Source organism: Rhodococcus wratislaviensis (genome assembly GCF_900455735.1).
GTDB classification, from domain to species: Bacteria; Actinomycetota; Actinomycetes; order Mycobacteriales; family Mycobacteriaceae; genus Rhodococcus_F; species Rhodococcus_F wratislaviensis.
Genome location: NZ_UAUI01000009.1, coordinates 56,477 through 112,597 on the forward strand (window position 1 = coordinate 56,477; position 56,121 = coordinate 112,597).

Genomic DNA, 56,121 nt, shown 5'->3' on the forward strand with positions numbered 1-56,121 from the left:
GGGGAAGCAGTTGCGCCAGTGCGACGGGCATGATGACGGCGAGGGCGCAGACGGTGCCCACCCAGATCTTCACGCGGCTGTCGCGGGCGCGCCGGGTGGCACCGGCCCGGGCGATGTCCCGGGTGGTCACGGCGCTCGGCCGCTCCTGTGCCGGGGGATCGATGACGGTGGTCATTTCGTCGTTCCCTTTCCGAGTCGGACACGCGGGTCGAGGAGCGGATAGCAGAGGTCGACGAGGAGCTGGACGAGGACGGCGAGAACCGCGGTCACCAGGACGGTGGCCTGGATGAGGGGGTAGTCCCTCGTCTCGAGTGCACGCACGACCAGCGATCCCACGCCGGGCCACGCGAAGACGACCTCGACCACGACGACGCCGTTGAGCATCGAGGCGAACCGGGTACCGAGAGCGGTCAGCACCGGGATCGCGGAATTCCGCAGGGCGTACCGCCAGATGAGTTCGCGCTCCGGGACGCCCCGCGAGCGGGCCACGGTCATGTACGGCGAGGAGAACGCGCCGACCATCTCGCGGCGGACCATGCGGGAGATCAGGGCGATCTGCAGCACGGCCACCGTCACGGTGGGCAGCACCAGGCTGGACCAGGTCGTGAATCCGGCCGCGGGAAAAATCGGGATCAGCACCGCGAACACGGTGATGAGCATCAGTCCGGTCCAGAAGTCGGGCATGGACTGACCGGCGATCGTGACGACGTTGGCGCCGAGTTCACGCCTCGTGTCGGCGCGGCGCGCCATCCACACTCCGAGCGGGATGGCCACCAGTGTGGTGAGCACGATCGCCGCGACGGACAGGGTGATCGTGTACGGCAGCCGAGCGAGGACGACGTCGAAGGCGGGCGCCTGGAACGAGTACGAGGTGCCGAGATCGAGGTGGAGAAGGCCGCGGAGATACAGCAGGTACTGGGTGAACACGGACTGGTCGAGACCCATGTCCGCCCTGATTCGGGCGAGGTCCTCGGTGCTGGCCAGCGGGCCGGCCATCGAGTAGGCGGGGTCGCCGGGTGCCATCCGGATGAGGACGAACACGGTGGTCAGTGTCAGGAAGACGGCAAGCGCGCTCTGTGCAAGGCGTTTTGCGACGTAGCGGGGCATGGCCGCCGTCAGGACCCTCGGGACACGGGAGGTCGGGGTCCGGCGGGGCGCCGGTGATGCCGAGCCGGCGGGCTGGGCTGCAAATGCCGTGTCGGCGGCGTGCTGCGTCATGAGGTCACCGGCCGTTCGGTGTCTGCGTGAGGGGTCATCGTCGACCTTTCGATAACGCCGGCGATGGAGGTGTCGACACCGCGGCGTGTCGGGTACAGCAGCTTCGTGTGTAACTCAGCTCACAATCGCACTAATGCGCGTTGTGCGCAAGTCTTGCCCGCCATCTTGCGCATCTCAAGCAACTCTGAGTAGAGTTCGGATGTGCCGGCGATCACATCGCGTGATGATCAACCATCTCGCGCCGTGCCTGATCGCCGCGCCCCACACCCTTAGTCCCGAGAGGTCGACGATGACCAATTCTCTTTTCGAACAGCGTTTTTCGAGGAGAACGCTGCTCCGGTCGGGTCTCCTCCTCGGTGCCGGCCTCACGCTCGGATCCGCCGCTGGATGCGCGACACCGACGGGAACCCCCGGACCGAGGACGGTGAGCCTGGCCCTGAACCGATCGCTCGTGAGCCTCGACAACAAGCTGAACCAGTTCGATGCCGCACTCACCGTGCAGCGCGGCGTGCGGCAGGCCCTCACCGAGATCGACCGGAACCTGCGGCCCCAGCTGGTTCTGGCCGATCGGTTCGAACTCGTCTCGCCCACCCAGTGGTACGTGCACCTGCGGCCCGGAATCCGCTATTCGGACGGCAGTCCGGTGCAGGTGCGGGATGTCGCGACAGCGTTGCAGATGTACAGCCAGGTGGACGGGTCATTCGTCGGCGGGTTCTTCCCCGAGTGGCCGACGGTCGACCAGATCGACGACACCAGCTTCACCCTGAACACCGAGCGTCCGGTCCCGGTGCTCGACTACCTCATGTCGAATATCCTCATCACCCCGGCGGCCGCGAACGTGCCGGAGGAACTGCAGTCCGGCGTGGGATCCGGACCGTACGTCGTGACGGAGAGTGACCGCGGCACCGGAAACTACACCCTGGTGCGCAACGAGAACTACTGGGGAACACCGGCACAGATCGAATCGGTGCGTGTCCGCTTCGTTCCGGACGAGTCGAACCGTGTCGTGACCTTGCGGAGCGGCGAGGTCGACGTGATCGACTCGATCACCCCCGATGCGGCCGACCAGCTCGCCGGTCTGTCGGGTGTCGCGATCGATCGGATCGACGGTGTCCGGCTCAATCAGCTCTTCTTCAATTTCCGGAAACCCCAGGGGCACCCGCTGGCCGACGCGCGGGTGCGCAGGGCGCTGACGTATGCGATCGACGGGCGGGCCCTCGTCGACCAGGTTCTGCAGGGCTCCGCCACCCAGTCGCGCGGCGTCATTCCCCTCACTCTCGACGGTGCCGTCGAGACCGGTGAGTACAGCTACGACCCGGCCCGCGCCCGCGGGGAACTCGACGCTCTCGGAATCCGGGATCTGGAGTTGAAGATCATCTGGGAGACGGGCGAGTTCGCGGCCGACACCGACATCATGGAGTCGGTGCTGCAGATGCTGTCCGCGGTCGGCGTGCGAACCACTCTCCAGCAGTTCGAACCCGGCGGCGACATCTCGCAGTGGCGGCAGGGCAAGGTCGGCGACTGGGACGTGCTGGGCAACGGCTTCCCGAGCCCGACCGGACTGGCCCTCACCATCATGCAGGGCATGTACGCCGGCACCGCGGAGAAGGAAGCGACCCGGGATACCTACCACGGATACATCTTTCCCGAGATCACCCGGACCATCACCCAGGCCTCGGAGGAGGCCGACGCCGTCCGGCGCGCCGAACTCCTCGCGGACGCGCAGCGCCAGATCTGGGACACGTGCCCGTGCCTGTGGGCGTTCGTTCCGAAAGCGGTTCTCGCGCGCCGCTCGCGGATCGACGGTGTCGCGCTGCGCCCGACGAACTCCTATGACCTCAGTGTCGCGGCGCTGCGTGCCTAGACGTGACGTGACCGCTGCCCCGAGAACTCGCCCGCCCCTATCCACGCACTGGAGACGCAGATGACCACACCGAGTCCCGCAACCGATACCCGAGCCACCGACGGCGTCGTCCGTGACGTCGAGACGGGTCGACGCGACGCGCTGCTTCCCGCACCGCAGGTGCAGAACCACGCGGCGAATCTCACCGTCCTGCCGGACGGCTCCCTCGGTTGCGTGTGGTTCGCGGGCACCCAGGAGGGCGTGCCGGACATCAGCGTCTGGTGCTCCCGGCTCGCCCCGGATGCAGACGCGTGGTCGGAGCCGGTGCAGCTGTCCGACGATCCGACTCGTTCGGAACAGAATCCTGTTCTCCACGTGACGAATACGGAAACCGTGTGGCTACTGTGGACGTCCCAGCACGCCGGCAACCAGGACACCGCACGTGTCATGCGGCGCATCTCCGCCGACGGCGGCCGAACGTGGGGCGAGGCGCACACGCTGCTGCCGGAGACGGACGCCGGCGGTGTGTTCGTGCGACAGCCGGTGGTTGCGCTCCCGACCGGGCGGCTTCTGCTCCCCGTGTTCCACTGCGTCCGTATCGAGGGCCGCAAGTGGGTGGGCGATCGCGACTACAGCAGCGTGATGATCTCCGACGATCACGGCGACTCCTGGCGTGAGGTGACTGTGCCGGGCAGCGTCGGCTGCGTGCACATGAACATCGGCCGCCTCGCCGACGGCACCCTCGTGGCCCTCTATCGCAGCCGCTGGGCGGACTCGATCTACCGCAGCGTCTCGACGGACGACGGCGATACCTGGACCCAGCCGGAGGCGACCGAGCTTCCCAACAACAACTCGTCCGTTCAGTTCGTCGTGCTTCCGGGCGACCGTCTCGCCCTGGTGTTCAACGAGTCCAGCGCGGCGAAAGCCACCGCGCGGCGGACGTCCCTGTACGACGAGATCGACGACGACGGTCTCGCCGACGGGGTGCCCGAGCAGGCGGACACGGAGCTCGAGCCGCTCGACGACGGGGACAGTCGCAGCGCGTTCTGGGGTGCGCCCCGCGCCCCGATGACGCTGGCGATGTCCGAGGACGGGGGCCGGACGTGGCCGGTTCGCCGCGACATCGAGATCGGCGACGGGTACTGCCTGTCCAACAATTCTCGTGACGGGCTGAACCGCGAGTACTCGTACCCCAGCATCACCGCCGGGAACGACGGCCGCCTGCACGTCGCGTTCACCCGGTTCCGGCAGGCGATCGAGTACGTCGAGCTCGATCAGGCCTGGGTCGCCGACGGGAGCCGGTCGTGACGCACGACGACTCGAAGCGTGCGGTCGTGACCGGGGTCAGCTCCGGCATCGGCGCCGCCACCGCCCGGCAGCTTCTCGGCGACGGATGGTCGGTCACCGGATTCAGCCGACGCGACCCCGGCATCGACGACGACCGATTCTCCTGGACGGCCGTCGATCTCGGCGACCTCGACGCACTCTCGGAGCACGCGGCCGCGGCCGGTTCGGTGGACGCCGTCGTGCACGCGGCCGGTCTGCAATCGTCAGCACCTCTCGGGAAACTGCAGGTCGACGACGGCCTGAAGATGTGGCGGATTCACGTCGCAGCCGCGGAGGTTCTCGTCAATGCACTCGCTCCGTCGATGCGCAACGGCGGCCGGGTGGTCCTGGTCGGCAGCCGCACGATGTCCGGAGCGGCGGGCAAGAGTCAGTACGTCGCCACCAAGTCGGCACTCGTGGGAATGTCGCGTTCCTGGGCTGCGGAGTTGGTGGACAGAGCGATCACTGTCAACGTGGTTGCCCCTGGTCCGACGGACACCCCGATGCTGAACGATCCGGCTCGCACGTCGACGCCTCCGCGGGTCCCACCGCTCGGTCGCTTCATCGCCCCCGACGAGGTGGCGGGACTGATCGGATTCCTCCTGGGACCGTACGGCGGGAGCATCACGGGTCAGGCCATCGTGCAGTGCGCGGGAGCATCCCTGTGAACGTTCTGCGCGTAACGCGCAAAACTGCTACCATAAACTGCACGAAACACGCAGATTCTCCATCGAAGGCGGCATCATGAGACCGAAATCGATCGGATCCGATCCGACCGTCGCGGTCCTCGCCGACGACCTGTCCGGTGCCGCTGAAGTGGCGAGCGCGTTCCTCCATCGGAGTGCGCCCGTATCGCTCCTTCTCGGCGCCGCCGAAACTCAGGAACCGGGCGGAGTCGTCATCGCGGATCTCGATACGCGGTCGATGAGCCCGGAGGATGCGGCACGCGCGGTTCGACACGCGCTCGCCGGAGTTCCGTCCGATGCGCTCGTGGTGAAGAAGATCGACTCACTACTCCGCGGAAACATCGGGCCCGAGGTGGGAATCCTCGCCGACACCGGTCCGGTGGTCGTCGCAGCAGGGCTGCCGGCACTCGGCCGGACCGTTCGCCATGGCGTCGTGCACGTCGGAGCGACGCCGCTCCACCGGGCTGGGGTGTGGTCGGCGGAATCCACGCCGCCGCCGGAGTCGATAGCCGGTCTCTTTCCGGACAGTCCCACGCAGTGCGTGCGCCGCGGTCCCGGTGTCGAACGGTCGCTCGCCCGCGCGGTGTCCGCCGGAGCCATCGCGATCTGCGACGTCGAGACCGACGAGGATCTCGACTCGATCGTCCACGCCTGCCGGGCAATCCCCGGAGTGCGACTGGTCGGGACTTCCGCCCTCGCGGCGGCGGTGGCACGCACGCTGCCGCTCCGGCACGTCCCCACCACGGCGGCCAGGCGGGCGGAATCCGTCCTGATCGTCGTCGGGACCGCAGAACCCGTTGCCGTGCAACAGGTTGCGTCGCTGGTCGCCGACGGTGTGCGGCACGTGCCGGTCGACGCGACGCAACTTCTCCGCGGCGATGTGGACACGACACCACTGCGGCACGTTCTCGACGACGGGCCTACGGTCGTGACGGTCTCCGGCGCCGTGGAGCCGTCGAATGGCCGGGCGTTGTCGGCGGCGCTCGGACGGCTGGTCGCGGCCCTGGAGAACGACCGCCGAGCCGACCTCGTGCTCACCGGCGGTGAGACGGCCCGCGCCGTCGTCGACGCGCTGGGGATCACGTCGCTTCGACCGGTCCACGAAGTGCACCACGGCGCCGTCGCCTCCCTGGCGTCCGACGGACGGCGAGTCGTCACGCGGCCCGGCAGCTTCGGCGACCCGACTAGTCTCTCCGCGATCGCGGCCTACCTGCGCGGCGCTCAGCCGCCCACCCATACCCCCACACAGCGAGGACCTCACATGACAGCGTCAACTGATACCGCGAACCTTCCCGTCGTCGCCGTCACCATGGGCGACGGCGCCGGAATCGGCCCCGAGGTGATCGTTCCCGCCTTGCTGGACGAGGCCACCCGGTCCTGGTGCACGCCGGTCGTCATCGGCGACGCGAAGCGGCTTCGTCTCGCGGCGAATGTGCTCGGCATCGACGTCGACATCGTGACCGTCGAGTCGGTCGCGGACGCGCAGTCGGTACCCGGGCGCGTCAACGTCATCGATCTCGACCTCCTTCCCGACGACCTGCCGTGGGGTGAACTGTCGCCGGTCGCCGGTCACGCGGCGTACGAGTACATTCGCGTCGCCAGCGAACTCGCGGTGCGCGGGGAGGTGCAGGCCATCTGCACGGCCCCGCTCAACAAGGAGGCGCTGCATGCCGCCGGCCACATCTTCCCGGGCCACACGGAACTTCTCGCGCACCTCACCGGCACCGAGGAGGTGTCGATGATGCTGTCGACGCCGAAGCTGAAGGTGATCCACGTGACCACCCACATCGGACTGCTCGACGCCGTCGCGAAGATCGAACCCGGACTCGTCGAGCGGACGATCCGGCGCGGGCACGACGCGCTGGTGCGCTCCGGAATCCCGGAGCCGAAGATCGGGGTCTGCGGCATCAACCCGCACGCCGGGGAGCACGGGCTGTTCGGCTACGGAGAAGAAGAACAGAAGATCATTCCCGCGGTCGAGGTGCTGAAGGCGGACGGCATCGACGTCCACGGTCCGTTGCCTGCGGATACCGCATTCTTCCTCGCGGGACGCGGGGACTACGACCTCATCGTGGCGATGTATCACGACCAGGGGCACGGGCCGGTCAAGGTCCTCGGCATCGAGGCGGGGGTCAACATCACGGTGGGACTGCCCGTCATCCGGACCTCCGTCGACCACGGCACCGCCTTCGACATCGCAGGCAAGGGTATTGCGGAGGCCGGTAGTATGGTCGAAGCTCTTCGTCAGGCTGCCGAATTGGCAACCAGCACAGCGGTTGTGAAGTAGGGGGACGAAACATGGCGGTTCGCGAGTCGGAAGCACGCCGATCCGAGATCGTGCGACTGGCCCGCTCGAGCGGGTTGGCGAGTGTCGACGACCTGTCGGCGCAATTCGGTGTCACCGCCTCCACCATCCGGCGGGACCTGAGCCAGCTCACGTCCCAGGGTCTGATCGCCCGGACCTACGGTGGGGCGATCGCCCTCGACCCCCAGCAGGAATCGTCACTCCGCCAGCGCGCGCTCGAGGGATTCGACGCGAAGCGTGCGATCGCGGAATGGGCCGCCAACCAGGTTCGGCCGGGCGAGACGATCCTTCTCGACGCCGGCACCACCGTGGGCGCGATGGGGGAGTTCCTACGCGACATCGACGACATCACCGTCATCGCTGCGGGCCTGACCGCCCTCGAATCGCTCGCCGACGCGGACTCCGTGCGCGTCGAGTGCATCGGCGGAACACTCCGGCACCTCAGCCAGGGGTTCGTCGGGCCGTTGGCCGAGGCCACGCTCCAACGAGTCACCTTCGATCGCGCGTTTCTCGGCGCGGACGCCGTCACCGCGGATCTGGGGATCTGTGAAGCAGAACTGGAACAGACGCGCCTCAAGGAGATCATGATCGCCCGTGCCGACGAGGTGTACGTGCTCGCGCACGCGGCGAAGCTCGGGCAGCGCCCCTTCCACGCCTGGGCACCGATCCCGCCGGGAACCACGATCGTCACCGACGCCTCGGCCGCGACCGGTGAGACGGCGCCTTTCGAAGCCGCGGGGATGCGGGTCGTGCGCGTCTGAGGAAGGGCGACGGGGACTTACCGCTGGTCCTTCTTCGCTTGCCGTCGTGCGCCTGCGGCGATAGTGGATGCTTCGAACTTCTTGCGGCCGGAGGATTTCCGGGTGGCGTCGACGCGTGCCTTGCCGGACGAGGCGACCTTTCCGTCGCTGTCGCCGAGCTCGCTGAAGGATGGGGCGTCGCTGCGGGCGCGGGCGAGTCGCGCGTCCTTCAAGTCCCGAGCGCTGGCGCGGGCCGCCGTCGCCAATTGGCCGCTCACCCTGCTCAGCGCTGCCTCGAAGACCTCCACCTTGTCGGCATTGCGCTTGTTTGCCGCCTTACCGGCCCCACGCGCACCCTTGTCCGCGACCTTCGCCGCGCCTTCTTGGCGGTACAGCTTGACGTGCTTGTTGCGGGCACGGCGAACTCGGGTGTGCAATTTGATCAGCTTGTCCTCGTCCAAGTCGGCCATCTGTGCCTTCTTGGTCTCGCGGATCAGGACGAACTCGTCTTCGGACAGTGAGTTCAGGATCTTCTTCATGTCTGCTCCGATCCGGCCACAGGCCGTGAGTTGTAGTCATGGTAACTGGGAAACGTTCGTGCCGGTCCGTTTCCGTGAGGTCGAGGTCGCTTGCCGAAACAGGCGCTGATTGGTCTGTGCAAGTTGCCATTCCGTTTGCGCGCCCAACCGGTCCACCCGATCCGGGTCGAGGCGGTCGCACACGAAATCCCAGTGCACCGCCACCCGGTCGCCCACAGTGAGGTCGTTCACGAAAGTTCCGTCGGGAACGCGGTAGTCGGCCGGGTCGTCCTGTTCGGGCCCGAGGGACAGCCGGCTTCCGTCCCAGGACAAACGGCGGGATCGGACGACGGCACGGTCGGTGTCGAGACCGACCACCTCACCCCAGCGGATGCGGCACGAGTCGAGAACCTGCAGCGGCTGAGGCATTCCGGTGTCCAGTAGCCGCGACCACGGATACACGCCGAACACGTGAAAGTTGTGGGTGGGCGCCGCCTCACCCAGCAGGTCCTCGGTGAGGTGCTTCCAGTAGTGTCCGGCCTGAGACGCGAGGCGGGCGAGCAGTGCCGCGCCGAACTCGGCCCGATCGATGCGGTCGGAGAGTTCGCCCGAGGTCCAGTAGGCTCGAACGACCCTCTCGTCCAAGGGGTCCGGGATTCCGGCGAGCTGGGCGATCACCTCCTGGTACGGCCAGGCGCCGCTGAACTGCTTCGCCAGCACTACCACGTCGGTGTCCGGCGCCGCACCGCACGCGACCGCCTGCAGTCGCTCCGAACCGGGAGGGCCGCAGTAGCCCAGGGCATTCGGGGCGTGCGCATACTGCGCGAACACGCGGTGCCCGGACGGCATCCTGTGTTCGCGCCGCATCACCGGTCAGCCTCGCTGACCCAGCAATTGGGCCGTCTCGCGGTGGAGTCGGCCGAAGTTGTAGTACGCGGCGCACGCACCCTCGGGGGACACCATGCACGTGCCGATCGGCGTCTCCGGAGTGCAGGCCGTCCCGAAGACCTTGCATTCCCACGGTTTGATGACACCCTTGAGAACCTCACCGCACTGGCACGCCTTCGGATCCGCCACCCGCACACCCGGCATCGAGAACTTCTCCTCGGCGTCGAACTCGGCGTAGTTCCGGTGGACCTTGAGCGCGCTCTGCGAGATGAAACCGAGTCCGCGCCACTCGAAGTGCGGGCGCAGTTCGAACGTCTCGGCCATCAGCTTCAGCGCCTGCACGTTGCCCTCCGCGCGCACCACCCGCTTGTACTGGTTCTCGATCTCGCAGCGGCCCTCCCGGATCTGCTGAAGCAGCATGTGTACCGACGCGAGGATGTCGAGTGGCTCGAAACCCGCGACCACCATCGGTTTGCCGTACACCTCGGACACGAACCGGTACGGGCGCAACCCCACCACGGTGGACACGTGGCCCGGTCCGAGGAAGCCCGACAACCGCAGGTCGGGCGACTCGAGGATCGCCTTGATCGGCGGCACGATCGTGACGTGGTTGCAGAACACACTGAAGTTCTTCACGCCCAGCGCCCGCGCGCGCACCAACGTCACCGCGGTGGACGGAGCCGTCGTCTCGAACCCGACGGCGAAAAACACCACCTGGTGGTCGGGATTGTCGAGCGCCACCTTGAGCGCGTCCAGCGGCGAGTACACGAAGCGGACGTCCGCGCCGCGGGCCTTGGCCTCGATGAGATTGCCCTTGGATCCGGGCACCCGCATCATGTCGCCGAACGTCGTGAAGATGACGCCGGGCTGTTCGGCCAGCCACATGGCGTCGTCGACGCGGCCCATGGGGATGACGCACACCGGACATCCCGGTCCGTGCACCAGTTCGACCGACTCCGGCAGGAGATGCTCGATGCCGTGCCGGTAGATGGTGTGGGTGTGGCCGCCGCACACCTCCATGAACTTGAACTCGTCGCCACGGGCCAGTTCGGTGATGGATTTGACCAGGGCGCGAGCCGCCGCCGGGTCCCGGAATTCGTCGACGAACTTCATCCCTGTTACCTCGTTCTTGCTGTTGTCACGCGATTTCGGACGAGTTGAACGCGTCGATCTCGTTCACGTAGTCGGCGCCCATCTTCTGCACCTGATCCAACGTCAGCTGCGCCTCGATCTCGTCGATCTTCGCCATTGCGAAACCGACGTGCACGAGCACCCAGTCACCGACGACGAGACCTTCTTCGGCGAGCAGTCGCACACTGATCGTTCTCTGGACGCCGTTCACGTCCACCTTGGCCAGATGCTGTTCGGCGTCGACGATGTCGACCACCTGACCGGGTATCCCCAGACACATCGTGGTTCTCCTTCTCGGGCTGTTCTTCAGCAGATTCGGGGAAGCGGGTCGCCGACGAGCATGTCGACGATCCGGCTGCCGCCGAACGAGGTTCGCAGTGCGACGATGCCCGGCGGTTCGGCCAGGATCTCGCCGACCACGGTGGCATCGGCTCCCCGCGGGTGGGCTCGCATCGCCGCGACGGCCGCATCCGCCTCGTCCGCCGCGACGATGGCGACGAACTTGCCCTCGTTCGCGACGTACAGCGGGTCGATGCCGAGCATGTCGCAGGCGCCCAGCACCTGCGGCTCGATGGGCAGGGACTGCTCGTCCACGATCACGGCGAGCTGGCAGGCGTGAGCGAGTTCGTTGCACACGGTGCCGACGCCGCCGCGGGTGGCGTCCCGCATCCACCGCGTCGACGGGGCCGCGTCCAGCAGCGTCTCCACCAGCGAGTTCACCGGGGCCGTGTCGGAAGCGATGTCGGCCTCGATGGCCAGGTCACCGCGGGCGAGCATCACCGCCATGCCGTGTTCGCCGATGGTGCCCGACAACAGCACCTTGTCGCCCGCACGCACGAGATCGGCCGACAGCCGCCTGCCCTCCGGGATGACACCGACACCGGCGGTGGAGATGTAGACGCCGTCGGCGGCGCCCTTGCCGACGACCTTGGTGTCGCCGGTGACGATCTGCACTCCGGACAGGACGGCCGCCTCGCTCATGTCGGCGACGATCTCCCGCAGTTCGGCGATCGGGAAACCCTCCTCGATGACGAACGCCGCCGACAACCACCGGGGGCGCGCACCGGACACGGCGAGGTCGTTGACGGTCCCGTGCACCGCGAGATGCCCGATGGAACCGCCGGGAAAACGCAGCGGCTGGACCACGTACGAGTCGGTGGAGAACGCGAGCCGCTCACCCGAGGGCATTGTGAGCGCGGCCGCGTCACCGAGTTGCTCGAGTTCCTCGTTGCGGAACGCCTCGACGAACACCGCGTCGACGAGGGCCGCCGACGACTTCCCGCCCGCACCGTGAGCGAGGGTCACCACCTCGTCCAGCAGCCGCGGCCGGCGTTGCCGGAACTTGTCGATCCGCTCGAGGACCCGGTCTTCGCGTTCCGCCGAGGTGGCCGGTTCGGTGGTGCTCATGAAGCCTCCACGGAGTTGGGAGCGGGCCGCGTCATGTGTTCCTGGGCCACCGACCACAGCCGGTACCCGAGCATCGCGTGGCTCTCCTGGATCCGGTGGATGCTCTGCGAGTGGACGGTGTAGCAGAAGTCGAGTTCGCCGGCGGACGCCATCGCCGCCATCCGGCCGCCCTCGTGCCCCGCGAACCCGATGGTCAGCAGGCCTCTCTGCTTCGCCTCGGTGAGCGCGGTCATCAGGTCGTCGGAGTTGCCCGACGTCGACAGTGCGATGGCGACGTCGCGGTCGCGGGCGTGGGCGATGATCTGCCGCTTGAAGATCAGATCGAAGCCGACGTCGTTGCCCAGCGCCGTCACCACGGCCTGATCGGCGGCGAGCGACCATGCCGCCACCGGACGCCCGCGCGCGGGACGGCTGAACAGCGATGCCAGCGTGGCGGCGTCGGTAGAACTGCCACCGTTGCCGAACGTGTAGAGCCGGCCGCCGCGACGGAACCTGTCGGCCATGTCGATCCCGGCAGCGGTCAGTCCGTCGCCGTACTCGTCGAGGGACTCCTTCTGCAGGCGAGCGCTCTCGGCGGCCTTCCCCCGCGCGGACGCCGCGAGGTCGTCGAGGAGGCTCTGGGCGTCGGTTTCCTCCGAGTCGATGAACGGGTAGAGGAAGCTGGTGCTCTCCGAGTCGTGCGTCGTCATCGGTTCGCCTCCTGACCTGCGTCGTCGAGTCGGGTGATCGCGGCCCCCGCATGCACCAGCACGAGGTCGTTCGGCTGGACGTCGCCGAGGATGCTCACGTCCACCCATTCCTCGCCCGCGGCCGTGCGGACCAGGGCGGGCCCCAGCGGTTCGGCCGGCTCGATCACCACCTCGCCGAGACGACCCTCGTCGCTGCACGTGACGCAGACCGTCTCGTCGCACTCCTCGGCGTCGGGCTTCAGCAGTCCCGAGTGCTCGAAGCAGACATGGGTGAGTTCCCACAGCAGGTGATACATGAGGACGAACCGCCCGGTGGCCGGCACCATCGGATCCTCCGAGTCGACCCAGAGGATGTGGTTCGCCGCACCGGCCGGAGGTCGGGGGCCTGCCCCGATCCACAGCGTCATCGCGCCCCACGCCGGTGCGCGGCGCATCGCGTCGACCACGGCGGGCTCGTTCGCCGACGCCACGGCCAGCAGGATGTCGCCGGGCCTGCTCGCCACCCGTGCCTGCGCCACCGGATCGGGTTCGACGAGTGCCACCGACGGCAGCGCCCGTTTGCCCATGATCACGGGATGGACGAATTCGACGGCGACGTGGTGGGCGTGCGGCTCCCACTGGGGTGAGATCACCCAGAGCGTCGCGCCGTCATGGAATCTGCGGGCGAGTGACAATGCTGCGGCAGCGAGATCCGCAGACAGGTCCGTGTCGACAAGGTGGCCGCCCGCCTCTGCGGTGGTGGTCATTCACTAGCTCCCGTCCCGGACCGGCCGGTCGGGGGCTGCCGACGTCACGGTCCGCGCATGGTCGCCGCGGCACCGATCACCGCCTGGCCGAGGGAGAGTCCTCCGTCGTTGGGAGGCACCCGGTGGTGGGTGAGGACTCGATAACCGCTGCTCTCCCAGTGTGCTCTCACCTGTGCGAGGAATAAACGGTTTTGAAAGACTCCTCCGGTGAGTCCGATCGTCGACGCTCCGGTCGCGGTGGCGGCCCGGTCGACGAGGTCGGCGGTCGCGGCGGCGAGGGCATGGTGGAAGCCGAGTGCGAGCGCCGCGGGCGGGGTCCCGTCGCGGAGACCGGCAACCAGTCCGGACACCAGAAGAGGCAGTCTGAGCTGGTCGTTCTCCACGTCCATGGCCAGGGGAGCCGGGTGCGGGGCCGTCCGGGCGAGGGCCTCGAGTTCGATGGCCGCCTGCGCCTCGTAGGTGACCCGGTGCCGGACCCCGAGCAGCGATGCGACTCCGTCGAACAGGCGGCCCGCGCTCGTCGTCCTGACGCAACCGAGACCCGACCGAAGTTGCGACTCCACGGCCGCGCGTTCCGCGGAGGGGATCGCCTCGACGCACGGCAGCCCGTCGACGTCGGTGATCCCGCACTCGTGCAGCAGAGCCAACGCCACCCGCACCGGATTCCGGACCGCGGCGTCACCGCCCGGCAGTGAGAAGGGCTGGACGTGTCCCACCCGCCTCGTGTCGAGGATGTTCGGGCCGACCAGGAGGAGTTCGCCGCCCCACACGGTGGTGTCGCAGCCGTACCCCGTCCCGTCGAACGCGACACCGAGCACCGTCGTCCCGACCAGTCCGTGTTCGGCCATCAGCGACGCGACGTGCGCGTGGTGGTGCTGCACGGTGAGCAGGGGGACGCCGGTCCTCTCGCTGTAGCGCCGGGCCCAGTAATGCGTCGAGTATCCGGGGTGCCGGTCGGCGACCACGGCCTCCGGCGTGATCCCGTGCAGATGCGTCAGCTGTCGCACCGACGTCTCGAAGGCGCGCTGACTCTCCAGGCTGCCCATGTCACCGAGGTGCGCCGAGCAGAACGCGTAGTCCTGCCGGGTCAGGCAGAAGGTGTTCTTGATCTCCGCGCCCACCGCGAGGATCTCCGGGCCGTGCGCGGGAAGCACGACCGGCAGCGGTGCGAACCCGCGCGAGCGGCGGATCGGCAGCACCGCGCCCGCCTCCACCGCCAGGACCGAATCCTCGCAGGGCACCGCGATGCGGCGGTCGTGCATCAGGAACACGTCGGCGATGTCCCGCAGACGGGTACGGGCGTCGTCGTTGTCGAAACAGAGAGGTTCGCCGCTCAGGTTGCCGGACGTCATGACGAGCACGCGCGGTGGGTCGACGTGGCTGCCCGGCGTCCGGGTGAACAGGAGATGGTGCAGCGGGGTGTAGGGGAGCATCACCCCGAGATCGTCGATCCCGGGTGCGATGCCGTCGGCAACCGACACAGTGTTCTTCTTGCGCAGCAACAGGATCGGCCGGGCCGCGTGTCGAAGCAGTGCGCTCTCGGGCTCGGAGATCTCGCACAGCTCGGCGGCGGCGGACAGGTCCGCGGTCATCACCGCGAACGGCTTGTCCGGGCGGTGCTTGCGCACCCGCAGGGTCTCGACGGCGGTGGGGTCGGCGGCATCGCAGACGAGATGGAATCCGCCGAGACCCTTGACCGCCACGATCCGGCCGTCCCTCAACGCCCCCTGCACCGCGGTGAGGACGGCGTCGTCCCCGTCGACCCGGTGCCCGTCGACCTCGGCGAACAGGTGCGGACCGCAGTCGGGGCAGCACACCGGTTGCGCGTGGAACCGTCGATCCGCGGGGTCCCGGTACTCGGCGAGGCACGCCGCGCACAGCGGGAACTCGGCCATCGTGGTGTTGGGCCGGTCGTAGGGCAGGTCGGTGATCACCGTGAACCGCGGCCCGCAGTTGGTGCAGTTGACGAACGGGTGGCGATACCGCCGATCGCGCGGATCGGCCAGTTCGCGAAGACAATCCGCGCACGTCGCCACGTCCGGTGACACCAGCGTCCGCGCGCCGGGGACGTGCCGGCTGTCGATGATCCGGAACGACTCGTCCCCGCGCACCGGAACGGGCTGGGCGGTCGCGTCGACGATCACGGCCATCGGCGGTGCATCCGTGCGGAGCCGGCGCACGAACTCGGACACCGACGCGGACTTGCCCTCGACCTCGATGAACACGCTGACGTCGTCGTTGCCGCAGTGGCCGTGCAGTCCCAGATCGTCAGCGAGACGCGCGACGAACGGGCGGAAGCCGACCCCCTGCACGACCCCGTGGACCGTGATGCGCGATCGTTCGACCGTCATCCTCGGATGATTCCCCCGTCGAGGTGCGGGGCGCAAGAGCCCTTCCTGCGGCGGGCAGCCGCACAGACGCACCCTTTCTCGGTTCGCGCACTCGAAATTGGGCCTGAATTCGTGCGCGCGAGCCGAAAACGAGTGCGTCCGCCGGATTACTCCCCGTCGACCGAGCGTGCGCCGGTGACGGCGTCGATCAACCCGTAGTCGCGCGCCTCGTCGGCGGTGAGGATCCGGTGGTCCCGCATGTCGGCGATCACCGTGTCGACGGGACGTCCGCAGGAGTCGGCGATGCGCTGCTGCAGCCTCCGCAACTGCTGCTCGTGGTGTTCGGCGGCGATAGCGACGTCCGACGCCGGACCGGTGCACGACGCCTGCGGTTCGCGGAGGTGGAACGCGGCGTGCGACGCCGACGTCCGGCGGTCGGCGGGCGCGAGGAGGGCGATCGCCATTCCGCGGACGTCGCCGCGGCAGTGGACGTGCAGCGGGACCCCCATCAGGTCCAGGGTGTCGAGGAGGGTGGCGGCCGCGTCGACGTCGGCGTCGACGCCGTGCAGCCACAGCTGGACCTCCCCGTCGTCCGAGGCGTCGAGCAGTGCCAGCGACGCGGCCGCGCGGTTGGTGGTCTCGGCGTCGAGTCGGCCGGTCAGAGACACGATCCGTCTGTCGAACAGCCGCTCGGCCAGCCAGTCGGGACCCGGAGTGGGGACGGACGTGACGTGCATCGGCGCGGGCGGCTGCTGCGGATCCGGCTGCCAGGGCGTGTGAAACGGCGGGACCGATGGTGGGGTGGGTGGTGGCCAGATCATGGTGGTGACTCCCGGTGCGCTGAGATCGTCCAGTCGACCGTCCGGCCCACGGCCTCCGCATACCGTTCGAGCGTCGACAGGCGGGGATCGACGTCGCCGCGTTCGAGCCGTGCCACGGCCGACTGCGACGTGCCCATGTGGGCGGCGATCTCCGTCTGCGTCAGGCCGCGCTCGCGGCGAGTGGTGACGAGCTCGTCCAGCAGCGCTCGACGCCGATCGGACAGGTGCTCCAGTCCGGGAAAAGACGTGCGTCGAGGGGTGGTCGACATACCATCGATGATATCTCGAAAACGGTATACGGAGGGGTGCTCATGGCGAAGGTTCGTGCGGCCGTCATCGGCGGCGGCATCATCGGTCTGGCGGTCGCCCGGGAACTTCTGCACCGGATGGACGACGTCGAGGTAACGCTGTTCGAGAAGGAATCCCGGGTCGCGGCCCACCAGACCGGCCACAACAGCGGCGTCGTCCACGCCGGCCTGTACTACCCGCCGGGCAGCCTCAAAGCGCGCCTGTGCCGCCGTGGCGTCACCCTCCTGCAGCAGTACGCGGCAACCAAGGGCGTGGCCTACGAGGAATGCGGCAAGGTGGTGGTCGCCCACGACTCGTCCGAAGTGGCGCGGATGGACGCCATCTTCGACAGAGCGGTGGCCAACGGCGTTCCCGGCATCCGCAAGATCCCGGGGGAGGAGATCCCCGAGATCGAACCGCACGCACGCGGAGTCGGCGCCGTGCACTCGCCGCACACCGCGATCATCGACTACGTGGCGGTCGCGGAGGCCCTCGCCGCGGACATCGCCGCCGCGGGCGGACGCGTCCTGCTCGGCCGGGAGGTCGTGGGCCTGGACAGCCGGACCGCCGAAACGGTGGTCACCACCCGGCAGGGCAGTGAGGCCTTCGACCTGGTGGTCACGTGCGCGGGACTGCAGTCCGACCGGGTGGCACTGATGTCGGGTGAACCGCGATCGCCTCGCGTGGTGCCCTTCTTCGGCGACTACTTCCTGCTCGAGCCCGAGCGGTCCTCGCTCGTGAAGGGGCTGATCTACCCGGTTCCGGATCCGCGGTACCCGTTCCTCGGCGTCCATCTCACCAAGCGGATCGACGGGCGAATCATGCTCGGACCGAACGCGTTTCTCGCCTTCGGGCGGGAGGCGTACGACCGGCGGGGATGGTCGCCGTCGGACGTGATGTCGGCGGTCGGGTTTCCCGGATTCTGGCGCTTCGCCGTGCACAACGCCGCGGCGGCGGTCCGCGAGGCCCGCACCGTTCTCAGCACGGGCCAGTTCGTCAAGGAGGCGCAGAAGTACGTCCCCGACGTGCGCCGCTCCGACGTCACCCGCGGACCCCGGGGCATCCGCGCTCAGGCGATGAACGCCGACGGCAGCCTCGAGGACGACTTCGTCATCACCGGGTCGGGACGCGTCGTTCACGTCCGGAACGCACCCTCCCCGGGTGCGACGTCGTCCCTCGCCATCGCCGAACACGTCGTGACGGAGGTTCTCGCCCGCGCGACCACCTGACGGCTCCGCCCGATGTCACACCGGTGCAGTCGAGGTAGACCGATGCGACATCGGGCGCCGGGTCTACGACGTGGCACGCCCGAGCGGCAACCCGTCCTCGAGGAATTCCAGTGCGCGCAGGGCGAGCGGCAGATCACCGGGCAGCAGATCGACGACACCGAGAACGACGCCGACGATGGCCCCGGCGAGCGCGCGGACCTCGAAATCGTCAGCGGAGCGTCCGACCCTGCGCGCCATGACACCGGCGATCATGTCGATGCTGCGCACCATTTCCTGCATGATGGCCCCACGAAGTTCCGGGACCGAGTACAGCAGTTCCTGACGCTTCCGCTCGAAGTCCATGTCTGCCTCGGACAGGCCGGCGAACACGGACTCGGCCGCCTTCCGGAATGCGGTGATCAGCGGGACGTCCGGTGGTTGTGCCTCGATGGCCTCGATCATCAACGGATCGAGGTCGTCGGCGAGCACCAGTTGTTCCTTGGTGGGGAAGTAGCGGAAGAACGTGCTCGGCGACACGTCCGCGGCCTCCGCGATCTGCTCGATCGTGGTTTCCGGGTAGCCCTGCTCCCGGAACAACCGAAATGCCTCGGTCCGGATGGTCAGCCGGGTGCGCGCCTTCTTCCGCTCCCGCAGGCCTGGTCGAGCGTCAATGGACATGTACCGATTTTGACTCATTCTGCTCCCGGGCCGGGGTATCGCGGGGCGTGAAGCGTGCTGCGAGCACCATCGCGACGGCGCAGATGCCCGCGCACACCCACAACATGAGGCTCATCCCGGACAGGAACGACGCCTGGACGTGCGCGAGCATCGACGGGTCGCCGGTCGCCTCGGCCACCGCGACGCCTGCGTTGACGCCGTCGCGGACCGGGTCCACGTCGAGGGCTCCCAGTTCGGTCCGGTAACGGGTGGCGAGGACGGTGCCCAGCACCGCGACCCCGATCGTTCCACCGGCCTGCCGCAGCGCCTGGATCAGTGCCGAACCGGAACCGGAACGTTCGGCCGACAATGCGCCCAGGGCCGCACCCATCGCCGCCGGCATCACGAAACCCATTCCCGCGCCGACGAGTGCGATCCATGTCGCGCTGAACCAGTACGCGGAATCGACGGAGGTCAGGGCGCCGGTCGCGAGTCCCGCCGTGAGGAGGGCGAACCCGATGACGATGACCGGCCGGGCGCCGGCCCGCCGAAGCAGTCGGTCGCAGAGCCGGGTGCCGACCAGCAGTCCGCCGATCAACGGCAGCAGTCGGAGGCCGCTGCCCAGCGCGTCCACGCCGAGCACGGCCTGGAAGTACTGCGGCACCGTGAAGAACAGCCCGAACATCCCGAAGTTGACCAGCGTGGTGAAGATCGTGCCCCAGCGGAATCCGGGGCTGGCGAACAACGACGTGTCGATCAGTGGATGACGCGACCGACGCTCCCACATCGCGAACAGTCCGAGCGCGACCACGGCCACTACGATCGACGCCCACACCAGTGCGTCGCCCCAGCCGTCCTGGCCTGCCCTGATGAAACCGTAAGTGAGGCAGAGAAGTCCGAATGACGACAGTGCGGCGCCGAGATAGTCGGTGGGCGACTGCTCCTCGCTGCGCGATTCCGGGACCAGGGTCGCGACGGCGATCGCGCCGACGACGACCAGGGGCACGTTGATCAGGAACACCGATCCCCACCAGAAGTTCTCGAGCAACCATCCGCCGAGAATCGGGCCGAGGGGCAGGCCGATCGCGGTGGACGTTACCCAGATGGTCAGTGCCCGCGATCGTTCGTCGGCGTCGGGGAACAGCACGGGCAGCACCGCCATCGACAGCGGCATCATCACCGCGGCCCCCAGCCCCAGCAGGGTGCGTCCGGCGATCAGCTGACCCGATGTGCTCGCATAGCTGCAGAGCAGTGACGCGACGCCGAACAGGACGAGGGCGCCGAGCAGGAGCTTCTTGCGGCCGTACCGGTCGCCGAGCGCACCTGCAGGAAGCAGCGCGGCGGCGAGGACCAGCGTGTATGCGGAACTGAACCACTGCAATTGCGAGTTGTCCGCTCCGAGATCGACCGCCAGTGTCGGCAGCGCCACCGTCAGGACCGTGATGTCGAGACCGATGGTGAGCATGGCCACGGACAGGGCTCCGAGTGCCCACCAGCGGCGAGGGGCGACTTCGATGACCGTCGTTTCACTCATGACAGCTCCACTCGAAAGGAAGTTACTATTTTTTGATAGTAGCTCTCACTTTGTGGCTGTCAAGGGCTGTCGACGGTCAGCGCCGGCGGAGCTGCAGCGTGAAGCCCTCAGGCATGAGGGTGAGCCGCTCGGCGACCTTCAGCCGATAGCCGGGGTCGCCCACGATGTCGTATCGACGCAGGATGGTGCCGAGGACCAGGACCGCCTCGTGGAGGGCGAACTGCCTTCCGATGCAGGCGCGCTCGCCCGTCCCGAACGGCTTGTACACGTGCGCGGGACGGGACCGGATGCGCTCGGGAAGGAAATGGTCGGGGTCGAACGCCTCGGGATCGTCACCCCACACGGGGTCGCGGTGCAATGCGGGGATGAGGACGAGCATCCAGTCGCCGACCTTCATCGGGTACTTGCCGACGAGGGTCGTGTCGACGGTCGCCTCCCTGCCGTACGCGGGCGCCGTCGGCCACAGCCGTAACGACTCGTCGAGCACCCGGCGCACGTAGCGGAGCTTCGCGATCTGCTCGAACGCGGGCTCCTCGTCGCCCCAGACCGCATCGACCTCCGCCTGCGCCTGAGCGAGGACGTCGGGGTGCCGCGACAGGTAGTACAGGGCGAACGACAGTGCACCGGAGGTGGTCTCGTGTCCCGCGACCAGGAAGGTCACCACCTGGTGGCGGATGTTCAACTCGTCGATCCGATGGGGGTCGTCTTCCCGGGCCGCGCGCAGCATGAGTTCGAGCAGGTCCTCGGGGCCGGCCTCCGTGCTGTCGCGGCGGGCGCGGATCACCTCGTCGACCACCTCGGCCATGTGTTCCAGGTTGGCGACGTTGCGGCGATCGGACCGTCGTGCCAGCAACCGTCCGAGCGCCGAGGATTTCACGAACGTGGTGCGCTGCGAATGGCTCAGCGCTCCGACCATCGCCTGCACGAACGGGTGCGGGCGCTCGCGTCTGAACGAGTCGAAGGAATAGCTGAAACCGGTGCGGCCGATGGTCTCGAGCGTCAGCTTCGTCATGTCGGAGGAGACGTCGACGGGGGTGCCGTCCACCCGCTCGTCCCAGTGCTCCGTCAACTCGCCCGCGACGTCCAGCATCGTGCGGTGATACGACCGCATCGCGGATTTCGTGAACGCCGGGGCGAGGAGGTTGTGCGCCTTGCTCCAGTTCGGCTCGTGGTTGTAGGCGGTGAACAACCCGTCGCCGCCGACTTCGCGCAGCGACGCGACGCCCGGTGCCAGGTGCTTCGCGAACCGGGATTCGTCGGAAAGTTCCGCCACCATGTCGGCGCCGGACGCGAACACGAACCGATTGCCGAGAACGTTGCGCTCGAAGATGGGCCCGAGTTTTCTGCCGATCTCCATCGAGTTCTGCAGGGGAGTGCGGATGCTGATCCCGAAGACGTCGCCGACGACGGGGAGCCGCCATCGAGGATGCGGGATGGTCGCCTCCGCCGTGGTGTGCAGTGATTCGACGCTCATAGTCGACCCCCGTGTCGATGTGGGCAGCGTTACTGAATTGGTGTCTAGTACGCAAGGTACGCCTTACTGAACCGGTGTCAAGCAGTACGGTGACTGGCATGACCAGCGCCCGCCGACGACTCGCCCCGGAGCAGCGGCGCGCGCAGTTGCTCGACATCGGCGCGCGGCTGTTCGCGGACCGCCCCTACGAGGACGTGTGGATCGAGGAGGTCGCGGAACTCGCCGAGGTGTCGCGCGGATTGATGTACCACTACTTCCCGACGAAGCGGGACTTCTTCGCCGCGATCGTCGAACGCGAATCCGAGCGCCTGCTCGACGTGACGGCCCCCGACTCCACCCTCCCCGTCGAGGAACAGGTCGCGGCCGGCCTCGACGCGTACTTCGAGCACGTCGCGAGCCACCGGCACGGAGTCCGGGCCATCAACCACGGCGCACTGTCGGCCGACGCCGACATCCGGGCCATCGTGGAGCGGGAGCTCGACGCCCAGCAGCGCCGCATCGTCGACGCGCTCGATCCCCCCGACGGCGAGCGGGAACTCGTCGGCGTCGCGGTGCGCGGGTGGATCGCCTTCGTCCGCGCCGTCTGCATGGACTGGCTCGACCACCCGTCGATCGCCGAGGGCGAGTTACGTGAACTCTGCCTGCGCTCGCTGCGGGGCATGCTGGGTGGGCGGCTCGACTGAGCCGAGGGCTGGCACTTAAATAAATCAGTTGATATATTTAAGCCGAAATCCCTTCGGTGATCAAGGAGATCCCGCATGAGTGCACCCACTGTTACGTCGCAGGGCCGAACGAGCCCGGCGAAGACCGAGGCGGAACTGCGTCGTGAACTCGCGGCGGTGTACCGCCTGCTCGCGCATTTCAAGATGACCGACCTCATCTTCACGCACGTTTCGGTCCGGATTCCCGGGCCCGAACATCATTTCCTCATCAACCCGTACGGCCTGCTCTTCGAGGAGATCACCGCCTCCAACCTGGTGAAGATCGGACTCGACGGCGAACTCGTCGAACCGTCCGAATATCACGTCAACCCTGCGGGATTCGTGATCCACGGCGCGATTCACGAGGCCCGGCCGGACGCGCAGTGCGTGCTGCACACCCACACGAAGGCCGGGTGCGCAGTCGCCGCGCAGGAACAGGGACTGCTGCCGCTGAACCAGATCTCGATGGAGTTCTACGACCGGGTCGGCTACCACGACTACGAGGGCATCGCCCTCAACACGGCCGAACGTGTGCGGTTGGTCGAGGATTTGCGCGACCATCCCGCGATGATCCTGCGCAACCACGGGCTGCTCACCGTGGGTGAATCCGCCGCCGAGGCGTTTCTGCGAATGTTCTATCTGGAGAAAGCGTGTGACATCCAGATCGCCGCCCAGGCGTCGGGTGACCTGCGCGTTCCGTCGCCTGAGATCGCCGAGCACACCGCTCGCCAGTTCGCCGGCGAGGCCGCGGACGACTACACCGACGATCAGGCCTACGAGATGGCGTGGGCGGCGCTGCTGCGGATGCTGGACCGGACCGCCCCCGATTACAAGGACTGACAGCGGCTTACCGAGACTGACAGGGCGGTCACATCCCCGGTGCGGCAACGACTCCCGCCGGGGATGCGCCCGTCAGGACCGCCGCGACATTGCGCGCCGACTGCTGCGCCAGGGTGTGCGCGACCTGCGGTGAGTACCACGCGGCGTGCGGGGTGATCACGAGGTTCGGGATCTGCAGGATCGGATCATCCTGTGCGGGAGGTTCGTTCGGAAGGACATCGACGGCCGCACCGGCGAGGTGTCCACCGCGAAGTGCGGCTCCGAGTGCGTCGTGGTCGACGAGTCCGCCCCGGGAGACGTTCACCAGATACGCGCCGCGTGTCATCGCCGCCAGCGCACGTTCGTCGATCAGCCCCTTCGTCTCGGGAGTCAGGGGGACGTGCAGGCTCAGCACGTCGGAGCGGCGCAGCAGTTCCTCGAACCCGACCACCTCGATGCCCTCGGCCGCCAGGTCCCCGGCGCGGTCACCCAGCCCACGGCCGCTGACCAGCACGGTCATCCCCACGGCTCGGGCCCGCAGCGCGAACGCGCCGGCGATCCGGCCGAAACCGTAGAGACCTAGCACGGTTCCCGCGATCCGTCGCGGCGGCGCTGCGGTGACGTCCCACCCGCCGGCATGTACGGCGCGGTCCAGGGCGTGGGTGGATCGGAGTAGTCCGAGGGTGAGACCGAGTGCGTGGTCCGCGACCTCCTCGGTGCAGTAGTCGACTGCTCGCGTGACCCAGAGGCCGCGTGCGTGGGCCGCCGACACCGGCAGGTGGTCGTACCCAGCGGACGTGGCCGACAGCAGGCGCAGGTCCGGGAGATCCGCCAAATGACCGGGCTCGAGTCCGGTGTTCTCCGGGCCCACGAGCAGGGCGATGACGCCCGGGCCGGACGGGAACTCGGACTGGTGCACGACGTCCGCGGAAATACCCGCGGCGGCAAGTGAATCGGACAGCGCTTCGGCCGGAATGAAGTCGTCGAGGACGACGACGCGGTCGGTCATCTGCCTACTGCTCCCGCTTCTTCGGTGGTCCGTCGCACGGCGGCGTCGACGCAGCGGGCGGCGGCGTCGCCCTCGCTGATCGACTCCATGACGACGGGATCCAGGATGGCCTGCAATGCCAGACCGTCGGTCAGTGCCACCAGCGCGACGGTGACGTCGTCTGCGTCGAGGTCGGCGGAGACGGTGCCCTCCCGCTGTGCGGCGGTGACCGCCTCGCGCACGACGCCCCGCCAGCGGGCGAGGAAGGCCGCGATCTCACCGCGTGCCGTTTCCTCGGCCGCGCCCTCCGCGTAGAAGAACAGGAACACGCGGGTCATCGCGAGTCGGCGTTCGTCGAGCGGCAGGATGGTGGCGGTGATGTTCCGCAGCTTCTCGAGCGGGCCGGCGCTCTCCTCGTCGAGAATCGCGCGGTACAGGTCGCCCTGGATATCGCCGGCCCGGCGCAGCGCCGCGAGGAGCAGTTCGTGCCGGGACCCGAAGTAGTGGTTCAACACTCCGGTCGACCACCCGCTCTCCTCCGCCACCGCTCGCGTGGTGACGGCGGAGATCCCCTCCCGGGCGATCAACGCGAGAACGGCGTCGGCGAGCGCCCGTCTCCGCTCGTCGTGGTCGACGATCTTCGGCACGATTTTCCTCTCGCTGGTGCGCATTCACTCTCGTGCGCTGGTGCCACTCAGGCTATCGGTGCCGGGACCGGAACCGGATCTTCCTCGTCCTTTCCCGACACTCGCGCATTCCACACGGACATCACGTTCGCCGGGGTGGGTTCGGTGAACAGGCTGGTGGCCACGAACACCACCAGCGCGCTGACCAGTCCGACGTACACCGGCTCGTTCGCCATGACGTCGCCGACGACGAACATCGTCGCGATGGTCCCCACCGTGCCCACCGCCATGGCCGCCATCGCGGCCGTTCCGGTGGCGCGCTTCCAGACCAGTCCACCGAGGATGGGGACGAGGAGGCCGCCGACCAGGATGTCGTAGGCGATCGTGAGTGCGGAGACGATGTCGTTGATGAGCGCGGCGATCACGATGCTGACGAGGCCGATCACGATCACGTAGAGGCGGTTGCCGCGCACGTCGGCTTCCGGATCGGACGTGTCCAGTTCGGGGCGTGTGCGGCCGAAGATCTGGGCGACCAGCGGAAGGACGTCCTGCCGGGCGACCGTGGCGGTGGCGATCAGCGCGCCGGACGCGGTCGACATCATCGCCGCCACCGCGGCGGCGAGGACGATGCCGCTGAGACCGACGGGCAGGACGTGGACGGCGACGTCGGCGTACACGTCGTCGGACGAACCGATGTCCGGCATGAGTGCCGACGCGGCCAGACCGATCAGGGCGCCCGCGACGCCGTACAGCAGGCAGTAGACGCCGGCGGTGACGCCGCCCCACCGCGCGACCTCGGGCGACTTCGCGGTGAACACGCGCTGCCAGATGTCCTGTCCGATGAGGATGCCGAGGGTGTAGACGACGAAGAACGTGACGATGGTGCCGGTGCCGATGGTGCCGAGCCCGAGTGCCTGTTCGCCCACGCGCTCCTTGATGCCGGCGTAGCCGCCCGCCTTGCTCCACGTGAACGGGAGAAGCAGGACGAAGACGCCGATGGTCTTGATGACGAACTGGACGACGTCGGTGAGCGTGATCGACCACATGCCGCCCATCGCGGAGTAGGCCACGACGATGAGGCCGCCGAGAATCACCGACAGGGTCCGGTCGAAGCCGAACAGCACGTTGAAGATGGTGGCGTAGGCGATCGTGGAGGTGACGGTGAGCATGAGCGTGTAGGCCATCATCACGAGACCGGACGCGCCGGTGGCGTCGATGCCGTACCGGAGCTTCAGCATCCCGGAGACGGTGTAGACCTCGAGGCGCTGGATCCGCGCGGCGAAGAGCAGGCTGAGCAGGAGGACGCCGGCGGCGATCGACACGACCAGCCACATTCCGGAGATGCCGTACTTGTAGCCGAGGCCGACGCCGCCGACGGTGGAGGCGCCGCCGATGACGACGGCCGCCATCGTGCTGGTGTAGAGGAATCCGCCGAGGCGGCGGCCGGCGACGAGGTATTCGCTGGAGTTGCTCGCCCGGCGTTTGCCCCACCAGCCGAACGCGAGCATCGCGCCCAGGTAGATCAGGATGATGGTGATGTCCATGGTGCGTCCTTCACGTGTCCTAGCGGATCGGTGATGACGGGCGCGGTGGTCCCGTCGGTGCCGGTCTCGTCAGACCGTTGCCTTAGACGGTAGGAGAACATTGACGTGAAATAAATCACTTGATACAAATAATCACTTCAGAAATTCGTGAAGTAATGGTGCGAGCCAGCTCACACCCTGTTTTCGACCCCGACGGAGGAGCGCGATGCGCAGCTCGCTACCCGATCTGAAGCTCCTCCAGATCTTCGCGGCGGTCGTCCGCCACCAGGGGTTCGCGCCCGCGCAGCAGGAGCTCGGACTGTCCGCCTCCGCGATCAGCACCTACATGAGCCAGCTCGAACGCCACCTCGGCATCGTCCTGTGTCATCGCGGCCGGGGCGGATTCGGCCTCACCAGCAAGGGCGAGCTCTACCACAAGGAATGCCTGCGCATCCTCGGCGAACTCGAGGGCTTCGAACGCTACGGCGCAGCGCTGCAGGGGGAGCTCCGGGGAACCCTCACCATCGGCGTTCTCGATTCCACCGTCACCGACACCACCCTGCCGCTCGCCGACGTGATCGGCGTCTTCAGCCAGGACCACCCCGCCGTCTACCTCGACCTGAAGATCCAGACCCCGCACGAACTGCAGGTCGGCGTGCTCGACGACCGGATCGACGTCGCCGTCGGCGCGTTCGCCTCACCGATGAACGGCCTCGTCTCCCAGGCGCTGCACCGGGAACAGCACTGGCTGTACTGCAGCGACAAGCATCCGCTGTTCGGCAGGAAGCGGGTGCCGTCGGAGGTCATCACACAACAGCGGATGGTGACCCGCGGCTACTGGTCCGAGCAGGAACTCGCCCGCCAGGGGTTCCCGCAACCGTCGGCGACGGTGGAGAACATGGAGGCGCAGCTCATTCTCGTGCTGTCCGGCGCCTACATCGGATACCTGCCCGAGCACTACGCGGAGTACTGGGTCGACCGGAACCGGCTGCGGCCGATCCTGCCGGCGTCGTTCGGCTATCAGGCGCCGTTCTCGCTGATCTACCGACGGGGCCGCGCCCGCGAACCGATGGTCCTCACGTTCCGCGAGTTCGTCCGGACCAGCATGGGGAGCTGACCGCGGCTCACGGGACCGGGGAGCCCAGTTCCGCCGACAGTGCCCGGCAACGCTCGACCAGGACGAGACCGTGCTGGGCGCAGAGTGCGTCGTCGAGGCGGAACGTCGGCCCGACGACGCTGAGCGCGCCCACGATCCGCCCCACCGCGTCGTAGATGGGGGCCGCCACACCCGTCGAGTGGTCCTCGATGGTGTCGTGGGCGATCGCGTACCCCTCGCTGCGCAGGTCGCCCCGCAGCGCGGCGCCGACGGCCGTGCCCACGAGCGGCACCGTCTGACCCACCCATCCCATGTGCCGAATCGCGTGGGTGCCCTCGATCTGCGCGAGATACAGGGCGGTGCCCTTGGGGCCGTGGGTCGACAGGTACGTGGATTCGCGCGTTTCCTCCGCGATCGCGACCATCGCGGGCCGGGCCCGGGACAGCAGCTGATTGTCGCTGATCGCCCGGGCACCGATCTGGAGAAGTCGCGGCCCGGCCCGGTAGACGTTGTCGTCGCCGCGGACCAGGAACTCGCTCTGCTCCATGCTGCGGATCAGGCGCAGGGCGGTACTCGTGGCGAGACCGGCGGCTTTCGCGGCGTCGCCGAGCGTCAACCCGCCCTGCTCGGTGATCGCGCCGAGCAGTTCGAAGGTGCGGCTCGCGCTGCGGGTCACATCTCCGGGGGCCATGGGTCGTCTCCTGACGGTCGCGGGTGTCCGCGTGAATCTACCGCGACGCGATCTCGGACAGCAGGGGCTGCCGGTGTTCGTCGAGCAGCGGGCTGCGGCGGACCCCGGGGCGTGCGCTGTCGCCGAACACGACCGGCTGCCGGACATAGTCGATCGTTCCCGCGACCGGATGATCGAACGACTCCACGAGCCCCCGGTGCCTGCTTTGCTCGGACGACAACGCCTGCTTCACGTCCCAGATCTCGGAGCTCGCCAGTCCGGCCGCGCCGAGGAGCGCGACCGCCTCGGCGACCGTCTTGTCCTTCGCCCAGATCTCGATCTCCGCGCGCAGGGCGGGTTCGTGGTCGGTGCGGGACGTGTCGTCGGCGAAACGGTTGTCGCCGAGAAGGTCTGCCCGATCCATGGTGTGGGCGAGCTTCTCGAATCCGGACTGGCTGGCGACGGCGAGGACGAACAGGCCGTCCGACGCCCGGTACGTGTCGAACGGGGTGGAGACGGGGTGGCGATTACCCACACCCACCGGCGCGACACCCGATGCCTGCAACTGGCTGTGCGCGGTGGGAAGCATGGCCAGCATGCTGTCGAACATGGCGACGTCGAGGTGTTGCCCCACACCCGATTCCCGGGTGCCGACCAGGGCGGAGCTGATGCCCCACGCCGCGAACAGTCCCGCGACGAGGTCGCCGAACGATTCGCCGAGCCGGGTCGGCCCGGATTCGGGGGAACCGGTGATGCTCATGATCCCCGACATCGCCTGCACGACGAGGTCGTAGGCGGCCGAACCCGCGAGCGGCCCGTCCTGCCCGAAACCGGAGATGGACGCGTAGACGAGCCGGGGGTTGCGGGCGTGGACGGTGTCGTAGTCGATGCCGAGCCGGGCGGTGACGCCGGGCCGGAAATTCTCGACGAGAACATCGGCCGTGTCGAGGAGGTCGAACAGCACCTCCCGGTCCGCGTCGTCCTTGAGATTCAGTGCCAGCGAGCGTTTTCCGCGGTTCAGCACGTTGAAATAGATGCTCTCACCGTCGCGGAACGGGCCCAGGTGCCGCGAGTCCTCGCCGGCGGCGGGCTCGATCTTGACGACGTCGGCACCGGCGTCCGCGAGCAGCGCCGTGCAGTACGGTCCGGCCAGGACGCGGGAGAGATCGACGACGCGGATGCCGTCGAGGGGAGGCAGGGTAGGCATGACGGGCCCCTCTCAGAATTCGGTCGAGCGCGGGGAGGGCGCGTTGGCGGCGATGGTGAGCAGCTGGATCTGCGAGGTGCCCTCGAAGATCCGGAGGATCCGGCAGTCGCGGTAGAGGCGTTCGATCTCGGATTCGCGCATGAAACCGGCACCCCCGTGAATCTGCACGGTCTGGTCGACGATCGAGAAGCAGGCCTCCGTGGCCACGTACTTCGACACGGACGCGGCCCGGCGCAGGTCGGCCCCGGCGTCCTTCACGTCCGCCGCCCAGTCCGCGGTGACGCGGGAGGCGACGAGTTGCGCGTCGCACGCACCCAGCAACAGCTGAATCGCCTGGAACTCGGCGATGGGGTGTCCGAACTGTTTGCGCTCGGCCGCGTAGGAGCGACCCAGTTCCCAAGCGCGCAGCGCGATTCCGTTGGCCATCGCGGCCACGTCGATGCGGGCGCGGTTGAGGGCGGTGAGCGCGATGTTGCCGCCGCGGCCCTCCGTTCCCACCACGGCGTCGTGCGGGAGCACCACGTCGTCGAGGTAGACGGTGTAGGTGGGGGCAGACCGGATGCCCAGCTTGTCCTGGGGCTCCGAGTAACTCACGCCGGGGGTGCCCTGGGGGAGGGCGAACGCGGTGATGCCGCGGAAGCCTGCGGATGGATCGGTCTTGGCGAAGAGGACGACCAGGTCGGCCTCCTTGGCGTTGGAGATGTACGTCTTCGAACCGGACAGGTGCCACCCGTCGTCCTCGCGCCGCGCCGTCGTGTGCATCGAGGCGATGTCGGAGCCGGCGTCCGGTTCGGTGAGGGCGAACCCGGCGAGCAGTTCACCGGACGCCAGCCGGGGCAGCCAGCGGCGCTTCTGCTCCTCGGTTCCGCCGACGAGGATCGGCTCGAGCCCCAGGTAGTGCGCGGTGTAGATCGAGGCGAGGGCGGCGTCGGTGCGGGCCACCTCCTCGATGGCGATCAGCTGTGTCTTGGTGGACAGGCCCAGTCCGCCGAATTCCTCGGGCACCGAGATGCCCATCAGGTCCTGTTCGCCCAGGCGCTTCACCAACTCCGCCGGGAACTCCCGCGTCTCGTCACGGAAGGCCGCGCCGGGGTGGATCTCACGGTTGGCGAATGCGCGCACTGCGCCGCGGAACTCGGCGGCGTCGAGCAGCTGATCGGTCACGGAAACTCCTGTCGGATGATCAAAATTGCCATCTAGTGAAATGGCAATGCCACTTGGTGGCATATCGACTATGAAGGAGGCCGACGAATTTGTCCAGAGCTGCCGGTGTCCACGGCAGGGGAGCGGGTACTCGACCACGGACGGCGGCGCACAACCCGTGCGGCACGGCAGAGGGAGGCATCATGCGCGCGATCACGCGAGGGATCGTCACCGTGGGAACACTGATCGGCGCCGTACTCGCAGGCGCGGGGACGGGCGTCGCGGAACCCGGCGCCGTGCCGTCCGGCACCTATCAGGGAACGACCACCGCGCCGGCGGGGGAGTTGATCTGGAAGGGCAAGACGTTCCAGGGCGGCACGGTCGTCAACAACTTCGCGTTCGGCCTGACCGGACTTGCAGGCACGACCTCGCAGGACGGGAACGGAAACACCGTCATCGATTACAGCCCATCCGGTCTGGGGTTCCTGACCGACAGGATTTCCCCCAACGCAGACGGGACCTACACCGGGGCCGTGTACGTCAACGGCAACCAGGTGGGAAGTTTCGGCCTCTCGAGATAGCTGTCTCGGGGCCTACTACGACAACGAGGCCGCACCGCTCGGGTGCGACCTCGTCGTCACAGTGGCATCTGCGACCTTGTCACAGTGTCATCGGGGCGTCGGTCAGACGGCCCGGACATTCTGGGCCTGCGGGCCCTTCTGGCCCTGTCCGACCTCGAATTCCACCCGCTGGTTCTCCTCCAGCGACTTGTAGCCGCTGCCCGAGATCTCGGAGTAGTGAACGAACACGTCCGCGCTGCCGTCGTCCGGCGCTATGAATCCGAAGCCCTTCTCGCTGTTGAACCACTTCACAACACCCTGCGCCATACCGTTCACTCCCTGCAGTTGCCGCCCGGGACCTCACATCGAGATCCCGTTCGCGTGGATATCATCCTCGCATCCTGGCGCGCGTGCTTCCAGTGGTACGCCCACGATTCCTTCGGATCCGGGGCGCCGTACCAGGTCTGCGCAAGAAATTTTCCTGGACGACCGATGATTCTGCCCGTCGGCGGCGGTCCTACCTGCGACCGATAATCATCGCCCCGAACGAGGAGAACCCGATGAATCGCACACCGACCGCCACCGCCGCTACCCGGATCCTCGACGTCCCCGGTGCCAGGCTGTACTACGAGGTCCGGGGCACGGGCCCCGTCCTGGTGCTCGTCGGCGCTCCGATGGACGCCGACTCCTTCGCGCCCGCGGCCGATCTGCTCTCGTCCGACTACACCGTGCTCACGACGGACCCGCGGGGCATCCACCGCAGCCCGGTCGACGACCGCGACCGCGATTCCACCCCCGAGATGCGTGCCGACGACCTCGCCCGGCTCCTGAGGCACCTCGACGCAGGCCCTGCCGTGGTGTTCGGCTCCAGCGGCGGCGCCGTCAGCGCGCTCGCGCTCGTGCAGGCGCATCCCGAGCTGGTCCACACTGTGATCGCCCACGAACCGCCGCTGGACGAGCTCCTCGACGACCGCGAGCAGCTGCGCGTGAAAACCGACGAGATCATCGACACCCACCTCGCCGGGGACGTCGTGGGGGCGTGGAGGAAGTTCCTGGCCCTGGCGAACATCCACCTGCCCGAGGAGGCGTTCCAGCAGATGTTCGCGGGCGAACGGGATGCGCAGACCGAGGCGGACGACTACTTCCAGCATGCGCACATGCTGCGCCCGACCACCCGCTGGTGCCCGGACGTCACCGCCCTGCGCTCGGCGCCCACCCGCCTCGTCGTCGGTATCGGCGAGGAGTCGGGTGGCCAACTCTGCGACCGTACGTCGCGGGCGCTCGCCGCCGAACTGGGCGTCGATCCCACCCTGTTCCCCGGCGACCACATCGGCTTCGCCCACGACCCCGCCGCGTTCGTCACCCGCCTGCGCGCCGTGTTGCGGGCGGCCTGAACGGACGGTCCGGACCGGCCTCAGCGGACGATGGGAATCCGCTTCGTGACGATCCGATGGATCATCCGGGCGGCGGTGCGGGCGGTGCGGTTGTCGACGTCGAACGACGGATTTAGCTCGGCCACATCGCACACCGCGAGTTTTCCGCTGGCGGCGACCGCGTCGCACACGAATTGGATCGTCTCCGCGGGCACGCCGTACGCGGCGGGAGCGCTCACTCCCGGCGCGACCGCGGCGGGAAGCACGTCGAGGTCGATGGTGAGGTAGACGAGATCGACGTCCGACAGGAACTCGCTGACGAAGACGGCCACCCGGTGCCGGTCGGAGACCGAGCAGTCGTCGTCCAGGAGGTACCGGACGTCGTATCCGCGTGCGGTGTCGAACAGCGCGGTGGTGTTGCTCGGCTGGCTGATCCCGAGCACGGAGTACTGCAGGGCGGTGCCCGCCGCATGTTCCTGTTCGAGGATCTGCCGGAACGGTGTGCCCGAACTCGGGACCGGATCGGACCGCAGGTCGAAGTGGGCGTCCAGGTTCAGGATCCCGATCCGCCGCTTGGGTGTGCGGACGGCTGCCTGCGCCAGACCGAGGTACGTGCCGTAGGCAACCTCGTGGCCGCCGCCGAGGACCACCGGGAACTGGCCGGCGTCGAGGGTTGCGGCCACCACGGCGCCGAGAGCCATCTGCCCCGCCTCGAGGCGGTTGTCGGTGACCGCGACGGTGCCGGCGTCGTACGCGCGGAGCGGCTCGGCGAGCGCCATCGACGACAGCGCGCCCCGCAGCGCGTCCGGGCCGCGGGCCGCCCCGCGGCGGCCCTTGTTCCGCTCCACACCCTCGTCGCTCGAGAAGCCGACGAACACACAGGCGCCGGGCTCGGCGCCGTCGTGAAACGGCGTGACCGCCTGATGCCAGCGGAGGTGGTGACTCGACGTGCCGTCCTCCCTGCCGACCCAGGGGGGTGGGGGAATCAGCAGGTTCTCCATCATCGCAGGGCCCTCGCTTTCTCGTGACCGGTGTGCGCGGACCAGGCGAGTTCGCCGCCCCGCCACACATCGCTGACCAGGGGGACGCCGGGCCGGTAGGCCAAGTGTAGGTACGACGGCGCGTCCAGGGCGAGGGCGTCGCCCCGCGCCCCGGGACGCAGGACCCCGACGTCGGCACGTTGCAGCGCGCGAGCCCCGCCCGCGGTCGCCGCCCAGATGGCTTCGTCCGGGGTCATGTGCATGTCCCGCACCGCGATCGCGATGCAGAACGGCAGGCTGGTGGTGTAGCTGGTGCCGGGGTTGCAATCCGCACCCAGCGCCACCGTGACACCCGCGTCGAGCAGGGCCCGGGCGTCCGGGTACTTGTTCCGGGTCGAGAAGTCCGCGCCGGGCAGGAGAGTGGCCACCGTCGAACTCTGTGCCAGCGCATCGATGTCGGCCTGTGTGGTGTAGCAGACGTGGTCGACGGACGCGGCCCCCAGTTCGACGGCGAGCTGGACTCCGGGGCCCTCGCGGAGCTGGTTGCCGTGGACGCGGGGGATCAACCCCTTCGCCATCCCGGCGGTGAGAACGGCGTGTGCCTGATCGCGGTCGAACGCGCCGGTCTCGCAGAACACGTCGATCCATTTCGCCTGCGGTGCACAGGCGTCGATCATTTCCGCGCACACCATGGCGACGTAGTCGTCGGCCCGACCCGCGTATTCCGGCGGCGGGACGTGGGCGGCGAGCAGCGTCACCTCGTCGGTGAGGGACGCCGCGATCTTCGTGCTGCGCAGTTCGTGCGCGACCGTCTGCCCGTACCCGGTTTTGCATTCCACGGTGGTGCTGCCGGACCGCAGGGACTCGTCCAGCAGCCGCCGCGTGTTCGCCTGCAGCTGTTCGTCGGTCGCATTCCGTGTCGCCTCGATCGTGTTGCGGATGCCACCCGCCGCGTACGGCTGGCCCGCCATCCGCGCCGCGAATTCCTCCGCGCGTTCCCCGCCGAACACGAGGTGCGAGTGGCTCTCGACGAAGCCCGGGAGCACCGCCCGGCCGTCGAGATCGTGCCCGACGTCCCCGGCCGGCGCCGAGTCGGCGCTGCCGACCCAGGCCACCACGCCGCCGTCGAAGACGACGGCGGCGTCGCGGATCAGCCCGAGCGGACCTTCCCCCACTGTCGGGTCGTTGGTCACCAGGGTGCCGATGCCGGTCAGCACTGTGGAGCGGGAGGTGTTCGCTGTCACTGCTGTTCCTTCCAGTGGTTCGAAAATGCGGTCGCTCGGGCCTGCGGTCATCCTTCGGACATCGGCACGCGCACGCCGCGCTCCTTGGCGACGTCGATGGCGTGGTCGTATCCGGCGTCGACGTGCCGGATGACGCCCATGCCGGGATCGTTGGTCAGGACCCGCTCCAGCTTCTCGGCGGCCAGGTCGGTGCCGTCCGCGATGCACACCTGACCGGCGTGGATGGACCGTCCCATGCCGACGCCGCCGCCCTGGTGGATGGACACCCACGACGCGCCCGACGCCGTGTTGACGAGTGCGTTGAGCAGCGGCCAGTCGGCGATCGCGTCGGAGCCGTCGAGCATCGACTCGGTCTCGCGGTACGGGGACGCGACGGATCCGGAGTCGAGGTGGTCGCGGCCGATGGCGACGGGCGCGGACAGCTCGCCGGACGCCACCATCTCGTTGAACTTCAGGCCGGCCTTGTGCCGTTCGCCGTAGCCGAGCCAGCAGATCCGGGCGGGCAGACCCTCGAACGCCACCTTCTCGCCCGCCATCGTGATCCAGCGCTTGAGGTGCTCGTTCTCGGGGAACAGTTCGAGGATCGCCTTGTCGGTGGCGGCGATGTCCTTCGGGTCGCCCGACAGCGCGGCCCAGCGGAACGGGCCGAGGCCCTCCTCGAACAGCGGACGGATGTAGGCGGGCACGAATCCGGGGAAGTCGAATGCGCGGTAGTAGCCGGCTTTGCGGGCCTCGTCACGGATGGAGTTGCCGTAGTCGAACACCTCGGCGCCCTTGTCGAGGAAGCCGACCATCGCGGCGACGTGCCGTGCCATCGACGCGCGGGAGTCCTCGGTGAATTTCACCGGGTCCTTGTCGGCCATCGCCTTCATGTCGGCGAAATCGACCCCGAGCGGCAGGTACGACAGCGGATCGTGCGCCGACGTCTGGTCGGTGACGATGTCGATGGGGGCGTTCATGGCGAGCAGTTCCGGGAAGATCTCCGCGGCGTTGCCTTCGAGGCCGATCGACAGCGGGCGCTTCGCGTCGCGGGCCTCGATCGCGAGACGCAGGGCGTCGTGGATGTCGGTGGCCTTGGTGTCGAGGTACTTGTGTGCGATCCGGCGGTCGATGCGGGTGACGTCGCAGTCCACGCAGATCGCGACGCCGTCGTTCATCGTCACGGCGAGGGGCTGGGCGCCGCCCATGCCGCCGAGTCCCGCGGTCAGCGTGATGGTGCCGGCGAGCGTGCCGCCGAAACGTTTCCGGCCGACCGCGCCGAACGTCTCGTACGTGCCCTGCAGGATGCCCTGCGTGCCGATGTAGATCCACGACCCGGCCGTCATCTGCCCGTACATGATCAGGCCGAGGGCGTCGAGCTTGCGGAACTCCTCCCAGTTGGCCCAGTCGCCCACCAGGTTCGAGTTCGCGAGGAGGACGCGGGGAGCCCACTCGCTGGTGCGGAACACACCGACCGGCTTGCCGGACTGCACCAGCATCGTCTCGTCCGACTTCAGGGTCTTCAACGTCCGGACCATCGCGTCGAACGCCTCCCAGCTGCGCGCGGCCTTGCCGGTGCCGCCGTAGACGACGAGGGAGTCGGGATGCTCGGCGACCTCGGGGTCGAGGTTGTTCATCAGCATGCGCAGGGCGCCTTCTTGCTGCCAGCCGAGTGTCGTCAGTTCGGTGCCGCGGGGCGCCGACACGTGGCGGGGTCCGGAAACCGGAGGCGTCGTGGTGGTCATGTCGTGTACTCCTTGATGGTCGAACGTGGGAGAGGGGAAAGTCTGGGTGTCGGCGTGATTCACAGTCGTGAATCCGCCATCGCGGAATTCGCGGGATAGATCATCGAGGCGGGTGGGTTGCTGCTGCGCCGGGCGAGCGGGTAGTAGATGGCGCCGGTGAAGACGATGCCGACGATCCACGAGATGTCCGCGCCGCCCAGCATTTCCGTGACGGGTCCCGTGTAGAGCTTCTGGGCGAGGAACGGGATCTGCGCGAGAACGCCGACGGCGTAACAGATCATTGCCGTCTTGTTCCAGCGGCCGTAGCGGCCCGCCGGGTCGTACAGCGCCGGGATGTCCACGCGCTCCTTGGAGATGAGGTAGTAGTCGATCAGGTTGATGGCGCTCCAGGGGGTGAAGACCATCAGCAGCACGAGGACGAAGTTCTTGAAGTTGTTCAGGAAGTCGGCGCTGGCGCCGATCGCGATCAGCATCGACACGGCGACGAACCCGATGATGTACAGGGTGCGGGCCCGGGACGAGATACGCGACTGTCCGTTGAAGGCGGTCACCGTGGTGAGGATCGACATGAAACCGCCGTAGGCGTTGAGGCAGTTGACGGTGAGCTTCCCGACCAGGATCACCAGGTAGATCATCAGGGCGATCGCGGCGGGTCCGGCGAGTTCACCGATGAATCCGACCTGGTCGCTGAGGAACGCATCGCCGGCGACGGCGGCGACGAGCGCGCCCAGCGTCATCGACCACTGTGAGCCGATCACGCTGCCCGCGAACGTCGACCAGAACGTCGTCCGCTCGCTGGTCGAGCGCGGCAGGTAGCGGGAGTAGTCCGCGACGTACGGTCCGAACGTCAGCTGCCAGCCCGCGCCGAGCGAGATCGCGAGGAGGAACGTGACGATGTCGAAGCCCTTGTTCCCGACGAACGCGGCCACGTCGTACTCGGCGAACAAGCGGATCGCGAGGTAGGTGAACCCGAGGATGCCGACGACGGTCGCGATCTTGCCGACCACGTGGATGAGTTTGTAGCCGGTCACCGCCACGAACGCGGTCATCGCGCCGAAGATGAGGATGCCGACCGTCGGGCTGTCGATGTGGAGGATCTCGTTCACGGCCTGACCCGCGAGGACGCTGCCGGTCGCGGCGAAACCGAGATACATCAGGACGACGAGAACCAGCGGTAGCACGGCGCCCAGAACGCCGAACTGGGCCCGGCTCGAGATCATCTGGGGCAGGCCGAGGCGCGGTCCCTGGGCGGAGTGCAGTGCCATGACGGCACCGCCGAAGACGTTGCCGATCAGCAGGCCCACGATGGCCCACAGCGCGTCGGCGCCGAAGACGACTGCGAGGGCGCCGTCGACGATCGCGGTGATCTGCATGTTGGCGCCGAACCAGAGTGTGAACTGGCTGCGCGGAGATCCGTGGCGCTCGTCGTCCGGGACGACGTCGATGGTGCGACGCTCCGGCGCGAGGCTGATCTCGGGAGGTCCCTCGTGTGTCATAGGCCCTGTGTCTCTCTGTGACGAGTCCGGCGCTGCTGGGTCGGTCCCGGGTGCTCTGTCCCATGTCCTGAATCCAGTGTGCTCTGACTCACGTTTTTTATCGCCTTAGATGTATAGTCCTGTATAGACAACCCCCTGTCAAGCGTTCTCCAAGGACCCAGCCGAGAGGCGTGCCGGCCCGCCACTGCACCAGTCGGGAGTGTCGATGCTCCCGACGGAAGGTACTGACATGAGAGTAATTTCGACGTCCTCACATTCGCTCGAGCGCGATGAACAGCAGTTTTCCGCTCCGGAAGCGCCCGTGCGTTTCCGCGACCTCTACCTCCGCGCCGCCGGTCATCCCTCTGCCGACGGCGCAGATCCGGAGGCGCGTGATCGCATCGCGAACACACATCTCGAGACCGGGTGGAACCGGAACCCCGGGACCGCGGTGGTGCGCGGAATCAACGCAACAGACCCCAGCGGGATCGGGCCTGCGGTGCAGATCGTCACCGACGACATGGCCCTGCTCGTCGAATCGGTACTGCTGACCGCGGCCAGGGTCGGCGCACCGATCGAGGAGGCGCTGCATCCGGTCCTCGTCGCCCGCCGCGCGGAGTCGGGCACCCTCACCGACCTTCTGCCTGCCACCGACTCGGGGACGCCGGAGTCGTGGATTCACGTCGGTCTGCGCTCCGACACCGCGAACTCCCTCGTCGCCGCGCTGGTCGAGGCGTTGAACACCGTCCTCGTCGACGTGCGCCGGGTGGACCGCGATCTGGCGCGCATGCGCGAACTCCAGATCCAGGTCTCCGAACAACTCGACTCGCAGAGCGGGCAGGACTCGTTGTCCGAAGAACTCCGCGAGGCCGCCGACTTCCTGCGCTGGTGCGAAGCGGGCAACTTCACCGTCCTCGGGTACGCGCGGTACGGCGCCGACGGTGCACCCGAGGAGAGTCTCGGCGTGCTCCACGACCGGGAGGGCGATCGGGCGCCGGCCACGGAACCCGGCCCCGTCCTCGCGATCGGGCAGGCGGCCCTTCCGGTGTCTGTGCACCGTTCGTCGTACCCGTCGGTGGTCGGCGTCCGGGCCGGAGGAGTGGAGCACCGCTTCGTCGGCGCGTTCACCCCGGCGGGCAGGCACGAGAACGTCCTGGACATTCCGGGTGCGGGACGCCGGGTGCGGGCCCTGCTCGACCGTGCCGGTTTCGACATCGACTCCTTCTCCGGGCAGGCCGTGCTGCAGGTCGTGCAGGCGCTGCCGCTGACCGAGTTGTTCGCGGCCAGCCCGGACTCGCTGCATTCGGCCCTCACCGAGGTCGCCGGCATCACCGCGCGTGAACACATTCACCTCTTCCTGCGCACGGACGTCCCGGGCGAGAGCATGTCGGCACTGGTGTTCATTCCGCGAGATCGGTACAACACGCGCACGCGCCTGGCGGCCCAGCGCGTCCTGCTGGACGAACTGGACGGCACCGCAGTCGAATACACCACGAACGTGTCCGAGTACCCGCTGGCGATGGTGCACTTCACGATGCGGGTCCCGGCGGACACCGAGGTGACGGACACCCGGCGACTGGAGATCCAGCGTCGGATCTCCCGGGCCTGCCGGACCTGGGACGACCGATTCCACGACGAACTCGACACAGCCGAACGCGATCTCCTCGCGCATTATTCGGAGCATTTCCCCGAGGTGTACAAGCACGACTTCGACGCCCGGCGCGCCCGTGCCGATCTGGCGGTGTTCGAGAGGCTGACGGACGGCGCGATCGAAACGCGGCTCGACGCTAACGCGGCGGAGTGGCGCTTCACCTTCTTCGTCGGCGGTGCACCCGCCTCCCTCAGTGACGTTCTCCCGATCCTGCAGAGCATGGGTGTCGCGGTTCTCGACGAGCGTCCGTACACGGTCGCGAACAGTCGCGGAACGGTGTGCTGGATGTACGAGTTCGGGATTCGCTACCCATCGCCGGGGCCGGTGGACGACGCGCTGCCGGGTCGCTTCACGGAGACGTTCGCCGCGGCCTGGGAGTCCCGGGCCGAGACGGACAGTTTCAACGAACTCGTACTCCGCGCCGGCCTGGACTGGCGTCAGGTGGAGGTGCTGCGGGCATACGCGCGGTACCTCCGGCAGGGTGGATTCCCGTACAGCCAGAACCACATCGCGACGGTCCTCGGTGATCATCCGGAGATCTCCCAGGCACTGATCCGGCTGTTCGCCGCGAGGTTCGATCCGGACGGCACAGCGGAGTGCGGTGACCTGATCGCGTCGCTGGAAACGGCGATCGGCGACGTCCTCGGCCTGGACGCCGACCGCATCCTGCGCGCCTACCTGAATGTGATCCTGGCGACGCTGCGCACCAACCGCTACGCCCCCTCGGGCCGGGAACGTCAGGTCCTGTCGTTCAAATTCGATCCGCAGCGGATCCCGGAACTGCCGCAGCCGCGGCCCCGCTTCGAGATCTACGTCTACTCGCCGTGGGTCGAGGGCGTGCACATGCGGTTCGGGGCCGTGGCGCGCGGAGGATTGCGGTGGTCCGACCGCAAGGAAGACTTCCGCACCGAGGTGCTCGGCCTGGTGAAGGCACAGGCGGTCAAGAACTCGGTGATCGTGCCCGTCGGCGCGAAGGGTGGGTTCGTCGTCGCGCGTCCGCCGGCTCCCACCGGCGACCCGCTGCGGGATCGGGACGCCCAACGCGCCGAGGGCGTTCGCTGCTACCGCAGCTTCATCAGCGGACTGCTGGACGTCACCGACAACGTGGACCTCGCGACCGGTGCCGTGATCCCGGCGCAGCGGGTGGTGCGGCACGACGGCGACGACACGTACCTCGTCGTCGCCGCGGACAAGGGCACCGCGACGTTCTCCGACATCGCCAACGACGTTGCGGCACAGTACGGGTTCTGGCTGGGTGACGCGTTCGCGTCGGGCGGATCCGTCGGCTACGACCACAAGGCGCTCGGCATCACCGCCCGGGGCGCGTGGGAGAGCGTGAAGCGCCACTTCCGCGAAATGGGTGTCGACACCCAGTCGCAGGAGTTCACGGCCGTCGGGATCGGCGACATGAGCGGCGACGTGTTCGGCAACGGAATGCTCGCGAGCCCGCACATCCGGCTCGTCGCAGCATTCGACCACCGTCACGTTTTCCTCGACCCGAACCCCGACGCGGCCACGTCCTTCGCGGAGCGGGAACGGCTCTTCGCGCTGCCGAGGTCGTCGTGGGCGGACTATGCGCCCGGTCTGATCAGTGCCGGCGGCGGAGTGTGGGAACGATCGAGGAAGAGCGTTCCGATCAGCGAGGAGGCGCGGCGCGCACTCGGACTGAGCCCCGGGACCTCCGAACTGTCCCCACCCGACCTCGTCCGCGCGATCCTGCAGGCTCCGGTCGATCTGCTGTGGAACGGCGGCATCGGGACCTACGTGAAGTCGGGCACCGAAACCCATCTCGACGTGGGAGACAAGGGCAACGACGGCGTCCGCGTCGACGGCGCCGACGTCCGGGCCCGGGTGGTCGGCGAGGGCGGCAACCTCGGCTTCACCCAGCTGGGACGCATCGAATTCTCACGCTCCGGAGGACGAATCAACACGGACGCCCTCGACAACTCGGCGGGCGTGGACTGCTCCGACCACGAGGTCAACATCAAGGTCCTGCTCGACGCTCTGGTCAGCGGCGGTCGTCTCGCCGCCGACGACCGCGCCGGTCTGCTCGCCGAGATGTCCGGGGAGGTGTCACGTCTCGTGCTCTCCGACAACGTCGCCCAGAACGACGTGCTGGGCACGAGCCGGGCCGACGCCACCGCGTCCCTCACGGTGCACGGACGGCTCATCGGCCATCTGGAAAGCCGCTACGGTCTGGACCGCGCCATCGAGGTGCTTCCGTCCAGGAAGGAGATCGCCGCCCGGGAGCGCGCGGAGACGGGACTCACCTCGCCCGAACTCGCGACCCTCATGGCGCACGTCAAGCTGGCCCTGAAGTCGGACCTGCTCGCCGGCGACCTGCCCGACAGCCCGGCATTCGCGGACGCCCTCGCCGGGTACTTCCCGCGCAGGCTCCGGGAGTCCTTCGGCGACGCCGTCGGCGACCATCCGCTGCGCCGGGAGATCGTCGCAACGGTCCTCACCAACGACGTCGTCGACAACGGCGGCATCACCTACGCCTTCCGGCTGGGCGAGGAGGCCGGAGCGAGCGGCGCCGACGCCGTGCGGGCCTTTGCGGTGGTGTCGGCCGTGTTCGACCTGCCGTCGCTCCGGCGCGACATCCGGGACGCCGACCTCGACGCCGCGCTCTCGGACGACCTCACGCTGTTCACCCGGCGGCTGCTCGACCGTGCGTCGCGCTGGATGCTGACCCGCAGGCCCCAGCCGCTCGCGGTCGGGGCCGAGATCAGCCGATTCCGTGACCGCGTCGCGGACCTGACACCGCACGTCGCGGGCTGGCTGTGCGGTGAGGACGCGGAGAATCTCCGGAGTCGCACGGCCGCGCTGGTGGCTCGCGGTGTCCCCGTGGACCTGGCCGGGCGGGTGCAACTGCTCCTGGATCGGTTCGCGCTGCTGGACATCGTCGAGATCGCCGACATCACCCAGCGCGATCCCCGCGAAGTGGCCGAGGTGTACTACCGACTCGGGGAGTGCCTCGGGTTGGTGCACCTGCTCGTGGGGGTCTCGCAACTGGGACGGGGAACCAGGTGGAACGCGCTGGCCCGGTTGTCGCTGCGCGACGAGTTGTACGACACCGTCCGGGCGCTGTGCCTCGACGTGATCTCGGGCAGTGAGGTGATCGACACGGCGGAACAGAAGATCGGGGAGTGGGAGGACCGCAACGCCGCCCGGCTGGCGCGCGCCCGCCACACGCTCGACGCCGTCACGGAATCGGGGGAGCACGACCTGGCCGCCCTCTCCGTCGCGACCAGACAACTGCGCAGCATGGTGAGGTGACACGGGGCGCACCGCGCGATGAGGGCTTGCCCGTGCAGTCGGCCGATAGACTGCAACGGCCGACTGCACGGGAAGTTCATCGGTGTTGCAGAGGGATGGGTGTCAGTGGTGGTGGAGATCGCAGTAGTCGACGCGGAGCTGGCTGCGTTGTACAACGGACCGGGGACGGAGTCGGCCCCGGCGTACGAACGCGTCAAGCAGCTGATCGTGTCGCAGATCAACGCCGGCCGCTGGCAGGAGGGCGATCAGCTGCCCTCGGAGAATCAGCTCGTGGGCGCTCTGGGTCTGTCCCGCATGACCATCAACCGCGCGCTGCGCGAACTCAGCGCCGAGGGCCTCGTGGTGCGCCTGATGGGTGTGGGGACGTTCGTGGCGGCCACGAAGACGGCATCGTCCCTGTTCGAGGTCAAGAACATCGCGGACGAGATCCAGCAACGCGGACACCGCCATCGCACCGAAGTGGTGTACGTGCGTGAGGAAGACGCCGATCCGGCGAACGCCTTCATCCGGGATTCGATCCGCGGCAAGGTGTTCCACTCGCTGATGATCCACTACGAGGACGACACACCGATCCAGCTCGAGGACCGGTTCGTCAATCCCGCCGAGGCGCCCGGGTATCTCGACCAGGACTTCACCCAGCAGACACCCAATCACTATCTGAGCGTGGAAGCTCCGCTGACGAGGGGCGAGCACGTCGTCGAAGCGATCCTCGCCTCACCCGACGAATGCCGGCTCCTCCATGTCGAGCGCACCGAACCGTGCCTGATGATCCGGCGTCGCACATGGTCCTCGCGGGGGCTCGTCAGCGCCGCGCGTCTCGTCCATCCCGGTTCGCGGAATCGGCTCGAAGGGACGTTCGGGACGGGCTGACATCGTGTGGGGCGGGCCAGGTGAGGCGGCCCGCGTGGATGTCGGAGATCGTCGACGCGATCCAGGCGAGTTCGCCCCGCGCCGCGTGGAGTGCGTAGTCCGCTTCGACGACGAACAGCGCAGGCACTCCGTCGTCCAGCACTCGGGTGAGCCGCTCCTGGTCGGATTCGATTCTCGCGGTGAGTCGCTCGGCGCGTTCGGTCAGCGCGTCGACGGCGCCCGCGCGTCCCAGCGCGCCGAGGTAGCTGATCGCCGCGAAGAACGGGGAGAACTCTCGTGCGGCACTGCGGATCTGGAGGTCGAGGCGGTTCACGAGTTCCGCGCGTCCGGTGTCGGTGAGGGCGTAGACGGTGCGGGCGGGCCGACCTTCCCGTTGTGCACGTTCGTGTTCCTCGATCCAGCCGACCGCGGCCAGGGCCGCGACGACATTGTTCAGCGAGCCGCGATTGAGCGGCCACTGGCCCTCCTCGCTGCGGTCGCGCAGCGTGACCTCCAGTTGGTACGGGTGCATCGGCGATTCGAGGAGCAGGCCGAGCACCGGCAGGACGAGGGGGTTGTCGAGGACGCGTCCGGGCATGGTTGAAATATATCGGTCTGAATAAACTATGACGAAGTGCGCGCTTCGGGCACCATGACCTCGCCTTTGTCACGATTGGGTCACGGCCCGCTACGGTGGATCGTTGACCACGACGCCGATCATGAAAGAACAAATTCTTGTTACAGAGTGAATCGAAGTTCAGGGCTTATCGTCTTCACGCCGTCGCGCTCCTCGTGGGCGTCCTCTCCTTGGGGGCGGTGGCCTACCGAGAGTTCGATGCGGCGACGGGCTACCTGATGGACCTCTCCGTGTTCCGCGACGCCGGCTACGCCTTCGTCAGTGGACTGCCGCTCTACTCCGCGGACTTCCCGAGCAGTTCCGGGTTCAGGTTCATCTACGCACCCTTCGCGGCGATCCTCTTCGCGCCGATGGCGGAGATCGACCCGGCGGTCCTGCAGGCGCTGTGGTGCGCCCTCAACCTCGGACTCGTGTGGTGGATGGTCAAGGTGGCGCTGTCGAAGCTCGACGTCGGACGCCCCGAACTTCTCGCTCTGCTGTCCATGGGGCCGGTGCTTCTGCTCGAGCCGATGCGCTCGAACTTCGACTTCGGTCAGATCAACATCATCCTGATGGCGCTCGTGGTCGCCGACTGCACCGGTGTGATCCCGAAGCGGTTCCGCGGAGTCGCGATCGGCCTCGCCGCGGCCGTCAAGATCACCCCGGCAGCCTTCCTGCTGGTCCTGCTCGTCCGCCGCGACTTCCGCTCGATCGGACGATCCCTCGCCACGATCCTGGTTACCGTCGGCCTCGGCTTCTGGCTGCTGCCGCAGTCGTCGATGTGGTTCTGGACCACCGAATTCTTCGCCACCGGCCGTGCGGGTGCGCCCGACTTCTTCCGCAACCAGGCCGTCACCGGCGTCATCGCGCGGCTCGGCGCGGAGGGCCGGCTGGCCAGCATTCTCTGGGTGCTCAGCGCAGCCGTCATCGTGTCCGCCGCGGCGTGGTCGGCGTATCGCTTCACCCGGTCCGGTGAGCACCTGATCGCGCTGTCGATCGTGGCCCTGGCGTCCCTGCTCGCCGCGCCGTTCGCCGTCACCCACCACTGGGCATACAGCATCCTGTTGATCCCGATCCTGATCGCACCGCAGTACCGCAGCTGGCGACCCCTGATCGGCACCGCGACCCTGATCTTCCTGATCGGCCCGAACTTCGTCCTGCAGTCCTCGTCGTCCGGCTGGGTGGAGGCGGCCGTACGTGAGGTGATCGGAAGCTCGCAGTGCCTCATCGCGCTGGTCCTGCTCGGAGCGGCAGTCGTGGCCGCACGGTCCCGCACCCCGCTGCCGGACGTCGAGACGGACGCCGTGCCCGCGGACGACGACGCGCTGGAGCCCGCCCGCAGCTGAGGCCGCCCCACCCCCCCGGCGGGCGAATGTACCTTCCGGCGCCTCAGGTGCGCCGAAAGGTACATTCGCCCAGCGCCGAGGAGCCGCGGAGAGGGCCGAGCGGCGCTATCGTCGAGTCATGTGCCGAAACATCACCGAGCTGCGCGGACTCGAACCGGCGGCCACCGCGGAGGAGATCGAGGCGGCGGCGCGTCAGTACGTCCGGAAGGTCAGCGGAATCCAGAAGCTGTCGGACGCCAACCGTGAGCCCTTCGAGGAGGCGGTAGCCGTCGTCACCGAGGCCACCACGAAGCTGCTCGCGGCACTGCCGCCGCGGAAGCAGCCGCCGCAGACGGTGCCCCCGCTGCGACGGCCGGAGGTCCGGGCGCGGATCGCGGCGAAGGCTGCCGCGTCCTCCTAGCCGGACGAACGGGACGCTCGTTGCGTCTGATCGAACGAGCGTCCCGTTGGTTCAGGCGCGCAGGGCGCCGAGCGCGTCGATGCGTTTGATCGCGTCGGCGACGATGCCGTCGATGAGGTCCTTGCACGTGGGCAGGTCGTCGAGCAGTCCGACGACCTGCCCGGAGGCGAGGACGCCGGCGTGGGTGTTGCCCTCGACGAGCCCGGCCTTGAGCAGCATCGGGGTGTTGGCGGCCATGATGATCTGCTGCCAGGTGCGGTCGCTGGACTTCTTCATGGCGAGGCCGTCCTTGACGAGGGTCGACCATTTCATGCCGGTCATGGCCCGGAACTTGGACGCGTTGCGGGCGGCCGCGACCAGGCCGCGCACGTTCCCGGAGTGTTCGAGGCTGTTGACGAGGTCGGTGTTGAGGACCCGGTGGGGCATGCCGTCGACCTTGCGGGAGACGGTGGTGTCCTGCAATCCGCGGGCGAGGTATTCCTGTTTGACGGAGTCGGGGACCGTCGATTCCTGGGTGAGCAGGAAGCGGGTGCCCATCGCGACGCCGGCGGCGCCGTAGGCGAGGGCGGCGGCGAGCCCGCGTCCGTCGTAGAAGCCGCCCGCCGCGACGACGGGGATGTCGACGGCGTCGAGCACCGACGGCAGTAGCAGCGTGGTGGCCACCGGGCCGGTGTGCCCGCCGCCCTCGCCGCCCTGCACGATCACCGCGTCGGCGCCCCACGACGCGACCTTCTTGGCGTGTTTGGCGGCACCGATCGACGGTATGACCACCACCCCGGCGGCTTTCAGCTTCGCGATCAGTTCCTGCTTCGGTGCCAGCGCGAACGACGCGACGCGCACGTTCTCCCGGATCAGCAGGTCGATGCGTTGCGGGGCGTCGGACGCGTCGGCGCGGATGTTGACCCCGAACGGTCTGTCGGTGAGGGTCTTCGTCTTGGCGATCGCCGCCTCGAGTTCGGCGTACGTCATCGTCGCCGACGCCAGGATGCCGAGACCGCCGGCGTTGGCGGTGCCCGCGACGAGCCGCGGTCCGGCCACCCAGCCCATCCCGGTCTGGACCACCGGGTGCTGCACGCCGACCAGTTCGGTCAGCGGCGTTCTGAGACTGCTCATGCCGACACCTCCCGGTCGCGCAGGCTGCGGGGGTCGAGGACCTCGCGGATCAGCCGCAGTTCTTCGTCGGTGGGTTCGCGGGTCACGCCGGCGTCGGCCAGCCCGGCCACCTCGAACGAGGTGTTGCCGGCGACCTGGTCGGCGGTGACGCCGGGGTGCAGCGACAGCGCCCGGAACGTATGGTCGGGTCCGCCGAAGTCGAACACCCCGAGGTTGCTCACCACCCGGTGCAGGTGATGGAAGCGGTAGGCGGGGTTCTCCGGGTCGATCTGGTCGTAGCCGACACCGGAGACGATGTCGACCTTGTCGCAGAACACCCGTGAGGAGTGTTTGCCCACCCAGTAGCTGGTGGGGTGGTTGATCGTGTTGCCGGGAGCGCCGCGGACGCCGAACATCTGACGTGTCGGCTGCTGCAGCGGACCGAACGCCGACAGGTTCTGGTTGCCGTGCCGGTCGATCTGGTTGGCGCCCATCACCACGTGCCGCCGGCCGGAGGCGACGACGTCGAACACCTTCCGGAACGGCATCCAGCCCTCGATCGGGGCCTTCGCGCCGACCGCGGGGGTGTCCGCGAAGATCAGGGCCTCGCCGTCGGTGATCAGCAGGTCGGGTTCGGTGGTCAGTCGCGCGAGCCGGGCGCCGATCAGGGGCAGGGTGGCCATCGGGCTGGCCATGATCTCGCCTGCCCCGGAGAAGATTTCGGCGCACGCGATCGCGCAGTACTCCGCGCGGGTGACTTCGGTGATCGTCTCGCTCATGCCTGCTCCTCTGCAAATTTCTTCACGGCGGCCTGGTAATCGTCCTCGCTGCCGGACAGGTAGGTGTCGACGAACTGCTGCCACGCCTCGGGGGTCTTCGCCGATTCGGCGTAGTGGCGCTGGAACTTCTCGTCGCGGCCGTAGCTGTCTCCGGCGAGGGTGAAGTGGGCGCCGTTCGGGGCCTCCACCACGCCGTCGACCATCATGCGGTTGAGGATGAGGTTCTGCAGCGGAACGGTTTTCACCAGTTCCTCGGTCTCCACCACGCGTTCGACGGAGACGAACCGCTTCTCGGCGGCCGCGCAGTACAGGTCGTCGAAGTAGGGGTCGACGCCGGTGTAGGCGGCGTTGCCGTGCTTGTCGCCGAGGTTCAGATGTACCAGTGCCGCATCGAGTTTCAGGGCGGGCATCGCGATCAGCGTCTCCGACTTGCCGGACGCGTCCGGGTAGGGGGAGGTGACGGTGCGCAGTTCGTCGCCCCAGAAAGCCCGGACGTCGGAGCCGAGCCCGGCGCGGATCGGCAGGAACGGCAGCCGGGCGGCGGCGGCCTCGAGGCCGCACTTGACCATGCCCTCGTCCATTTCGCGGACCTCGATCTCACCCGCGGTCCGCGCCTTCGCGAACCACGGGTCGTAGAACGGGGCCGAATCGAGGGACACGAAACCGTAGTACGCCTTCCTGACCTTGCCCGCCGAGCACAGCAACCCCAGGTCGGGGCCGCCGTAGGTGACGACGGTGAGGTCGGTGACGTCCGAGCGCAGCAGCGCCCGGACCAGCGCCATCGGCTTGCGGCGCGAACCCCAGCCGCCGATGCCGATGGTCATGCCGCTGCGCAGTTCCCCGACCGCGTCGTCGAGCGACATCCTCTTGTCGCGCTTGCTCGCCATCGATGTCAGCCTTTCCTGTTGTTCGAGTTGGAGCGGGGCTTGCCGGTTTCGACGAACTCGTCGCGGTGCTCGTCCGAGACGCCGGCCAGGTTGAGTTCGAAGGTGTAGCCCTGCTCGAGGCGGTAACTGGTCTTCACGTCGACGGGGTCGATGCCGTTGATGGCTTCCTTGGCGCAGCGGATGACCCGGGTGTCCTTGGCCGCGATCTTGGCGGCGATGTCGCGGGCGGTGTCGTCGAGTTTCTCGCGCGGCACCACCTCGTACACCGATCCGAAGTGCTGGAGTTGCTGGGCGGTGACGTTCTGCGCCGTGTAGTACAGCGTGCGCATCATGTGCTGGGGGACGAGGCGGGCGAGGTGGGTGGCGGCGCCGAGTGCGCCGCGGTCGACCTCGGGCAGTCCGAAGACGGCGTCGTCGGACGCGACGATCACGTCGGCGTTCCCGACCAGGCCGATGCCGCCGCCGACGCAGAATCCGTTGACCGCGACCACGACGGGCACGGCGCAGTCGTAGACGGCGGCGAACGCGGCCGCGCAGCCGCGGTTGGCGTCGACCAGTGCGCCGTATCCGTCGGTGGCCTGCATTTCCTTGATGTCGACGCCGGCGTTGAACCCGCGTCCCTCCGCTCTCAGGATCACCACGTGGGTGTCCGGATTCCGCCCCGCGTCGAGTACGGCGTCGGCCAACTCGAACCAGCCCCGGGACGGGATGGCGTTCACGGGCGGGTAGTCGACGGTGACCGTGGTGATGCCGTCTCCGTCGGTGGTGGAGGTGATGCCCATGGCATGTTCCTAACGTCTTGTACCGAACCAAGCGATTGCTTGGTAAGTTAGCACATGTGCGGGCCGGAGAGCTCTGAGCTGGGCCTGCGAGAACATGCAACAGCGGAGGTATTCGTGGATTCAGGTCTGGACGGGGCGATCGTGCTCGTGACCGGCGGCGTTCGCGGGGTGGGCGCGGGCATCAGCCGTACCTTCCTGCGGGCGGGCGCGACGGTGGTGGCCTGTGCCCGCCGCCCGGGGGAGGCGGCGGTGGAGGCGGACGGCCGGGAGGTCGAATTCCTGCCGTGCGACATCCGCGATCCGGAACAGGTGCAGGGCCTCGTCGATCGGATCGTGGAGCGGCACGGCCGGCTGGACGTCCTGGTCAACAACGCCGGTGGAGCGCCCTTCGCGCTCGCCGCGGATGCGAGTCCGAAGTTCCACTCCAAGATCGTCGAGCTGAATCTGCTCGCCCCGCTCCTGGTGTCGCAGATCGCGAATGCGGTGATGCAGAAACAGGATTCGGGTGGCGCGATCGTGAACATCTCCAGCGTCAGCGGCTCGCGACCGTCGCCCGGCACCGCGGCGTACGGTGCGGCGAAGGCGGGCGTCGACAGTCTCACCAGCAGTCTCGCGGTCGAGTGGGCGCCCAAGGTGCGGGTCAACTCGGTGGTCGTCGGCCTCGTTCGCACCGAACTCGCGCATCTGCACTACGGCGACGAGGCGGGCATCGCGGCGGTCGGGGACACGATCCCGCTGGGCCGGATGGCCTGCCCCGAGGACATCGGCAACTGCGCGGTGTTCCTGGCTTCACCGCTGGCGGCGTACGTCAGCGGTTCGACACTGACCGTCCACGGCGGCGGAGAACGTCCCGCCTTCCTGGCGGCAGCTACAGCATCTACAGAGGAGAAGGCATGAGTGGAGTGGTCGACGGTCGCGTCGTCATCGTGACGGGCGCCGGACGCGGAATCGGACGTGCCCACGCGCTGGCGTTCGCCGCCGAGGGCGCGAAGGTGGTGGTCAACGACATCGGAGCCGGTATCGACGGATCCGCCACCGGTGAGAGTCCCGCCGAGCAGGTGGTCGCGGAGATCGTCGCCGCGGGTGGCGAGGCCGTCGTCAACGGCGACGACGTCGCGGACTGGGCCGGCGCCGAGAATCTGATCAACACCGCCATCGACACCTTCGGACGCCTGGACGTCCTGGTGAACAATGCCGGGTTCCTGCGCGACCGCATGCTCGTCGGGATGAGCGAGCAGGAGTGGGACGCCGTCGTGCGCGTCCATCTGAAGGGGCATTTCGCGACGCTGCGCCACGCCGCCGCGTACTGGCGCACCGAGGCGAAGGCGGGCAACCCGGTCGACGCCCGGATCGTCAATACCAGTTCCGGTGCCGGACTGCAGGGTTCGATCGGGCAGGGCAACTACGCCGCCGCGAAGGCTGGGATCGCGGAGATGACCATTCAGGCGGCCGCGGAACTGAAGAACTACGGCGTCACTGTCAACGCGATCGCCCCGGCCGCACGCACCCGGATGACGGTCGGCGCGGGCGGTGCGATGGCGGAGGCGATGGCCGCGCCCGAGGAGGGGTTCGACGCGATGGCGCCGGAGAACATCTCCCCGCTCGTCGTGTGGCTGGGCAGCACGGAGTCGAAGGATGTCACCGGACGCGTGTTCGAGGTGGAGGGAGGCAAGATCACGGTCGCCGAGGGCTGGCGGCACGGCCCCACGCAGGACAAGGGAGCGCGCTGGGAACCGAAGGAGATCGGGCCGGTCGTCGCCGACCTGCTCGCGAAGGCCGAAACCCCGGTTCCGGTGTACGGCGCCTGAGTACGTGAGTGGCGAAGTGTGCCGGGGCACGCATTGCCACTCACCTGCACCGGACGGACGGGACGCTCGTTGCCTCAGATCGAACGAGCGTCCCGTTCGTCCGGCTGCGCGGAGAACTGGAGTGGTGTTTGGACACATTGATAAACAGGTGTCCAGAAGTTAGGGTGCAGGAAGGAAAAGGCTCTCGGCCAAGGAGAATTCGTGAAATTCGGCATAACGTTGTTTACGAGTGACCGCGGGATCGGGCCGGCCTCGGCCGCGAGGGGTGCAGAGGCCAACGGATTCGACTCGTTCTACGTGCCCGAGCACACGCACATTCCGGTGAAACGCGATGCGGCGCATCCTCAGACGGGTGACGCGTCGCTGCCCGACGACCGGTACATGCGCACCCTGGACCCGTGGGTGGCGCTGGCGTCGGCATCGGCGGTCACCGAGCGGATCGAGCTGGGGACGTCGGTGGCGCTGCCGGTCGAGCACGACCCGATCACGCTGGCCAAGACGATCGCCTCGCTCGACCACCTCAGCGGCGGACGGGTGACCCTCGGCGTGGGGTACGGGTGGAATCTGGACGAGCTCACCGATCACAATGTCCCGCCGGGACGGCGCCGGACGATGCTGCGCGAGTACCTCGAGGCGATGCGTGCGCTGTGGACGCAGGACGAGGCGTCCTACGACGGCGAGTTCGTGAAATTCGGTCCGAGCTGGGCGTGGCCCAAGCCGGCCCGGGTGCCTCCGGTGATCGTCGGCGCCGCCGGTAACGACAAGAACTTCCGGTGGATCGTGAAGTCGGCCGACGGGTGGATGACCACTCCGATCGAGCAGGACATCGACGACCGCGTCGCCACGCTGCGACGGATGTGGCGAGAGGTCGGCCGGGACGGCGAACCACGGATCGTCGTGCTCGACGGCAAGCCGGACGTGGACAAGTTGCGTCGGTGGAAGGACCTCGGCGTCACCGAGGTCGTGTACGGACTGCCCGACCGCAGCGAGGAGGACGTCCTGGCGTATCTGGGGCGTCTGTCCGGAAAACTCGAGGGATTGCGCGAGTCGACCGCGGTGGGGTGAGTGAGTGCGGTTGGATGGGATGAGGGCACACCCCGAGTAAGAACGTGTTCTAGTATTGCTTGCCAACTGCTCGAGGAGAGGCCGAAGTCCGTGCGCATCGCACTCTTGTCGTATCGAAGCAAGCCCCACTGTGGTGGGCAGGGTGTGTACGTACGCCATCTCAGTCGTGAGCTGGTCGAACTCGGCCATCAGGTCGAGGTGTTCTCGGGGCAGCCGTACCCCGACGTCGACCCGCGGGTGACTCTGACGAAGGTCCCCAGCCTCGACCTGTATCGCGAGCCGGATCCGTTCAGAACGCCGCACCCACGCGAGTTCCGCGACGCCGTGGACGTGCTCGAGGTCGCGACGATGTGGACGGCCGGTTTCCCGGAACCGCTCACGTTCAGCCTCCGTGCCGCGCGACTGCTGAAGGAGCGCGCCGACGAGTTCGACGTGGTGCACGACAACCAATGTCTCGGCTACGGGCTGCTGCAACTCCAGAAGGCCGGACTTCCGGTCGTCGCGACGATCCACCATCCGATCACCCGCGACCGCGAACTGGACCTGGCGTCGGCGAAGTGGTGGCGTCAGGTGACGGTCCGGCGCTGGTACGGCTTCCTGCGCATGCAGAAGCGGGTGGCGCGTGCCATCCCCGCGCTGGTGACGGTGTCGCAGTCCTCCGCCGACGACATCAGCGCGGCCTTCGACGTTCCCGCCGACAACCTGCAGACCATCCCGCTGGGCGTCGACACCGAGATTTTCCGACCCCCGGTCACCGCGCGGGTCCCGGGCCGCATCGTGTGCGTCGCCAGCGCCGACATGCCCCTCAAGGGCGTGTCGACGCTCCTCGAGGCGGTCGCGAAGGTGCACACCGAGCGCGCCGTCGAACTGGTGCTGGTCACCAAGCTCGCGCCTGGGGGAGTGACGGAGAAGCTCATCGAGGAGCTGGCCATCGGCGACGTCGTCCGGACGGTGTCGGGTATCGACGACGCCGAACTCGCGTCTTTGCTGGCGTCGGCCGACGTCGCGTGCGTCCCGTCGCTGTACGAGGGCTTCTCGTTGCCCGCCGTCGAGGCGATGGCGTGCGGCACCCCGCTGGTGGCGAGCCGCGCCGGCGCCATTCCCGAGGTGGTGGGAACGGACGAGGAGGCGTGTGTGCTCGTGACACCCGGCGACCCCCAGGAACTCGCGGACGTGCTGGGCGCGTTACTCGACGATCCGCAGCGCCGGGCCCGGCTCGGTGACGGTGGCCGTCGACGCGTGCTCGAGCGCTACAGCTGGGCCGCCGTGGCCGCGAGAACCGCGCAGACCTATGCCGATGCGATAGCGCAGACCCGTCAAGGAGGCCGACCGTGCTGACCGTGGACTTCGACCGGCTGGGTGTGAAGCCCGGCGACAAGGTGATCGACATCGGGGCGGGCGCCGGGCGGCACTCGTTCGAGCTGTATCGACGCGGCGCCGACGTCATCGCCTTCGACCAGAATGCCGACGAACTCGCGGACGTCGAGAAGATGTTCGTGGCGATGGCCGAGGTCGGTGAGGTCCCGGCGGGCGCCTCGGCTCGGGTGGAGGTCGGCGACGCGCTGAACCTGCCGTACGAGGATGCGACGTTCGACGTGGTCCTCATCTCCGAGGTCCTCGAACACGTGCCCCGCGACGGCCGGGCCATCGCCGAGCTGACCCGCATTCTCAAGCCGGGTGGTGTTGCGGCCGTGACTGTTCCGCGGTGGCTGCCGGAGAAGATCTGCTGGGCGCTGTCCGACGCGTACCACGAGGTGGAGGGTGGCCACGTCCGCATCTACCGCGCCGACGAGCTGGCGGAGAAGCTGACGGCCGCCGGTCTGGAGGTCCGGGGACGGGATCACGCCCACGCCCTGCATTCGCCGTACTGGTGGCTCAAGTGCGCGGTGGGGGTGGAGAACAACGACAACCCCCTCGCGAAGGCCTATCACCAGGTTCTGGTGTGGGACATGATGAAAGCCCCCTGGCTCACGCGCACCGCCGAGAAGGTCCTCAACCCCGTGGTCGGCAAGAGCGTCGTGCTCTACCTCGAGAAGCCGAGGGAACCGAGCGTGGTGAAGGCGCCGCGGTGAGAGCCGCCGGCGTCCCGTCGGTACCGAACGTGTTGTCGGAGAGCCAGGTCAGGCAGACAGCACGGTCGATCGCGGCAGCGCAGGAGTCGTCGGGGGCGCTGCCGTGGTTTCCCGGTGGGCACACCGACCCGTGGGATCACGTCGAATCCGCTATGGCCCTCACCGCCGCCGGCCTGATCGACGAGGCGGAGGGCGCGTACGAGTGGTCGCGGCGCACGCAACGATCGGACGGTTCGTGGCCGATGAAGTTTCGCGACGGGGCCGTGGAGAATCACAACTCCGACAGCAACTTCTGCGCCTACCTCGCGGTGGGGGTGTGGCACCACTATCTGATCACCGGTGATCGGGATTTCGTCGACGCCCTGTGGCCGTCCGTGCAGGGCGGTCTCGATTTCGTCGTCGACATGCAGTCGTCGAGCGGCGAAATCTGGTGGGCCCGCGGCGAGAACGGTCAGGACTGCCCCGAGGCACTGCTCACGGGGAACTCCAGCATTCATCACAGCCTGCACTGCGGGCTCCTCCTCGCCCGGTTGGTCGACGACCCGCAGCCGGAATGGGAGTTCGCGAAATACACGCTGGGCCATGCGATCAGGCAGCACCCGGAGGCGTTCGCGATCAAGGACGAGTACTCGATGGACTGGTACTACCCGATCCTCGGGGGCGCTGTCCGCGGTGAGGTCGCGTCGGATCGCATCGCGTCGCGGTGGGACGACTTCGTGGTCGAGGGACTCGGCATCCGCTGCGTGGACCACCGGCCGTGGGTGACCGGCGCCGAAACGTGCGAACTGGTGCTGGCGCTCGACGCGATGGGGGAACACAGCCGCGCGCTCGCACAGTTCGCTGCCATGCAGCACCTGCGGGATCCGGACGGCTCGTACTGGACGGGTCTCGTCTACAGCGACGGCAAGCGGTGGCCGGTCGAACAGACCACGTGGACGGGCGGGGCGATGATCCTCGCCGCGGACGCGTTGTCCCGCACCACGCCCGGACACGGAATCTTCCGGGACGCGGCGCTGCCCGTGGGACTACCGATCGGCCTCGACCGCTGCGGCGACTACTGTCACGCCAGCGGTTCGCCCGTCTGACCGCCTACCCGCTCGAGAACGCGCAGCGACCCGGTGACGGACGTCTCCTTGAATTGCCCTGTCCCCAGAGCCCGTTCGTAGATCTCGAACGGCGGTCGTCCGCCGTCCGCGGGGTCCGGGAACACGTCGTGGATCACCAGGGCGCCGCCGACGTTCACCCACGGCGCCCACCCCTCGAGATCCGCCGATGCCGCTTCCGACGTGTGGCCGCCGTCGATGAACACGAAGTTCACGGGGGTGCGCCAGAACGTCGCCACCGTCGACGACCGGCCCAGCACACCCACGACGTACTCCTCGAGTCCGGAATCGGCCATCGTGTGCCGGAACCGGCCGACCGTGTCGAGCAGACCGGTGTGCGGGTCGACGAACGCCGGTTCGTGGTACTCCCAGCCGGGCTGATGTTCCTCGGAACCGTGATGATGATCGATGGTGACGATGCGGGCGCCCCGTGCTCTCGCCGCCGCCCCGAGGT

At 68.2% G+C, this 56,121-nt stretch carries 53 protein-coding genes (2 of these 53 only partly in view); 21 read left to right on the forward strand and 32 right to left on the reverse strand.

The features are described 5' to 3' along the window. Together DTA22_RS12790 and DTA22_RS12795 are read right to left on the reverse strand one after the other, a co-directional pair. On the reverse strand, window positions 1-175 hold the beginning of the coding sequence (locus DTA22_RS12790; RefSeq protein ID WP_112299644.1) for an ABC transporter permease. 773 nt of this gene lie to the left of the window's left edge; the window shows 175 of its 948 coding nt (coding positions 1-175); it begins with the start codon at window positions 173-175; its stop codon lies beyond the left edge, outside the window. Then, window positions 172-1,218 carry an ABC transporter permease gene (locus DTA22_RS12795; protein WP_245973367.1) on the reverse strand — a complete coding sequence of 349 codons (1,047 nt, stop codon included), beginning with the start codon at window positions 1,216-1,218 and terminating at the stop codon, window positions 172-174. The genes DTA22_RS12790 and DTA22_RS12795 overlap by 4 nt, the downstream gene beginning before the upstream one ends. Before the next feature lie 289 nt (window positions 1,219-1,507). On the opposite strand from DTA22_RS12795, the gene DTA22_RS12800 reads away from it, so the two are divergent. The 5 genes from DTA22_RS12800 to DTA22_RS12820 all read left to right on the forward strand — a co-directional run bounded on the left by DTA22_RS12800 (window position 1,508) and on the right by DTA22_RS12820 (window position 8,139). Beyond that, window positions 1,508-3,082, forward strand: coding sequence for an ABC transporter substrate-binding protein (locus tag DTA22_RS12800; protein WP_112299689.1), 1,575 nt, complete (start codon window positions 1,508-1,510; stop codon window positions 3,080-3,082). A 60-nt stretch (window positions 3,083-3,142) separates the two neighbouring features. Continuing rightward, the gene (locus DTA22_RS12805; protein ID WP_112299645.1) at window positions 3,143-4,369 is read left to right on the forward strand and encodes a sialidase family protein; all 1,227 of its coding nucleotides are present in this window, start codon (window positions 3,143-3,145) and stop codon (window positions 4,367-4,369) included. Next, window positions 4,366-5,055, forward strand: a complete 690-nt coding sequence (locus tag DTA22_RS12810; protein ID WP_174233795.1) for an SDR family NAD(P)-dependent oxidoreductase — start codon at window positions 4,366-4,368, stop codon at window positions 5,053-5,055. The genes DTA22_RS12805 and DTA22_RS12810 overlap by 4 nt, the downstream gene beginning before the upstream one ends. A 76-nt stretch (window positions 5,056-5,131) precedes the next feature. Beyond that, the gene (gene pdxA / locus DTA22_RS12815) at window positions 5,132-7,360 is read left to right on the forward strand and encodes a 4-hydroxythreonine-4-phosphate dehydrogenase PdxA (protein ID WP_112299647.1); all 2,229 of its coding nucleotides are present in this window, start codon (window positions 5,132-5,134) and stop codon (window positions 7,358-7,360) included. Between the two features lie 11 nt (window positions 7,361-7,371). After that, a complete protein-coding gene (locus DTA22_RS12820; protein ID WP_112299648.1) occupies window positions 7,372-8,139 on the forward strand; it encodes a DeoR/GlpR family DNA-binding transcription regulator in 768 nt (255 codons plus the stop codon). 17 nt (window positions 8,140-8,156) lie between these two features. Here the strand turns inward: DTA22_RS12820 and DTA22_RS12825 are convergent, their stop codons facing one another. From DTA22_RS12825 to DTA22_RS12870, 10 genes are all read right to left on the reverse strand, one after another. Then, on the reverse strand, window positions 8,157-8,657 hold the full coding sequence (locus tag DTA22_RS12825) for a hypothetical protein (protein WP_112299649.1): 501 nt from the start codon (window positions 8,655-8,657) through the stop codon (window positions 8,157-8,159). Between the two features lie 36 nt (window positions 8,658-8,693). After that, on the reverse strand, window positions 8,694-9,485 hold the full coding sequence (locus DTA22_RS12830; RefSeq protein WP_112299650.1) for a DUF6390 family protein: 792 nt from the start codon (window positions 9,483-9,485) through the stop codon (window positions 8,694-8,696). 24 nt (window positions 9,486-9,509) lie between these two features. Continuing rightward, complete coding sequence (gene hypD / locus DTA22_RS12835; protein WP_005258643.1) at window positions 9,510-10,637, reverse strand: hydrogenase formation protein HypD; 1,128 nt, start codon at window positions 10,635-10,637, stop codon at window positions 9,510-9,512. A 25-nt stretch (window positions 10,638-10,662) separates the two neighbouring features. Further along, complete coding sequence (locus DTA22_RS12840) at window positions 10,663-10,935, reverse strand: HypC/HybG/HupF family hydrogenase formation chaperone (protein WP_005244643.1); 273 nt, start codon at window positions 10,933-10,935, stop codon at window positions 10,663-10,665. A 26-nt stretch (window positions 10,936-10,961) separates the two neighbouring features. After that, a complete protein-coding gene (hypE, locus tag DTA22_RS12845) occupies window positions 10,962-12,062 on the reverse strand; it encodes a hydrogenase expression/formation protein HypE (protein WP_037241762.1) in 1,101 nt (366 codons plus the stop codon). After that, a complete protein-coding gene (locus DTA22_RS12850) occupies window positions 12,059-12,751 on the reverse strand; it encodes a D-sedoheptulose-7-phosphate isomerase (RefSeq protein WP_011596981.1) in 693 nt (230 codons plus the stop codon). Before DTA22_RS12850 ends, hypE begins: the two co-directional genes overlap by 4 nt. Then, window positions 12,748-13,497 carry a HypC/HybG/HupF family hydrogenase formation chaperone gene (locus tag DTA22_RS12855; protein ID WP_037241759.1) on the reverse strand — a complete coding sequence of 250 codons (750 nt, stop codon included), beginning with the start codon at window positions 13,495-13,497 and terminating at the stop codon, window positions 12,748-12,750. Before DTA22_RS12855 ends, DTA22_RS12850 begins: the two co-directional genes overlap by 4 nt. A gap of 44 nt (window positions 13,498-13,541) precedes the next feature. After that, window positions 13,542-15,848: a carbamoyltransferase HypF gene (gene hypF / locus DTA22_RS12860; RefSeq protein ID WP_112299651.1), complete on the reverse strand. Its 2,307-nt coding sequence runs from the start codon at window positions 15,846-15,848 to the stop codon at window positions 13,542-13,544. A gap of 146 nt (window positions 15,849-15,994) precedes the next feature. Then, window positions 15,995-16,564 carry an ATP-dependent Clp protease proteolytic subunit gene (locus tag DTA22_RS12865; RefSeq protein WP_112299652.1) on the reverse strand — a complete coding sequence of 190 codons (570 nt, stop codon included), beginning with the start codon at window positions 16,562-16,564 and terminating at the stop codon, window positions 15,995-15,997. Window positions 16,565-16,644: 80 nt separating this feature from the next. Next, on the reverse strand, window positions 16,645-16,917 hold the full coding sequence (locus DTA22_RS12870; RefSeq protein ID WP_037241752.1) for a helix-turn-helix domain-containing protein: 273 nt from the start codon (window positions 16,915-16,917) through the stop codon (window positions 16,645-16,647). Between the two features lie 42 nt (window positions 16,918-16,959). On the opposite strand from DTA22_RS12870, the gene lhgO reads away from it, so the two are divergent. Beyond that, on the forward strand, window positions 16,960-18,165 hold the full coding sequence (lhgO, locus tag DTA22_RS12875; RefSeq protein ID WP_112299653.1) for an L-2-hydroxyglutarate oxidase: 1,206 nt from the start codon (window positions 16,960-16,962) through the stop codon (window positions 18,163-18,165). Window positions 18,166-18,228: 63 nt separating this feature from the next. Here lhgO and DTA22_RS12880 read toward each other — a convergent pair whose 3' ends face one another. The 3 genes from DTA22_RS12880 to DTA22_RS12890 form a co-directional block, all read right to left on the reverse strand. Beyond that, window positions 18,229-18,822, reverse strand: coding sequence for an acyl-CoA-like ligand-binding transcription factor (locus DTA22_RS12880; RefSeq protein WP_112299654.1), 594 nt, complete (start codon window positions 18,820-18,822; stop codon window positions 18,229-18,231). Next, complete coding sequence (locus DTA22_RS12885) at window positions 18,812-20,335, reverse strand: DHA2 family efflux MFS transporter permease subunit (RefSeq protein ID WP_112299655.1); 1,524 nt, start codon at window positions 20,333-20,335, stop codon at window positions 18,812-18,814. The genes DTA22_RS12880 and DTA22_RS12885 overlap by 11 nt, the downstream gene beginning before the upstream one ends. A gap of 76 nt (window positions 20,336-20,411) precedes the next feature. Beyond that, window positions 20,412-21,809: a cytochrome P450 gene (locus DTA22_RS12890; RefSeq protein ID WP_112299656.1), complete on the reverse strand. Its 1,398-nt coding sequence runs from the start codon at window positions 21,807-21,809 to the stop codon at window positions 20,412-20,414. Between the two features lie 98 nt (window positions 21,810-21,907). Here DTA22_RS12890 and DTA22_RS12895 point away from each other — a divergent pair, with 98 nt between their 5' ends. Together DTA22_RS12895 and DTA22_RS12900 are read left to right on the forward strand one after the other, a co-directional pair. Continuing rightward, the gene (locus tag DTA22_RS12895) at window positions 21,908-22,492 is read left to right on the forward strand and encodes a TetR/AcrR family transcriptional regulator (RefSeq protein WP_009477700.1); all 585 of its coding nucleotides are present in this window, start codon (window positions 21,908-21,910) and stop codon (window positions 22,490-22,492) included. A 75-nt stretch (window positions 22,493-22,567) separates the two neighbouring features. Continuing rightward, window positions 22,568-23,350 carry a class II aldolase/adducin family protein gene (locus tag DTA22_RS12900; protein ID WP_112299657.1) on the forward strand — a complete coding sequence of 261 codons (783 nt, stop codon included), beginning with the start codon at window positions 22,568-22,570 and terminating at the stop codon, window positions 23,348-23,350. 28 nt (window positions 23,351-23,378) lie between these two features. Here the strand turns inward: DTA22_RS12900 and DTA22_RS12905 are convergent, their stop codons facing one another. From DTA22_RS12905 to DTA22_RS12915, 3 genes are read right to left on the reverse strand one after another with little or no spacing between them, the layout of a single operon-like run. Further along, entirely contained in the window at window positions 23,379-24,338 is a 960-nt protein-coding gene (locus tag DTA22_RS12905) for a C-terminal binding protein (RefSeq protein ID WP_112299658.1), read from the reverse strand. Next, complete coding sequence (locus DTA22_RS12910) at window positions 24,335-24,964, reverse strand: TetR/AcrR family transcriptional regulator (RefSeq protein WP_112299690.1); 630 nt, start codon at window positions 24,962-24,964, stop codon at window positions 24,335-24,337. The genes DTA22_RS12905 and DTA22_RS12910 overlap by 4 nt, the downstream gene beginning before the upstream one ends. Before the next feature lie 47 nt (window positions 24,965-25,011). After that, the gene (locus tag DTA22_RS12915) at window positions 25,012-26,487 is read right to left on the reverse strand and encodes a sodium:solute symporter family protein (RefSeq protein ID WP_112299659.1); all 1,476 of its coding nucleotides are present in this window, start codon (window positions 26,485-26,487) and stop codon (window positions 25,012-25,014) included. A 205-nt stretch (window positions 26,488-26,692) separates the two neighbouring features. On the opposite strand from DTA22_RS12915, the gene DTA22_RS12920 reads away from it, so the two are divergent. After that, complete coding sequence (locus tag DTA22_RS12920) at window positions 26,693-27,583, forward strand: LysR family transcriptional regulator (protein WP_037241728.1); 891 nt, start codon at window positions 26,693-26,695, stop codon at window positions 27,581-27,583. A 7-nt stretch (window positions 27,584-27,590) separates the two neighbouring features. Here the strand turns inward: DTA22_RS12920 and DTA22_RS12925 are convergent, their stop codons facing one another. Genes DTA22_RS12925 through DTA22_RS12935 form a run of 3 tightly spaced genes read right to left on the reverse strand, consistent with a single transcriptional unit; the run spans window position 27,591 to window position 30,603 of the window. Beyond that, on the reverse strand, window positions 27,591-28,253 hold the full coding sequence (locus DTA22_RS12925) for an IclR family transcriptional regulator (protein ID WP_037241726.1): 663 nt from the start codon (window positions 28,251-28,253) through the stop codon (window positions 27,591-27,593). A 37-nt stretch (window positions 28,254-28,290) separates the two neighbouring features. After that, complete coding sequence (locus tag DTA22_RS12930) at window positions 28,291-29,439, reverse strand: CaiB/BaiF CoA transferase family protein (RefSeq protein ID WP_112299660.1); 1,149 nt, start codon at window positions 29,437-29,439, stop codon at window positions 28,291-28,293. A gap of 12 nt (window positions 29,440-29,451) precedes the next feature. Then, window positions 29,452-30,603, reverse strand: a complete 1,152-nt coding sequence (locus tag DTA22_RS12935; protein WP_112299661.1) for an acyl-CoA dehydrogenase family protein — start codon at window positions 30,601-30,603, stop codon at window positions 29,452-29,454. A 182-nt stretch (window positions 30,604-30,785) separates the two neighbouring features. Here DTA22_RS12935 and DTA22_RS12940 point away from each other — a divergent pair, with 182 nt between their 5' ends. Then, window positions 30,786-31,163 carry a hypothetical protein gene (locus DTA22_RS12940; RefSeq protein WP_037241721.1) on the forward strand — a complete coding sequence of 126 codons (378 nt, stop codon included), beginning with the start codon at window positions 30,786-30,788 and terminating at the stop codon, window positions 31,161-31,163. A gap of 102 nt (window positions 31,164-31,265) precedes the next feature. Here DTA22_RS12940 and cspE read toward each other — a convergent pair whose 3' ends face one another. Continuing rightward, entirely contained in the window at window positions 31,266-31,469 is a 204-nt protein-coding gene (cspE, locus tag DTA22_RS12945; protein ID WP_005244612.1) for a transcription antiterminator/RNA stability regulator CspE, read from the reverse strand. Window positions 31,470-31,702: 233 nt separating this feature from the next. On the opposite strand from cspE, the gene DTA22_RS12950 reads away from it, so the two are divergent. Then, window positions 31,703-32,536, forward strand: coding sequence for an alpha/beta fold hydrolase (locus DTA22_RS12950; protein ID WP_112299662.1), 834 nt, complete (start codon window positions 31,703-31,705; stop codon window positions 32,534-32,536). A gap of 20 nt (window positions 32,537-32,556) precedes the next feature. Here the strand turns inward: DTA22_RS12950 and hutG are convergent, their stop codons facing one another. From hutG to DTA22_RS12970, 4 genes are read right to left on the reverse strand one after another with little or no spacing between them, the layout of a single operon-like run. Next, complete coding sequence (gene hutG / locus DTA22_RS12955; protein ID WP_112299663.1) at window positions 32,557-33,519, reverse strand: formimidoylglutamase; 963 nt, start codon at window positions 33,517-33,519, stop codon at window positions 32,557-32,559. After that, complete coding sequence (gene hutI / locus DTA22_RS12960) at window positions 33,516-34,739, reverse strand: imidazolonepropionase (RefSeq protein ID WP_112299691.1); 1,224 nt, start codon at window positions 34,737-34,739, stop codon at window positions 33,516-33,518. The genes hutG and hutI overlap by 4 nt, the downstream gene beginning before the upstream one ends. A 47-nt stretch (window positions 34,740-34,786) precedes the next feature. Further along, window positions 34,787-36,463 (reverse strand): urocanate hydratase, encoded by a 1,677-nt coding sequence (gene hutU / locus DTA22_RS12965; RefSeq protein WP_037241713.1) that lies wholly within the window; start codon window positions 36,461-36,463, stop codon window positions 34,787-34,789. 59 nt (window positions 36,464-36,522) lie between these two features. After that, window positions 36,523-37,959: a purine-cytosine permease family protein gene (locus DTA22_RS12970; RefSeq protein ID WP_112299664.1), complete on the reverse strand. Its 1,437-nt coding sequence runs from the start codon at window positions 37,957-37,959 to the stop codon at window positions 36,523-36,525. Between the two features lie 229 nt (window positions 37,960-38,188). Here DTA22_RS12970 and DTA22_RS12975 point away from each other — a divergent pair, with 229 nt between their 5' ends. Further along, complete coding sequence (locus tag DTA22_RS12975; protein ID WP_112299665.1) at window positions 38,189-42,868, forward strand: NAD-glutamate dehydrogenase; 4,680 nt, start codon at window positions 38,189-38,191, stop codon at window positions 42,866-42,868. A 105-nt stretch (window positions 42,869-42,973) separates the two neighbouring features. Then, window positions 42,974-43,738, forward strand: coding sequence for a histidine utilization repressor (hutC, locus tag DTA22_RS12980; RefSeq protein ID WP_112299666.1), 765 nt, complete (start codon window positions 42,974-42,976; stop codon window positions 43,736-43,738). On the opposite strand, the gene DTA22_RS12985 is transcribed toward hutC, so the two are convergent. Then, window positions 43,671-44,315: a helix-turn-helix transcriptional regulator gene (locus DTA22_RS12985; protein ID WP_128640014.1), complete on the reverse strand. Its 645-nt coding sequence runs from the start codon at window positions 44,313-44,315 to the stop codon at window positions 43,671-43,673. The two genes, hutC and DTA22_RS12985, sit on opposite strands and share 68 nt — an antisense overlap. Window positions 44,316-44,452: 137 nt before the next feature. Here DTA22_RS12985 and DTA22_RS12990 point away from each other — a divergent pair, with 137 nt between their 5' ends. Then, complete coding sequence (locus tag DTA22_RS12990) at window positions 44,453-45,679, forward strand: glycosyltransferase family 87 protein (RefSeq protein ID WP_112299667.1); 1,227 nt, start codon at window positions 44,453-44,455, stop codon at window positions 45,677-45,679. Between the two features lie 118 nt (window positions 45,680-45,797). Beyond that, the gene (locus DTA22_RS12995) at window positions 45,798-46,079 is read left to right on the forward strand and encodes a DUF2277 domain-containing protein (protein WP_112299668.1); all 282 of its coding nucleotides are present in this window, start codon (window positions 45,798-45,800) and stop codon (window positions 46,077-46,079) included. A 51-nt stretch (window positions 46,080-46,130) separates the two neighbouring features. Here the strand turns inward: DTA22_RS12995 and ipdC are convergent, their stop codons facing one another. Genes ipdC through echA20 form a run of 4 tightly spaced genes read right to left on the reverse strand, consistent with a single transcriptional unit; the run spans window position 46,131 to window position 49,619 of the window. Further along, window positions 46,131-47,192 (reverse strand): (3aS,4S,5R,7aS)-5-hydroxy-7a-methyl-1-oxo-octahydro-1H-indene-4-carboxyl-CoA dehydrogenase, encoded by a 1,062-nt coding sequence (ipdC, locus tag DTA22_RS13000; protein WP_112299669.1) that lies wholly within the window; start codon window positions 47,190-47,192, stop codon window positions 46,131-46,133. Further along, window positions 47,189-47,950 (reverse strand): cholesterol ring-cleaving hydrolase subunit IpdB, encoded by a 762-nt coding sequence (gene ipdB / locus DTA22_RS13005; protein ID WP_112299670.1) that lies wholly within the window; start codon window positions 47,948-47,950, stop codon window positions 47,189-47,191. The genes ipdC and ipdB overlap by 4 nt, the downstream gene beginning before the upstream one ends. After that, window positions 47,947-48,837 (reverse strand): cholesterol ring-cleaving hydrolase subunit IpdA, encoded by an 891-nt coding sequence (ipdA, locus tag DTA22_RS13010; RefSeq protein WP_112299671.1) that lies wholly within the window; start codon window positions 48,835-48,837, stop codon window positions 47,947-47,949. Before ipdA ends, ipdB begins: the two co-directional genes overlap by 4 nt. A gap of 5 nt (window positions 48,838-48,842) precedes the next feature. Continuing rightward, window positions 48,843-49,619, reverse strand: coding sequence for a (7aS)-7a-methyl-1,5-dioxo-2,3,5,6,7,7a-hexahydro-1H-indene-carboxyl-CoA hydrolase (echA20, locus tag DTA22_RS13015; RefSeq protein WP_112299672.1), 777 nt, complete (start codon window positions 49,617-49,619; stop codon window positions 48,843-48,845). A gap of 114 nt (window positions 49,620-49,733) precedes the next feature. On the opposite strand from echA20, the gene DTA22_RS13020 reads away from it, so the two are divergent. The 6 genes from DTA22_RS13020 (at window position 49,734) to DTA22_RS13045 (ending at window position 55,649) form a co-directional block, all read left to right on the forward strand. Next, entirely contained in the window at window positions 49,734-50,516 is a 783-nt protein-coding gene (locus tag DTA22_RS13020) for an SDR family oxidoreductase (protein WP_112299673.1), read from the forward strand. Further along, window positions 50,513-51,427 carry an SDR family oxidoreductase gene (locus tag DTA22_RS13025; protein WP_112299674.1) on the forward strand — a complete coding sequence of 305 codons (915 nt, stop codon included), beginning with the start codon at window positions 50,513-50,515 and terminating at the stop codon, window positions 51,425-51,427. Before DTA22_RS13020 ends, DTA22_RS13025 begins: the two co-directional genes overlap by 4 nt. 201 nt (window positions 51,428-51,628) lie before the next feature. Further along, the gene (locus tag DTA22_RS13030; protein ID WP_112299675.1) at window positions 51,629-52,492 is read left to right on the forward strand and encodes an LLM class F420-dependent oxidoreductase; all 864 of its coding nucleotides are present in this window, start codon (window positions 51,629-51,631) and stop codon (window positions 52,490-52,492) included. A gap of 90 nt (window positions 52,493-52,582) precedes the next feature. Continuing rightward, window positions 52,583-53,830 carry a glycosyltransferase family 4 protein gene (locus tag DTA22_RS13035; RefSeq protein WP_037241678.1) on the forward strand — a complete coding sequence of 416 codons (1,248 nt, stop codon included), beginning with the start codon at window positions 52,583-52,585 and terminating at the stop codon, window positions 53,828-53,830. After that, window positions 53,824-54,564 (forward strand): class I SAM-dependent methyltransferase, encoded by a 741-nt coding sequence (locus DTA22_RS13040; protein ID WP_037241675.1) that lies wholly within the window; start codon window positions 53,824-53,826, stop codon window positions 54,562-54,564. Before DTA22_RS13035 ends, DTA22_RS13040 begins: the two co-directional genes overlap by 7 nt. Beyond that, window positions 54,561-55,649 carry a glucosidase family protein gene (locus DTA22_RS13045; protein WP_112299676.1) on the forward strand — a complete coding sequence of 363 codons (1,089 nt, stop codon included), beginning with the start codon at window positions 54,561-54,563 and terminating at the stop codon, window positions 55,647-55,649. Before DTA22_RS13040 ends, DTA22_RS13045 begins: the two co-directional genes overlap by 4 nt. Here DTA22_RS13045 and DTA22_RS13050 read toward each other — a convergent pair. Beyond that, window positions 55,625-56,121 carry the 3' portion of a class I SAM-dependent methyltransferase gene (locus DTA22_RS13050; protein WP_037241669.1) on the reverse strand. It continues 166 nt past the right edge of the window, so the window shows 497 of its 663 coding nt (coding positions 167-663); the start codon falls outside the window, past its right edge; the stop codon is at window positions 55,625-55,627. The two genes, DTA22_RS13045 and DTA22_RS13050, sit on opposite strands and share 25 nt — an antisense overlap.

Excerpts from the sequence above, each read along its gene's own strand:
- DTA22_RS12795 (WP_245973367.1), bottom strand. The coding sequence starts at position 1,218 with ATGACGCAGCACGCCGCCGACACGGCATTTGCAGCCCAGCCCGCCGGC.
- DTA22_RS12800 (WP_112299689.1), top strand. The coding sequence starts at position 1,508 with ATGACCAATTCTCTTTTCGAACAGCGTTTTTCGAGGAGAACGCTGCTC.
- DTA22_RS12805 (WP_112299645.1), top strand. The coding sequence starts at position 3,143 with ATGACCACACCGAGTCCCGCAACCGATACCCGAGCCACCGACGGCGTC.
- pdxA (WP_112299647.1), top strand. The coding sequence starts at position 5,132 with ATGAGACCGAAATCGATCGGATCCGATCCGACCGTCGCGGTCCTCGCC.
- DTA22_RS12820 (WP_112299648.1), top strand. The coding sequence starts at position 7,372 with ATGGCGGTTCGCGAGTCGGAAGCACGCCGATCCGAGATCGTGCGACTG.
- DTA22_RS12825 (WP_112299649.1), bottom strand. The coding sequence starts at position 8,657 with ATGAAGAAGATCCTGAACTCACTGTCCGAAGACGAGTTCGTCCTGATC.
- DTA22_RS12830 (WP_112299650.1), bottom strand. The coding sequence starts at position 9,485 with ATGCCGTCCGGGCACCGCGTGTTCGCGCAGTATGCGCACGCCCCGAAT.
- hypD (WP_005258643.1), bottom strand. The coding sequence starts at position 10,637 with ATGAAGTTCGTCGACGAATTCCGGGACCCGGCGGCGGCTCGCGCCCTG.
- DTA22_RS12840 (WP_005244643.1), bottom strand. The coding sequence starts at position 10,935 with ATGTGTCTGGGGATACCCGGTCAGGTGGTCGACATCGTCGACGCCGAA.
- hypE (WP_037241762.1), bottom strand. The coding sequence starts at position 12,062 with ATGAGCACCACCGAACCGGCCACCTCGGCGGAACGCGAAGACCGGGTC.
- DTA22_RS12850 (WP_011596981.1), bottom strand. The coding sequence starts at position 12,751 with ATGACGACGCACGACTCGGAGAGCACCAGCTTCCTCTACCCGTTCATC.
- DTA22_RS12855 (WP_037241759.1), bottom strand. The coding sequence starts at position 13,497 with ATGACCACCACCGCAGAGGCGGGCGGCCACCTTGTCGACACGGACCTG.
- hypF (WP_112299651.1), bottom strand. The coding sequence starts at position 15,848 with ATGACGGTCGAACGATCGCGCATCACGGTCCACGGGGTCGTGCAGGGG.
- DTA22_RS12865 (WP_112299652.1), bottom strand. The coding sequence starts at position 16,564 with ATGCACGTCACGTCCGTCCCCACTCCGGGTCCCGACTGGCTGGCCGAG.
- DTA22_RS12870 (WP_037241752.1), bottom strand. The coding sequence starts at position 16,917 with ATGTCGACCACCCCTCGACGCACGTCTTTTCCCGGACTGGAGCACCTG.
- lhgO (WP_112299653.1), top strand. The coding sequence starts at position 16,960 with ATGGCGAAGGTTCGTGCGGCCGTCATCGGCGGCGGCATCATCGGTCTG.
- DTA22_RS12880 (WP_112299654.1), bottom strand. The coding sequence starts at position 18,822 with ATGTCCATTGACGCTCGACCAGGCCTGCGGGAGCGGAAGAAGGCGCGC.
- DTA22_RS12885 (WP_112299655.1), bottom strand. The coding sequence starts at position 20,335 with ATGAGTGAAACGACGGTCATCGAAGTCGCCCCTCGCCGCTGGTGGGCA.
- DTA22_RS12890 (WP_112299656.1), bottom strand. The coding sequence starts at position 21,809 with ATGAGCGTCGAATCACTGCACACCACGGCGGAGGCGACCATCCCGCAT.
- DTA22_RS12895 (WP_009477700.1), top strand. The coding sequence starts at position 21,908 with ATGACCAGCGCCCGCCGACGACTCGCCCCGGAGCAGCGGCGCGCGCAG.
- DTA22_RS12900 (WP_112299657.1), top strand. The coding sequence starts at position 22,568 with ATGAGTGCACCCACTGTTACGTCGCAGGGCCGAACGAGCCCGGCGAAG.
- DTA22_RS12905 (WP_112299658.1), bottom strand. The coding sequence starts at position 24,338 with ATGACCGACCGCGTCGTCGTCCTCGACGACTTCATTCCGGCCGAAGCG.
- DTA22_RS12915 (WP_112299659.1), bottom strand. The coding sequence starts at position 26,487 with ATGGACATCACCATCATCCTGATCTACCTGGGCGCGATGCTCGCGTTC.
- DTA22_RS12920 (WP_037241728.1), top strand. The coding sequence starts at position 26,693 with ATGCGCAGCTCGCTACCCGATCTGAAGCTCCTCCAGATCTTCGCGGCG.
- DTA22_RS12925 (WP_037241726.1), bottom strand. The coding sequence starts at position 28,253 with ATGGCCCCCGGAGATGTGACCCGCAGCGCGAGCCGCACCTTCGAACTG.
- DTA22_RS12930 (WP_112299660.1), bottom strand. The coding sequence starts at position 29,439 with ATGCCTACCCTGCCTCCCCTCGACGGCATCCGCGTCGTCGATCTCTCC.
- DTA22_RS12940 (WP_037241721.1), top strand. The coding sequence starts at position 30,786 with ATGCGCGCGATCACGCGAGGGATCGTCACCGTGGGAACACTGATCGGC.
- cspE (WP_005244612.1), bottom strand. The coding sequence starts at position 31,469 with ATGGCGCAGGGTGTTGTGAAGTGGTTCAACAGCGAGAAGGGCTTCGGA.
- DTA22_RS12950 (WP_112299662.1), top strand. The coding sequence starts at position 31,703 with ATGAATCGCACACCGACCGCCACCGCCGCTACCCGGATCCTCGACGTC.
- hutG (WP_112299663.1), bottom strand. The coding sequence starts at position 33,519 with ATGATGGAGAACCTGCTGATTCCCCCACCCCCCTGGGTCGGCAGGGAG.
- hutU (WP_037241713.1), bottom strand. The coding sequence starts at position 36,463 with ATGACCACCACGACGCCTCCGGTTTCCGGACCCCGCCACGTGTCGGCG.
- DTA22_RS12970 (WP_112299664.1), bottom strand. The coding sequence starts at position 37,959 with ATGACACACGAGGGACCTCCCGAGATCAGCCTCGCGCCGGAGCGTCGC.
- DTA22_RS12975 (WP_112299665.1), top strand. The coding sequence starts at position 38,189 with ATGAGAGTAATTTCGACGTCCTCACATTCGCTCGAGCGCGATGAACAG.
- DTA22_RS12985 (WP_128640014.1), bottom strand. The coding sequence starts at position 44,315 with ATGCCCGGACGCGTCCTCGACAACCCCCTCGTCCTGCCGGTGCTCGGC.
- DTA22_RS12995 (WP_112299668.1), top strand. The coding sequence starts at position 45,798 with ATGTGCCGAAACATCACCGAGCTGCGCGGACTCGAACCGGCGGCCACC.
- ipdC (WP_112299669.1), bottom strand. The coding sequence starts at position 47,192 with ATGAGCAGTCTCAGAACGCCGCTGACCGAACTGGTCGGCGTGCAGCAC.
- ipdB (WP_112299670.1), bottom strand. The coding sequence starts at position 47,950 with ATGAGCGAGACGATCACCGAAGTCACCCGCGCGGAGTACTGCGCGATC.
- ipdA (WP_112299671.1), bottom strand. The coding sequence starts at position 48,837 with ATGGCGAGCAAGCGCGACAAGAGGATGTCGCTCGACGACGCGGTCGGG.
- echA20 (WP_112299672.1), bottom strand. The coding sequence starts at position 49,619 with ATGGGCATCACCTCCACCACCGACGGAGACGGCATCACCACGGTCACC.
- DTA22_RS13025 (WP_112299674.1), top strand. The coding sequence starts at position 50,513 with ATGAGTGGAGTGGTCGACGGTCGCGTCGTCATCGTGACGGGCGCCGGA.